A 55,555-nucleotide genomic window follows, 5' to 3' on the forward strand; every position below is an offset into this window, starting at 1 on the left:
ATCGCAATGCGATCCTCGCCGGGGGGATCCGCCCGCATTACTATTGCCTGCCCGTCGCCAAGCGCGAATCGCACCGCCTGGCGCTGCGCGAGGCGGCGACCAGCGGAGAGGCGCGGTTCTTCCTTGGCACCGACAGCGCGCCTCATGCGGACAGCGCCAAGCTGCAACCCTGCGGCTGCGCGGGCTGCTTCACCGCGCCGAACACCATGTCGATCCTGGCCCAGGTCTTCGAGGACGAGGGCGCGCTGGACCGTCTGGAAGGTTTCACCAGCCTGCATGGCGCCGCCTTCTATCAACTGCCCCCGAACGACGACCGGATCACGCTGATCAAGCGCGACAAGCCTGCCGAATACCCCGCCCAGATAGCAGCAGGCGGCGAGACCGTCACCGTCTTCGACCCCGGCTTCCCGCTTTACTGGCACCTGGAGGAGTGATGACCCTGACCTTCCCCTCGCGTGAGGAGATTGCCCGCCTGTCCGCCCGGATGCTGCTTGAAATCAAGGCCGTGGACTTCAACGCGGCCCAGCCCTTCACCTATGCCTCGGGCCTAAAGGGGCCGACCTATGTTGACTGCCGCCGCATCATCAGCTTTCCGCGCGTCCGCGCGACGCTGATGGACTTCATGGCCGCGACCGTGATGCGCGACGCAGGCTTCGAGGCCTTCGACAATGTCGCGGGCGGCGAGACTGCAGGCATCCCCTTTGCCGCCATGGTCGCGGAGCGGCTGGGCCTGCCCATGACCTATGTGCGGAAAAAGCCCAAGGGCTATGGCCGCAACGCTCGGATCGAGGGCGTGATGACCGAGGGCCAGCGCGTGCTGCTGGTCGAGGATCTGACCACCGACGGTGGCAGCAAGTTGTCCTTCGTGGACGCGATTCGCGACACGGGGGCGACCTGCGCGCATACGGCGGTCATCTTCTACTACGGGATCTTTCCAGAAACGACGCAGCGGCTGGGTGACCATGGTGTAACGCTGCATCACCTCTGCACCTGGTGGGACGTGCTGGCCGAGGCCCGCGCGCAAGAGGCGTTCGACCAGCATACCCTGGCCGAGGTCGAGACCTTCCTGACCGACCCCCGTGCCTGGCAGGCGGCGAACGCCTGACTTATCCACAGGCAGTCCACAGTTCGGCCCCCTGAAATCGCACGGCGCGCCGTTCCCCGCGCGGGTCTTCGGGTGTAGAACGGATCCGAAGACCAAAGGGGGCAGTCCATGACCAATCTGCGCGCCATCATTCCGGGCCAGCCCGTCGGCGCCGAGGAGACGCCCTCGATCCCCTTCTCGCTGGAGGCCGAGCAGCAGCTTCTTGGCGCGCTGCTGACCAACAACGACGTTTTCGATCGCGTCAGCCAGATCATCAAGCCGGATCATTTCTATCACCCGGTCCATGCGCGCATCTTCGACATCTGTTCCGAACGCATCCGCAAGAACGCCCTGGCCAGCCCCGTCACGATCAAGGCCTTTCTGGAACATGACGAAGGGCTGAAGGAACTGGGCGGACCCGCCTATCTGGCGCGGATGGCGGGTGCCGCCATCAGCGCCTATGCCGCGCGCGATTACGCCCAGATGATTCGCGAATTCGCACTGCGCCGCGAGCTGATCCAGTTGGGCCAAGACATTTCCGCCCGCGCCGCCACGGTCGAGGTCGGCGACGAGGCAGAAGAACAGATCAAGGCCGCCGAACAGACGCTGTACAAGCTGGGCGAGGCTGGCACGGCCGAACGCGGCTTCCAGTCCTTCCTCAAGGCCGTGACCGGGGCCGTGCAGGCGGCCAACGCGGCCTATCAGCGCGACGGCAAGCTGTCGGGGATCTCGACCGGGCTGATCGACCTGGACGGCAAGATGGGCGGGCTGAACAATTCGGACCTCATCATTTTGGCGGGTCGTCCCTCGATGGGGAAAACCTCGCTTGCGACCAACATCGCCTTCAACATCGCCAAGGCTCACAAGACCGGCGAGCGCCCCGACGGGACCATCGGCACGGTCGAGGGCGGCGTGGTGGGCTTCTTCAGCCTGGAAATGTCGGCCGAACAGCTTGCCGCCCGGATCCTGTCCGAGGCGGCCGAGGTGCCATCGGAACGCATTCGCAGCGGCAACATGGACGAGGCCGAGTTCCGCCGCTTCGTCGAGGCCGCGCATGCCTTGCAGAACTGCCCGCTGTATATCGACGACACGCCCGCCCTGCCGATCAACCAGCTTGCCGCCCGCGCCCGCAAGCTGAAGCGGACGCATGGGCTGGACGTGCTGATGGTGGACTATCTGCAACTGCTGAAGGCCGCCTCCGCCAAGGACAGCCGCGTGAACGAGGTCAGCGAGATCACGCAGGGCCTGAAGGCGGTCGCCAAGGAGTTGAACATTCCGGTCATTGCCCTGTCGCAGCTGTCGCGGCAGGTCGAAAACCGCGACGACAAGCGCCCGCAACTGTCGGACCTGCGCGAATCCGGGTCCATCGAGCAGGACGCCGACATCGTGATGTTCGTGTTCCGCGAGGAATATTACAAGGAACGCGAAAAGCCGTCGGACAGCGACCTGGACGCCATGGCTAAGTGGCAGCAGGTCATGGAACAGTGCCACGGCAAGGCCGAGGTGATCCTGGGCAAGCAGCGCCACGGCCCCATCGGCACGGTCGAGCTGTCCTTCGAAGGCCAGTTCACCCGCTTCGGCAACCTGGCGAAGGACCGGCAGTCGCAATGGGATTAGGGCTGCCGGTCCCCGTCGTCACCATCGGCCTGCTGATTGCGTCGAACGTCTTCATGACGGTGGCGTGGTATGGGCACCTGAAGTTCAAGACCGCGCCTCTGATCACGGTCATCGCGGTCAGCTGGTTCATCGCGCTGTTCGAATACATCCTGCAAGTGCCCGCCAACCGTATCGGTCACGGCCACTTCAGCGCGGCGCAACTGAAGACCATCCAGGAGGTCATCAGTCTGTCGGTCTTCGCGCTGTTCTCATGGTTTTATCTGGGCGAACGCATCGGCTGGCAGCATGGCGTGGGCTTTTCGTTGATCTGCCTCGGCGCCTGGTTCATCTTCCACGACTTCAGTTAGCTGTCAGCCCTGGACGTGCCGAAGCCAGGGAGGATCTGGCCGCTCGAGGCGGGATGGGCTAAAGGGGTCTCAGCCACGCTTAGCGCAGCCAGAAACCCTCTACCCGAGAACCTGATGCTGCACGCAATCACCCGGCTGGCTCATCCCGGCGCCACCATCGCCATGTCCCGCTTTGCGGCGGATCATCCTGAATACATCACCGGGACCAAGACAGGACCATGGAGAATGCAGCTTCCCCTGGGCGGCTTCGACGTACGCCAGGATGGGGCGGCGCTTCTTGTCGAGGCGTCGGGGGTCAACCCCATCGGCCTCAGCTATATGAAGCTGATCTTCGTGGATCACATCCGTGAGTATCTGGCCGAGGAAGTGGAACTGCACTGGGACGGCGATGGGCAGTCCCACGGCATTCCGCCTTTCTTCCGGGAAACGCGAGTCACGGCGTCGCGCCGCCTGACCCCTTCGATGCAGCGGGTGACGCTGACGGTTCCCGACCTGCAGGACCTGCCTCTGGACGAGTTGCACGTCCGCCTGCTTCTGCCCCCCGCGGATCGTCCTGCGAACCTGCCGCCGGTCTGGCCGATGCTGACCGCCAGCGGCGCCCTGAGTTTTCCGGGCGGAGCGGATGCCTTGCTGGTGCGCGTCTATACCATCCGCCATGTCGATCTGGCGCGCGGCGAAGTCGAAATCGACTTCGTGCTTCATCCGACTGCGGAAACCTCGGCCGCCAGATGGGCCGCGACTTGCCGCCCGGGCGATGTTGCGGGTCTGCTGGGTCCGGGCGGGGGCGCGATCCCCCAGGCGCCGCGCCTGCTTTTGCTGGGGGACGAGACGGCACTGCCGGCCATAGCCCGCATCCTGGAGGCCACATCGCCCGGAACCCGCTGCGAGGCGATCATCGAAGTGAACGGCCCCGAAGATGAACAGCCTCTGGCAGGTCCGGTCGAATGGCTGCATCGCAGCGGCGCTGCGCCCGGCACGACGCGGTTGCTGGCAGAGGCGCTTGGCAAGCGGCATCCCTCGGACGATCTTTACGTATGGGCCGGGTGCGAGTTCGATGCCTTCCGCGATATTCGCCGCCACGTCCGTTCGATCTGGAAGCTGCCGCGCGACCGGCACATGGTGGCAGCCTACTGGCGGCGCGGCGTGGCCGGTGAAATGGCAGAGGAGCCGCACCACAGTTCGGCCGCCTGACGGCGGACGACCGCATCGCTCTAGTTACTTGCTGCCTGGACGGTCCTGCTGTCCAGCCGCTGCAGCATCACGACCGCCAGAACAGGAAGAACGGCAGCAAGGCTGAAGAACACGCCATAGCCTGCGTGCTGCGCCACCATTCCCGCGACAAGACCCAGGCCCATGCTGAGCGCGCCGTCAAGGCATTGGAACAGGGTGAAGTCCACCCCGCCCTGCCCCGGATCCGACCACAGCATGAACTGCGTGTAAAGTGCCGTGAAGCCGATGGCCGACAACGCCGATCCCGCCAGCAGCGCCGCCGCGACCGGCAAGGCGGGCGGAAGGTCCACCCCAGCCCCTGCCAGGGCAAGGGACGCCATCAGGATGGCCTGGCAAGCCAAGGCGCCGATCAGGGTTGTCCGCACCCCCAGATGCCGGACCGACATCCCTCCGACAAGCGCCCCCAGCAGTCCCAAGACCAGGCTGCCAAGGCCGTTCAGAAGGCCAACCGACGCAAGGGGAATGCCCCTGTCGATCAGGAACGGCCCCAGCATCCCCAAGGACAGCTTCTGCGCCACGACAAAGATCGCCGTCAGCATCAGCCCCTGCCGGATTTCGTGCCGGGCCAGCGCGCGGCGCAGGCTTGGGCGCGGGCCTGCGGCCGGGGGCGCTGCGGCCCCGCGTGCGGTCATGGCGAACCACAAGATCAGGACAGCCACCAGCCCGGCCATGAACCAGACTGCCCCCGTCCAGCCGAGCCGGGCGACCAAGACCAGAAGCAGCCCTGCGCCGATCGCCGATCCGACATAGGCGCCCCCGACCTGCGCGGCATTGCCCCAGCCATGTTCGCGGCGCGCAAGGACGCCAACCGCATGGCCGTCAATGATGATATCGGCGCTTGCCGTGGCGAAGGCCACCACCATCAGGCAGGCCAAGGCCGGCATCAGCGGCACCAGACCGACGACACCGGCGGCCAGCAGTCCCAGAACGGCGATCAGCCCGAACGCCACGACCAGCAGGGCGCTGCGAGGCGGTCGGTCCCGAGGCAATCGCCACCCCTCGATCATCGGCGACCACAGGACCTTCAGCGCCCAAGGCGCGATCAGCAGGGACAGAAGGCCGATGTGGTCCAGGGGCAGGCCCTGGTCGCGCAGCACGGAGGGCAGCCCGCCCCAGGTCAGGCCGCCGATCACGCTTTGCGCGACATAGGCGGCCCACAAACCGGACAGGATCGCGACCTGTCCAGGCTGCCCCGCATCCCGCGCCATCAGAAGCGGCGGCTCAGGCTGGCCGTCCAGACGCGGCCCTCGTCACGATAGCAGTATCCAGCCGTGCAGGTCTGCTTTTGCTGGTCGAACAGGTTCTTGACGTTCACCTGCATCCTGACCCCCGGCAATTGCACCGGCTGATAGCTGACGCCGAGGTCCACGAAGACGCGGTCGTCGTTGGTAAGGGCATTGGCATCATCGCCATAGCTTTCGCCGACATAGCGCAGGCCCGCCGCCAGCCCCAGACCCGCCGCCGGGCCTGACTGGATGTCGTACTTCCCCCACAGCGACAGCGTATCGTTCGGAACGCCCGAGAGTTCGTTGCCGACAGTCCCCGCCGCGCCTTTCTCGATCCTGACGCGCTGATGGGCATAGCTGGCGATCACGCCCCAGCCATTGTCCCAGTTCGCCTGCGCCTCCAGCTCAAGCCCGCGGCTGTTCAGGTCCAACTGCCGCTGGCGGTTCTCGCCGGTCGAGGCGTCCAGCACGGTGCCGTCACGCTGGTCTATGTCGAAGACGGCCGCCGACACCAGAAGGTTGGTGCCTTCTGGCGCGTACTTGACGCCGATCTCGCGCTGGGTGGATTGTGTCGGCCGGGCTGCGCGTTGCGTGCTGTCGTCACCCGGATCGTCATAGACAAAACCGATATTGGGCGCGAAGGATGTCGAGACGCTGCCATAGGCCATGACACCATTGCCCCAGTCATAGCTGAGCGCCAGGCGACCGGAACGGCCGGTGTCCTCCTGCGAGCTTACCGATCGGCTGGCATCGGTTGTGGTCGTCTCCACGCGGTCCCAACGGGCACTGGCATAGGCCCGCCAGTCGGACCACTGTATCTGGTCATGCAGATAGATGCCCGTCTGCCGCTGTTCCTGCGCGCCGTTGAACGGCACGACTGCCGCGCCCGTATCGGCGGCCGAAAGATAGCCCAGCACACTGTAGCTTTCGTAATCGGCGCGGGTCATGTCGATGCCAGCCAGGATCTCGTGCGACACCGGGCCGGTGTTCACGTTCCACCGCAGGCCGTTATCCAGGACCACCGTGTCGATGTTTTCCTGGTAGTGACCCCAGTATCGCGCCAGATCCGTCCCCAGAGGATAGTGCCCGCTGTATTCCAGATCGATGTCAACCTGTGCGGCGCGAAAGCTTTGGCGAAGGGTAACGCTGTCGTTCAGGTCATGCTCGACCTCATAGCCGAGACGCCATTGGTCCTGCTCGAAGTCGTTATAGTCGGGGTCGCCCTCGTAAAGACCGGACACCTCGCCATAGGCCGGGTTGTAGAAGGCGGCGGTTCCCCCCGTCAGCGCATTCGACACCTCGGCCAGCAGGGTCGCACGCGTCACGCCATTGTCCCAGGACAAGGCCGGCGCAAGATAGGTCTTGTCGTCCGCATAGCCCGGAAGATCGCTGTTCGCCTTGCGGGCCAGGCCGGTCAGGCGATAACTGAATTCGCTGCCTTCCGACAGCGGGCCAGAGAAGTCGCCCGCAATCTGGGCGCGGTCATTGCCGCCGGTGGTCACGTCGATTTCGCGGTAACGTTCGTCTTTCGGACGCTTGGTGATCAGGTTGACGATGCCGCCCGGTCCGCTGACGCCGTAAAGGGACGAGTTCGGCCCCTTCAGCACCGCGATTCCTTCCAGACCGTAAGGCTCGGATTTGAACCAGGCGGTCGGCGCGTTGTATTGGCGCAGCCCGTCGCGGAAATAGCCGTTGTAATAGGCGGGCAAGCCACGCAGGAAGAAGGCATCGAACCGGGTGTCGAAGCCATAGTTGTTCGGGTTTGCCGCAGCCGTATAGCCCAACGCTTCGTTCAACGTGCGCGGCGCCTGGTCCTCGATCTGGTCCTGCGTGACGATCGTGACTGCCTGCGGGATCTTGCCGACCGGCGTATCCAGTTTGGTTGCCGTCCGGCTGATGCCAGGGACATAGCCATCCTGGACCAGCGTGGTATCGCTTTCCGCCTCCAGCGTGATCTCGGACAAGACAAAGGGCCTGTCCTGAGCGACCGCGGGAAGGGCAGCAACACCGGCAAGCAGGCAGGCAATCAACGGTCTGTTCATCGTGGCTCCTCGGGCAGCAGGCCTGCAACCGCTCGTGTTCGGAACACGAGCGTGAATGACACGCTTGCATGTGAAGGACACTCCACAGCCAAGCTGCTGCCCGGCTAGAGATTCCGATTGAAACTGTCAAGTATTGGCAAGGTTGTGACTTCTTGCCTGTGGCTGCTTCCGCCATCCGGCCACAAGGCGGGTTGCCTGCCCTGCAATGCCACCAATGCGGATTGCGCCGAATAGCTCTCGCCTCGGTGCCAGGACAATCAAAGTATGTTCCGCCGAAGCATCAGAGCCTCGGCGGTCGCCGTGATAGGAGCGTGTAAGGTCAGGGGCTGTCTGAACAGCCAATCATCGGCATCGGATCTGCCCGCCTTTTCAGTGGGTCCACGGACCGCGGCGGTCCGTGGCGAAGTTTTCGCCGTAACCGCGAGGACGGATGTTGGCTGCACGGCCGTGCGGCGGCTGGACAATGTAATCCAGACCATGTTCCCGGCAGTAATCCTCGGCCTGTTGCAGGGTGTCGAACCGCAGGCGAACCTGGCTTTGGGTGTCGTCGGCGCTGATCCAGCCCATCAGCGGGTCGATCTCACGTCCGACGGGCGGAAACTCCAGCACCCATTTCTTGGTCCGCGCCGTGCCGGACTGCATGGCATTGCGGGCGGGTTGATAGATGCGAGCACGCATTCGAAACTACCTTTCGGGCGGATGTCGCGCGACTTATCGCCAATCAGACGGCGCTGATCAAGGGTCGGAACGCCTTTGTGCCCCCTGCGTTAGGCGGGGACAACCATGAAGGAGGATCTCAGATGGCATTCCGAACCGCCGCGGCTCTGGGGCTGCTGATGGCCCTGCCCGCCGCCGCCCAGGACACCACGCCGGCCCAGGGCGAAGCCCCGATGATCGCCGAGATCAAGACCGCCGAGGGGGAAAGCCTGGGCACAGCGACCATCGCGGCCACGCCCTCGGGCATGATGCTGGTGACGCTGGAACTGCAAGGCGTCCCGGCAGGCATTCACGGCACGCATATCCACGAAACCGGCGAATGCGCACCGCCTGATTTCGAATCGGCAGGCGGACATCTGGCCGGCGACAAGGAACATGGCATCATGGCCGAGAACGGTCCCCATCTTGGCGATCTGCCCAATATCCATGTGCCGGACAGCGGCACGCTGATGGTGGAATATTTCGCCGCCGGTCTTACGCCGGAAGTGATGAACGATGACGACGGGTCGGCAATCATCATCCACGAACAGCCGGACGATTACGTGGGCCAGCCCTCGGGCCATGCCGGCGGCCGTATCGGCTGCGGCACCTTCGCCCAGGCCCAGTGACCTATTCGGCAGGTGCGGCGTCCGCAAAGGGCGCCGTGATCTCCACCGCCTGGGTGCGCTTGTCGAAGATGCAGACCATGCGATCCTGGCCGGTCTGATTTCCGACGGTCACCAGGGCCGCCCCATAGCTTTCCGATCCGAAGGGATTGACCTCGATTGTCACGGACGCCGTTTCCGGCGCACTGATCGCTGCCACGCAGGTGTTTTCGACCGAGGCGCGGAAATCGTCCCAAGCTTCCTCGCTGGACGCAAGAACCACCCCTGGCAGGACAGCCACGGATGCCGCAATAAGTCGCTGTTTCATCAGGCCTCTCCATCGGAAGCGGGGAACACGTCGCCCCCCTCCTCGTTAGGGTCTAAACACAAAGGTGATCCGATGCCATCTTCGCTGCGCATGATCCTGCCCGTCATCGCCATGGTTCCCTTGGCGGCTTGTGCCACCGCCTATGCCCCGACCGTTTCCGCCACACGCTGCGATCCGGCCCGGCATCAGGCCCTCGTCGGCATGAACATCGGCGAGGTTTATCTGCCCCCGCAGCTTCATTACCGCGAAATCAGCCCAGGCCAGATCGTGACGCAGGAATATCAGCCGGGGCGCCTGAACATCTTCCTGGATCCGAAAGGCTGGATTGCCCGGGTCAGTTGCGGCTGACCGGGATCAACCGCGGACCATGTTCACTTGTGCGATGGCCAGGGCAATAGCTTCGGGGATGGCAAGGTGGGTGGTATCCAGAAGAACCGCATCGGGCGCAGGCTTCAGGGGCGCCGAAGCCCGATCGCTGTCGCGCCGGTCTCGTTCCTGCAACTGTGCCAGCATTTCGTCCGGGTCGGCGCCCAGTTCGATCGCCCTCCGCCGCGCCCGCACCTGATCCGAGGCCGTGACATACAACTTGACCGCCGCATCCGGGCATATGACCGTGCCGATGTCCCGTCCGTCCAGAACGGCACCGGGTTCCTGTTCGGCAAAGCGGTGCTGGAAATCGACCAGGGCCGCACGCACTTCAGGGATGGCGGCGATGCGGCTGGCGGCCTGTCCCGCCTCGGCGCTGCGCAGGTCGGGTCGGGTCAGATCGCTAGCATCCAGGGACCGCGCCGCCGCGACCGGATCGCCCCCCTTGGCCCCCGTCGCGCGATAAAGCAGGCCGGTATCCAGATGATGGAAGCCGAAATGGGCAGCAAGCGCGCGGGCAATGGTGCCTTTGCCGGATGCAGCGGGTCCGTCGATGGCGATGATGAATGGCATGGTCACGCCTCACTGGTTTCCCGCCACCCATCGCATGAGAGATCGTGCAAGGTCCACAGCATGGGTCAACGAAGAACGCCGGACCCGACAGATGAGACCTTCCACGCTGCAGGAAAAGCTTTCACTGAAGTCTCTCTTGTAAAGCGGACGAAGGGCGACGCAAGCGCGCTCACGCTCACACCTCTCTGCTGATGCCGGCGAGGCCCTGTGATATTGTAGCGGGAAGACGATGTTGTCAGAAGCGGTGCAATGTCACCTGATCATGCGTCATGTCTTTTCGCATTTCTGGCGGCTTAAACGCTGGGCCTCCCGATGCCCTTGCAAGCGCCAGGCCATGAGATACCCCCGGTCCCCGTAACACCCACCAACATGGCGGAGGGCAACCAGCCTCATGCGGCATACGACGCCCGCGCCGATTAGCTCGGCGCCATGCTCGGCGCTATCGTCGAAGACCAGATCGAGCGGCTGATGCCTGCCCCGGTCCAGACGGCCTTGCAGATCCGAGATGCCGCAGAAGCCATTGGAACCGTCGTCAAGGGAGACGCACGACCGGATCTTCATGGTCGCAGGTGACGCGTCTGACCGACGACATTCGGAGAGAATCTTGCTCGATGAGGTCAGGGCGCCGTTGGAACACTCCTCTCTTGAAAAGGTGGCGAACGTTGCAGAGGCAATGGGCGCAAGAGGCAGAAGCCGAGCGGCGAGTCTAAGAGGCGTGGCGCCAGCAACAGAGTGCCGCAAACACGCAGGTCCTCCTCGACATCTTCGGGCCGTATCCGGGGCTGCCTTGCAGCCAGAGCCGGAACCACCCCCAATCCCTACGCCGGTCCCGTTCCCACGTTAGGCCGAAACGGAGGCGGTAGGCTCGTTTCATCATCGAAATGGTGGTTCGACAGCAGGCTGAACTGCACGCCGCAGGTGCTGTTGTCACGCAGGTATTCACAGGCCAGGGTGCGCCCCTCGCTCCAGGCTGTCGGCTTCCCAAAATAGCCGAGGATGACGGACACTCGAATGAGGTTATCCGAGGCGCGAGATCAACGCGTATATGCCAAAGCCCGCGCGGCAGGGCAGTCAGACCGGACGCTTACGGTCGCCGCATGGAGACACTTGCCTCTTGAGGGGATGGGGGATCGGGATCTTTATTGACCATGCCTCCGCCTCGTTCGAGGTGCGTCGAATTCGCGTCTCCGCATGAGGTGATGTTGGCCGGTTCGTTTGACGACGAATCCGGCAGGTCAAGCTTCCTGTGAAATCACCTTTGAGGACTTACAGATCCGCGCAAAGACAACTCCACGCGCGTGTTGCTGTCCTGCTGTTCGGCCAAAAAAAAGCCTGCCGGCGTTACCGCTGGCAGGTTCTGGAGGTCGTGTCCTGCAAGGCAGAACGCGTCAACCGACAGGTCCCGCGTTCCGCATTCCAATCGGAAGGATCAGGCGCCGCTGAGGGTCTTGGCGACCTCGGCTGCGAAATCCTCTTCCTTCTTCTCGATCCCCTCGCCGACGGCGACGCGGGCATAGCCGGTGATCTCGACGCCGGCTTCCTTGGCGGCCTGTTCGACCGTGACGTCGGGATTGATCACGAAAGCCTGGCCCAGCAGGGTGTTTTCGGCCACGAACTTCTTCATCCGGCCGGGGATGATGTTGTTCTGAATCACGGCTTCAGGCTTCGGTTTGGCGGAAGAGGCGTTTTCCTCCATGGCCTTGGCGGTCTGCACTTCCAGCTCGCGCGCCAGCATCGCCGGATCAAGGGTGGCCTCGGACAGCGAAACGGGGTTGGTCGCGGCGATGTGCATCGCGAACTGCTTGCCGATCGCCTGGGCCTTGTCCTTGTCGCCCTTCAGCGCAACCAGGACGCCGATCTTGCCCATGCCTTCGCCCGCAGCGTTGTGGACATAGGAGACGACGGTATCGCCTTCCAGCAGGTGCATCCGGCGCAGGGTCATGTTTTCGCCGATGCGTGCGATGGCGTCGGTCAGCACCTCGGAGACGGGCTTGCCGTTCAGGTGGGTGGCCTTCAGAACCTCGATATCGTCCGCCGTGGTCAGGGCGATATCGGTGATGTCGCGGACCAACTGCTGGAAATCGGCGTTCTTGGCAACGAAGTCGGTTTCCGAATTGATTTCAACGGCGACGCCGCGGCCATCGGTCACCTGCACGCCGACCAGGCCTTCGGCGGCAACGCGATCGGCCTTCTTGGCGGCCTTGGCCAGACCCTTGGTGCGCAGCCAGTCAATGGCGGCGTCCATGTTGCCGTCGGTTTCAGTCAGCGCCTTCTTGGCGTCCATCATCCCTGCGCCGGTCGTCTCGCGCAGCTCTTTCACCATCGCGGCGGTGATAGCCATGATCCGTCTCCTTTGATCAACGCGTCAGGCGGGGCATATCCCCGCCTGACAACAGTTCCATGAATGTCCGATGGCAGCCGGATCAGGCGTCGGCGGTTGCCTGTTCTTCCGCCGCGGGTTCGTCCAGCAGTTCTTCCGGGGCGTCCGACAAGGCGCCGACATCGACGCCGGCGGCGCCCATCTGGGCCGACATGCCGTCAAGCGCGGCGCGGCTGGCCAGATCGCAATACAGGGCGATGGCGCGGGCTGCGTCGTCGTTCCCGGGGATGATGTAGTCCACGCCTTCAGGCGAGCAGTTGGTATCGACCACGGCCACGACCGGGATGCCCAGCTTCTTGGCTTCCAGGATAGCCAGGTCTTCCTTGTTCACGTCGATGACGAACAGCAGGTCCGGCAGGCCGCCCATGTCGCGGATGCCGCCCAGTGAGGCTTGCAGCTTGTTCTGCTCACGCTCGAGTTGCAGGCGTTCCTTTTTGGTCAGGCCCTCGGCCCCGCCGGCCATCGTCTCGTCGATGGCCTTCAGGCGGCTGATCGACTGGGACACGGTCTTCCAGTTGGTCAGCGTGCCGCCCAGCCAGCGGTGGTTCATGTAGAACTGGGCCGACTTTTCAGCCGCGTCCGCGATGGGTTTCTGCGCCTGACGCTTGGTGCCGACGAACAGCACGCGGCCGCCCTTGGCGACGGTGTCGCGCACGACCTGCAGCGCGGCGTCCAGCATCGGCAGGGTCTGGGTCAGATCCAGAATGTGGATGCCGTTGCGGTCGCCATAGATGAATTCCGCCATGCGCGGATTCCAGCGCTGCGTCTGGTGGCCATAGTGAACGCCAGCTTCCAAGAGCTGACGCAGATTGAATTCGGGAAGCGCCATTCCATGTCCTTTCCGGTTTGCGCCTTGGCAGGGGATTCAGGGCGGATGCCCCAACCGGTGGACCTTTTGCGGATGTCTCCCGCAAGGGCCCGCCCCTGCCTGTGAAGTGTGGGGGCAAATAGACCTGTTGTGCCCCATTTGCAAGACCCGGCACGCCAAGGGACCGATAAAAGCTGACGGATCTGTCAGTTGCCGGGATGGCTTCGGTCAGGCAAGCTGAAATCAGCACAGGGTTTGCCATGACTGACATCCGCTTTCGCTTTGGACGGCAATACGATTTCTACGAAATGCTTGCAGACGGGATCGTCCACGGGATCGGCGTTGTCCTGGCCCTGATCGGCGTGACGGCGCTGATCTTTCATGCCTCGCTGTCCGCCAGCGGGGCCGAGGTCGTGGCGGCGGCGATCTATGGCACCGGGCTGATCCTCGCGCTCGGGCTGTCCTTTGCCTATAACATGCTGCCGCATTCTCCGCTGAAATGGTATCTGCGGCGGGCCGACCATTCGGCGATCTTCGTCCTGATCGCGGCAACCTATACGCCGTTTCTGCACAAGGCCTCGTCTGATCCGACGGCCTTCGGCCTTCTGGTCTGCATCTGGACGGTGGCCGCGCTTGGCGTCGCGCTGAAATGCCTGCTGCCGGGCCGATACGACCGACTGGCGATCCTGCTCTATGTCCTCATGGGGTGGAGCGGGCTTGTCGCCTTTCGTCCCATCGCGGACCACCTGCCCCCTTTGTCCGTCCTGCTGATCGTGGCGGGGGGCGTCGTCTATACGGCGGGCATCGCCTTTCATGTCTGGGAAAGGCTGCGCTTCCAGAACGCGATCTGGCACGGCTTTGTCGTGACGGCGGCGGCAATCCATTATGTCGCGGTGCTGTCTGCGATCTAGTTAGCGATATCAGGATTTCCGCCCGGGGGGCGGCAAACCGCTTGCATCGCCCCCCTCCAGCGGGCAGTTTGCCCGCACATCGCGGAACGGAAGGTGCGCCATGACCCCTGAAATCCAATCGCAAAAGACACGCGCGCTGTGCAGCCTGGCCCCGGTCATTCCGGTGATCGTGATCAAGAACGCCGAACGCGCGGCGGGGCTGGCGCAGGCCCTAGTGTCGGGCGGGCTGCCGGTGCTGGAAATCACGCTGCGGTCGGATGCCGCGCTGAAGGCAATTCGCGCGATGTCGGGGGTGTCGGGCGGCCATGTCGGCGCGGGGACGGTGCTGACGCCGGACGATGCCAAGCGCGCCAAGGATGCGGGCGCGACATTTGCCGTGTCACCCGGCCTGACAGATCGTCTGATGGCCGCCTGCGAGGATCTGGAACTGCCCCTGCTGCCCGGCGCCGCCACCGCGTCCGAGGTCATGCGCGCGGCCGACGCGGGCTATGACATGCTGAAGTTCTTCCCGGCCGAAGCCATCGGAGGCGCGCCTGCGCTGAAATCCCTGGCCGGTCCCTTGCCGAAGATCCGCTTTTGCCCGACGGGCGGCATCTCGACCGCGAATGCCGGTGACTATCTGTCCTTGCCGAACGTTGTCTGCGTGGGCGGAAGCTGGATCGCCACCGACGCGGATGTCAGTGCCGAAAACTGGGGCGCGATCCAGGAACGTGCCCATGCCGCCGCCAGGCTGAGCCGGGGCTGATCTTGCCCGCCGATCTGGCGCAGGCCCGGCGCAACGTGATCGTGCTGGTCGCGGCCCAGGCAATCCTGGGCGCGCAGATGTCGGTGATCTTCATCGTCGGCGGGCTTGCCGGCCAGATCCTTGCGCCAAATCCCTGCATCGCCACCCTTCCCCTGTCGATGATCGTCCTGGGATCGGCATTGACCGCACGTCCTCTGGCACGGTTCATGCAGCATCGCGGCAGACAGGCGGGGTTCCTGCTGGCGGTGCTGGCAGGCGCCCTGGGTGCGGCGTTCGCGGCCTGGGGGCTGTGGGCGGGATCGTTCTGGCTGTTCATGGCCGGATCGCTGCTGACCGGCATCTATATGTCCGCGCAGGGGTTCTATCGCTTCGCGGCGACCGATCTGGCGCCCGAGGATTACGCCCCGCGCGCGATCAGCTGGGTCATGGCGGGCGGTCTTGCGTCCGCGATCATCGGTCCTGCCGTAGTGCGCGCGACGGACGGGCTGACGGCGGTACCGTTCCTGGCAGCCTATCTGGCGGTGATCGGGCTGAACGCGCTTGGCCCTTTCCTGTTCGCCTTTCTCCACAGCCCCCCGCCCGCGCCCGTCCACGAAGACCGGCATCCCGGCCGTCCGCTGGCCGAACTGCTGCGCCAGCCGCAGATAGCGGTGGCGATGATCTGCGGGATGGTCGCCTATGCGCTGATGAACCTGGTGATGACCTCGACCCCGCTGGCGGTGGTCGGCTGCGGCTTCGCGCCAACGGACGCGGCCAATATCGTCAGCGCGCATGTGCTGGCGATGTTCGCGCCAAGCTTCTTTACCGGCCATCTGATCGCCCGGTTCGGCGCCGAACGGATCGTCGCGGTCGGCCTGTTCCTGCTGGCCATGGCCGGTGCAGCGGCGCTTTCCGGGGTGGAGCTGACGCATTTCTTCGCGGCGCTGATCCTGCTGGGGATGGGGTGGAACTTCGGCTATATCGGAGCGACGACCATGCTGACACGCGCGCATTCGCGCGACGAAAGGGGCCGTGTCCAGGGGCTGAACGACGCCGTGGTCTTTGGCGGCGTGTTCCTGGCCTCGCTTTCGTCGGGCGGGCTGATGAATTGCAGCGGCGGATCGGTCGTGGCGGGCTGGAACGCGGTCAACCTGGCGATGCTGCCCTTCCTGGTGCTGGCGGGCGGCGCCCTGATCTGGCTGATGCTGCGCCCGAGGGACGCGTAGCAGCGGGGGCGCTTCGCCCCCCGCACCCCCAGAGGATACTTGCGCCAGAATGAAGGTCAGAACAGGGATTTCTGTTCAGGCGGCCTGGCCTTGCGGGCCGGTTTGGGTGGCGCGCCTTCGGGGCGGGCATTGACCCGGCCATCCGCGAACTCAAGCTCGACCTGCGGCACCTGGCGCGCGGCCTGGGCCGAGGTGATGGCCCCATCCGGCCCGCGCACGACAACAAAGCCCCGCTTCAGCGTTTCGGTATAGCCCAGCGACTGCCGCATCCGGTCCACCCGATGCAGCGCCTCGCTGCGTGCGCGGATCGCCCGCTGCGCCGCCAGAGCCAGCCGCCGCGACAGGTCGGCCAGCTTCTGGTCCTGAAGACCGATCGACCGGCGGGTTGTAGCCATCACCCGTGCCAATGATGCGTCCAGCCGCTCGCTCATTGCCGTCATCCGGTCGCGGCGCCGCTCCAGCCGCCGGGTCGCTGCGGCATCCAACCGATGCTCCAGCCGATGCAGCGCGTGGCCCTTGCCATCCGTGAACCGGCGCAACAGTGCCACCGGCATGGGCCGCGCCGCAAGCTGATGCCGCCGCGTCCGCACCAGACCGTGCAGCGCCGGATCCAGCCGCCCGCCCCACAGGTCCAGTCGCTGCCGCGCCGCTTCCGTCAGGGCCGTGGGACGGCCCAAGGCGCGGGACAAATCGCGCAGCCGCTGCCGGGGGCGGTCGATGTGATGCTGGCTGCACCGCGTCAGCCGCGCCTGCGATTCCGCCAGACGCGCCGCCAGCTCGGCCAGCACAGGCACCGCCATCTCGGCCGCCGCGGTCGGCGTCGGCGCGCGGCAGTCGGAGGCGAAGTCGATCAGCGTGGTATCCGTCTCGTGCCCCACGGCCGAGATCAGCGGAATGCGGCTTTCGGCGGCGGCGCGGACCACGGCCTCCTCGTTGAAGCCCCACAGATCCTCAAGGCTGCCCCCGCCTCGCGCGACAATCAGCAGGTCCGGGCGCGGGATCGGCCCGCCTGGGGCCAGGTCGTTGAAGCCCCGGATCGCAGCAGCCACCTGCGGGGCGCAGCCCTCGCCCTGCACGGCCACCGGCCAGATGATCACGCGGGTCGGAAACCGGTCCCGCAACCGGTGCAGGATGTCGCGGATCACCGCCCCGGAAGGCGAGGTCACGACGCCGATCACCCGCGGCAGCGACGGCAGCGGCCGCTTGCGCGCCTCGTCGAACAGCCCCTCGGCCGCCAGCGCCTGGCGGCGCTTTTCCAGCATCGCCATCAGCGCGCCAAGGCCCGCCGGCTCGATCTGGTCCACGATCAGCTGGTATTTCGACTGGCCGGGAAAGGTGGTGATGCGGCCGGTGGCGATGACCTCCATCCCCTCCTCGGGTCGCTGCGCGAGGCGCGCCGCCTGCCCCTTCCAGGTCACGGCGGCCAGGACGGATCGGTCGTCTTTCAGGTCAAAATACAGGTGCCCCGACGATGGTCGCGAGACACGCCCGATCTCTCCGCGCACGCGGACACGGCCGAACTGATCCTCCAGGCTGCGCTTGACCGCGCCCGACAGCTCGGAAACCGTGAATTCATGGGCATTGCTGCCCGGCGCGTCTTCCAGCAAATCCATGCGTCTTGTTCCCCTTCGACGCCCAGACTAGAACGCCGCCACCAGAAGCGAAAGGGCGGCCCATGAACATCCTGATCCTCGGCGGCGGCGGGCGCGAACATGCGCTGGCCTGGGCGATCCGGCAGAACCCGAAATGCGACCGCCTGATCGTGGCCCCGGGCAACGCAGGCATCGCCAATGTCGCCGAATGCGCCGACCTGAACATCCTGTCGCGCGCCGAGGTCCTGGAATTCGCACAGGAAAACGCCATCGACTTCGTGGTGATCGGTCCCGAGGCACCCCTCGCCGCAGGCGTGTCCGACGCCCTGCGAGACGCCGGCTTCCTGGTCTTCGGCCCCTCGCAGGCCGCAGCCCAGCTTGAGGCCTCGAAGGCCTTCACCAAGGAAATCTGCGATGCCTGCGGGGCACCGACCGCCGCCTGGGCGCGCTTCACCGATGCTGCCAGCGCCCGCGGCTACGTCAGCGCGCAGGGCGCCCCCATCGTGGTCAAGGCCGACGGGCTGGCCGCCGGCAAGGGCGTCACCGTGGCCGAAACCGTAGACCAGGCGCACGAAGCCATTGACGCCATCTTCGACGGCGAGTTCGGCGAGATGTCGGTGGTGATCGAAGAATTCATGGCAGGCGAGGAAGCCAGCTTCTTCATCCTCTGCGACGGCACCGACTGCCTGCCCGTCGGCACCGCGCAGGACCACAAGCGCGTGGGCGACGGCGACACCGGCCCAAATACCGGCGGGATGGGCGCATACAGCCCGGCCCCGATCCTGACCGATGCCTTGCAGGAGCAGGTCATGGCCCGGATCGTGCGCCCGACCATGGCTGAAATGGCCGCGCGCGGGATGCCGTTCCAGGGCGTCCTTTACGCTGGCCTGATGATCGATGGGGGCGAAGCCAAGCTGGTCGAATACAACGTCCGCTTCGGCGATCCCGAATGCCAGGTGCTGATGATGCGCCTTGGCGGGCAGGTTCTGGACCTGCTGCTGGCCTGCGCCGAGGAGCGGCTGGCGGACATGGCGGTCAACTGGGCCGACGATCATGCATTGACAGTGGTGATGGCTGCGCAGGGCTATCCCGGCGCCTATGAAAAAGGAAGCATCATCCTGGGCCTGAACACCCTGCCTGAAAGCAGTTTCGCCATGACCTTCCATGCCGGCACCGCCAGCCGCGACGGTCACATCATCGCCACCGGCGGCCGCGTCCTGGCCTGCACCGGCCGCGGCGCCACCCTGGCCGAGGCGCACGCCCGCGCCTATGCCCAGGTGGACGCCATCGACTGGCCAGGGGGCTTCTGCCGCCGCGACATCGGCTGGCGCGCGCTGTAACTTCTTCTTCACTTAAATATCCCCGCCGGAGGCATCCGACGGGGACGCAAGCGCAAGCCTCACAGGCTCGAATACAGCCCTTCATAGATCGGCAGCAGCGTATCCGTCTCGAACAGGCTGCTGACCGAGGTTCCGTTCCAGATGTTCAGGATCGCCTGCGTGAACATCGGCGCGGTCGGCACGATGCGGATGTTCGGTGCCGTTTTCACCGCCTCGGTCGGCTGGATCGAATCGGTGATGACCAGTGACTTCATCACCGACTTGCTGACCCTCTCGACCGCGGGGCCCGAAAGGACGCCGTGGGTGATATAGGCATGGACCTCGGTCGCGCCGCTGTCGGTCAGGGTCTGCGCGGCCTTCACCAGCGTGCCCGCGGTGTCGCAGATGTCGTCAACGATGATGCAGGCCTTGCCTTCCACATCGCCGATCACGGTCATCTCGGCCACCTCGCCCGCCTTTTCGCGGCGCTTGTCCACGATCGCCAGCGGCGCTCCGATCCGGGTCGCCAGTTCCCGCGCGCGTGCCACGCCGCCGACGTCGGGCGACACGACCATCAGGTCTCCCATCCGCCCTCGGAAATGATGCTGCACATCCAGGGCAAAGACCGGCGCGGCATAAAGGTTGTCCACCGGGATGTCGAAGAAGCCCTGGATCTGGGCCGCGTGCAGGTCCAGGGTCAGGACCCGGTCGATCCCCGCCTCGGTCAGCAGGTTCGCCACCAGCTTGGCGCTGATCGGCGTGCGGGCCTTGGCGCGGCGATCCTGGCGCGCATAGCCGAAATAGGGGATGACCGCCGTGATCCGCGCAGCCGAGGACCGGCGCAGCGCATCGGCCATGACCATCAATTCCATCAGGTTGTCGTTGGCCGGGTTCGAGGTGGGCTGGATGATGTACATGTCCTCGCCGCGGACGTTCTCATAGACCTCGACGAAGATTTCCTGGTCGTTGAACCGCTCGACCCGCGCGTCGCAAAGGCTGACGTTCATGCCCCGGTGCATCGACATCCGCCGTGCGATGGATGCGGCAAGGGTTCGGTTTGCATTGCCGGAAATCAGCTTGGGTTCGGTCATGACGGGCATGGATGGAGCCTTTTCGGGGGGATTCGCCAGATTGCGCCCGCCTTACCACCCGGTTAGCCTGCGGGCAAATCGCGAAGGATCGTCTTCATGGCCAATATCGACTACTATTTCGGAACGATCAGTCCCTATGCCTATCTGGCGGGCGACCGGCTGGAACGGATCGCCGAACGGCATGGGGCCACAATCACCTACAAGCCCCTGGACATCCTGCAGCTGTTTGATCGCACCGGCGGGATCCGTCCGGCCAACCGCCATCCCAGCCGCATGGAATACCGCGCCCAGGAACTGACACGCTGGGCCGACCACCTGGGATTGGCGCTGAACATAAAGCCCGCCTTCTGGCCGGTGAACATGGCGCCATCGTCCTATGCCGTCATTGCGGCGCAGGAAACGGGCGGCGGCGATCTGGGCGGACTCGTGCAAGGCATCCTTCGTGCCGTCTGGGCCGAGGATCGGGACATCAGCGACGACGGCGTGCTTCGCGACATCCTGGAAAAGCACGGCTTTGATCCGGCCCTGGTCGACAGGGGTCTGTTCGTCGGCGCTGAAACCTATGGCCGCAATCTGGAACAGGCGGTCGAAGCCGGGGCCTTCGGCTCCCCCTTCTATGTCGTGCGGGACAGCGGGCAGAAATTCTGGGGACAGGACCGTCTGGACTTCCTTGACCGTCACCTTGCCGCACTATGACCGGCATTCACAAGCGGCATTGGGCTGGGGACAAGGATCGCCCGGCCTTGGCCTTGCACTGCATGATGGGCAGCGCGGCCTATTGGGGAGCGATCGCCAAGCGGCTTGACGGCCGGGTCGATCTGATGGGCTTCGACATGCCGGGTCATGGCCGCAGCAGTTCCTGGACACCACGGCCCGACGGGCCGGATTTCCACACTGCCGTCACCCGGGTCGCCGCCAGCTTCATCGAGCGCCCCCTGGATTTGATAGGCCACAGCCTGGGCGCGACAGTCGCCCTGCGCATCGCGGTCGCCGCGCCGGATGCCGTGCGCAGCCTGACGCTGATCGAACCCGTGTTGTTCGCTGCCGCCCCTGACGCCGAACAGGAAGCCCGTGACAAGGTCATGTCCGAGCATATGATCCATGGACGGACCAGTGATGCCGCACGCGGCTTCATCGACATCTGGGGCGCCCAGCCCTTTGATACCCTTCCGCCTTCGGCGCAGCGGGCCATGACCAACCAGATCGGTCTGGTGATCGATACGGATGAGACACTGGCCAAAGACCGGGCGAACATTCTTCGCGAGGGTGGACTGGAGTCCATCGACGCGCCAGTGCTGATCGTTGCAGGTGAACGTTCGCCCACCGTCATTCATCGCATCGCCGATGCCCTGGCGGCGCGATTTGCGGATGTTGGCCGCGCGGTCGTGCCAAATGCAGGACATATGCTGCCCCTGACCCATCCTGATCAGACCGCCGACCTGATCGGCTTGAACCTGGACCGAGCCTGAAGATCCCGTCGGCCTGCCATGTTCTTGAGCCGCCGGACACCTCCGGCGTCTCGGTCTTTCGGGAGCCGAACTGCCTCAGGCAAAGCTCTCCTCGAAGGCACGTTCCAGGATGTCGACCTGGCCCTGAGCATCGACCAATGCCGCGTCGAAACGCATTTCCGGCAACAAATCCCAGCCTGCACTGTCGCAATATTCCAGCGCCGCGCGCATGATGCGACCCTGTTGCGCCGAACCCAGCCGCAGGGCCGCCTCGGCATGTGTGGCCGACTGCTTGACTTCAACGAATACCAGACAAGCCCCCTGCTTGGCGACCAGGTCGATTTCTCCGGCCTTGCCGCGCCAACGACGCGCCAGGATCGTCATTCCCCGGCGTTCCAGCACCCGCGCAACGCCCTCCTCGGCCAAGGTGCCCGACAGGTGTGCCATCCGGCCCCTTGTCCTGCGGGACGCGGACACCTGCCGAGGCTGCGACGGCACCGCGCAGGGCAAGTTCAGCGATCTGACAACATGACCCATCTTCAATCCCTGCCTTCGTCCAGGCCAAGCGCGATCTGATAGACATCGCGCCGTGCCATATCCAGTTCCGCCGCCACCTCTCGGACGGCGTCCTTCATCGTCATCGTCCCAAGCCGCGTCCGCAATGCCCGCCGCACCGCATCATCGTCGGCCACCACCGCGCCGGGCCGATCGACCAGCATCACCACCTCGCCCTTCAGGGTGGCCATGCGCGGATCCTGCGCCAATGCAGTGGCCGTTCCACGGATCACTTCCTCGAACTTCTTTGTCAGTTCCCGCGCCACCACTGTAGGTCGATTCGCATCAACCTCGCACATCTCTCTCAATGTCTGGTTAACGCGCCTGGGGCTTTCGAACAGGATCAGCGTCGCATCGACCGCCATCCAATCGCGCAGCCAGGTCAGCCGCGCCCCTTTGGACGACGGCGGAAAGCCCAGGAACAGGAAGCGGTCGCTGGGCAACCCCGACAGGCTCAGCGCGACCAGCGGTGCCGAAGGTCCGGGAAGGGCATGGACCCGGTGGCCTGCCTCGGCGGCCTCTCGGGCAAGGCGGTATCCCGGATCGGCCACCAGCGGCGTTCCCGCGTCCGAGGCATAGGCGATGCTGGCACCCCCGGCCAAGGCCGCCATCAGCCCCGGCCGGGCGCGTTCGCCGTTGTGGTCATGATAGGGGATGATACGCCTGCCCCGCAGCGGAATGCCGTGAATGTCCAGAAGATGCCGCAGCACGCGCGTATCCTCGGCCGCCAGAACATCGGCCGCGTTCAACACATCAAGCGCGCGCAACGTGATGTCGCGGGCCGTGCCGATGGGCGTCGCCACCAGATAAAGGCCGCCCTCCAGCCGCGGCGCCTCGACATGGGCCGAAAGACGATGGGCGGGCTGGGGATCGTCGCGTCTGTCGGTCATCGTCTTCTCCTTCCGACTGATTGCCAAGCAGGCCCGTTGGTCCTAGGCTGCCCGCACCTCGCCGATACCTTACAGCAGGGAAGTTTCATATGGTCGTTTCCGCCACAACCCGGCCCGCCACGGGATTGCGCCGCGTCGTCACGGGTGCCGCTGCCATCCTGTCCGCCTTTGTTCTTGCGGCTTGCGAACCCGTGGGCGGATCGCAACAGGCCAGCGGCCCCGCCATCGGCCCCCTGATCAATCCCGGAGAGCCGGTTCGGGTTGCCCTGCTGGCGCCGGGGGGCAGCGGATCAGCCGATCTGGAATGGCTGTCGCGCAGCCTGAAGAACGCTGCACGGATGGCCGCGGCGGATGCGCAGGGCGCCAGTATCGACCTGCGCGTCTATGATACCGGCACCAGCACCGAACAGGCGGTGGCCCAAGCCAACGCGGCGGCGGACGCGGGCGCGCAGATCATCGTCGGCCCCCTGTTTGCCGAAGGCGCCAATGCCGTCGGCAATGCCATGCGGCCGCGCAACATCAACGTGCTGACCTTCTCGAACAACGCCGAGATCGCGGGCGGCAACGTCTTCATCCTGGGCAACAGCTTCGCCAATATCGCCGACCGGCTGGTCGGCTATGGCGTGCGCCAGGGCAAGCGCAACGTCTATGTCGTGGCCGAGGACGACATCGCGGGCCAGCTTGGCGGGCGCGCCATCGAAACCGCCATCGCCCGCAACGGCGCGCGCATGGCAGGACGCATCAACCACCCGGTATCCGTCACCGGCATTGACGCCGTGGTCCCGCAGATCGCCAATGCGACGCAGTCTGGACAGGTCGATGCGGTGTTCATGACCGCCAACAACCAGGCCGTCCTGCCCTATCTGACCGAAAAACTGGCCGCAGCCGGAGTCCGGTCGCCGGTGACGCAGATGATGGGGCTGACCCGCTGGGACCAGCCGCCCGCGCGCATGTCGCTGCCGCAGTTGCAGGAAGGCTGGTTTGCGATCCCCGACCAGGGCCTGCGGGCGCAGTTCGACGCCCGCTATCGCAGCGCATACGGCGAACAGCCGCATGAACTGGCAAGCCTTGCCTATGACGGGGTCGCGGCCATCGCGTCGCTGGTGCGCGGAGGACAGCGCAATGCCCTGACCACCACCGGGCTGACGCAGCGGGCGGGCTTTGCGGGCGTGGGCGGGGTCTTCCGGCTGCGGCCTGACGGCACCTCGGAACGCGCTCTGGCGGTGGCCACCCTGCGCGGCAACCGGCTGGTGATCCTGGATCCGGCACCGCGCGGCTTTGGCGGCGCCGGGTTCTGATCTTGGCCGACCGTTCCGCTACGGCAGTCCTGCAAAGCGCCCCGGCCCTGTCCGGGGCGCATCCCGTCTTTGCCCCCCACACGTTCCTGCCCATGCTGGACGCGGCGCTGCACGGGCTGACCGACCGCCGCGAAATCCGCGCCCGCACTGTCGCCGTCCTGTCCGAAGCGCGTGCCGAGGCGATGCGCGCCATCGAGGCGGGCCTGACCAGCCACCCCCGCGCCGCGCGGGAAACCGTGCGCGCCATCGCCAGCCTGACCGACGGCATCGTCATCGCCACCCACCATGTCGCGACGGTCTGGCTGCACCCCCAGCGGTCCCAGTCCGAGGCCGAGCGGCTGGCCGTGCTGGGCGTCGGCGGTTACGGCCGGGCCGAGATGGCGCCCGCGTCGGACGTGGATCTGCTGTTCCTGACGCCGTGGAAGATCACCGCCTGGGCCGAGAGCGTGGTCGAATCCATGCTGTATATCCTTTGGGATCTGAAGCTGAAGATCGGCCATTCTATCCGCAGCGTGGAAGACTGCATCCGCCTGGGCGCAGCCGACATGACCATCCGCACCTCGCTGGTGGAACACCGGCTGGTCACCGGACACGCCCCTTTGGCCGAGGAACTGCGCGAACGCCTTTGGGTCGAACTATTCTCGAAGACCGTTCCCGAATTCATCGAGGCAAAGCTCGAGGAACGGTCGGCCCGCCACCAGCGGCAGGGCGGGCAAAGATATGTCCTCGAACCCAATGTCAAAGAGGGGAAGGGCGGGCTGCGCGACCTGCAAACGCTTTACTGGATCGCGAAGTATATCCACCGCGTCGATCGCGCGGTCGAACTGGTCGATCTTGGCGTCTTCACGCGCGAGGAACATCTGGCCTTCTGGCAGGCCGAGGATTTCCTGTGGGCCGTGCGCTGCCACCTGCACCTGATCGCGGGGCGGCCCGTGGACGTGCTGTCCTTCGACATGCAGGTCGAGGTCGCGCGGCGCATGGATTACCGCGATACATCCGCCCGGCGAGGCGTCGAATACTTCATGCAGGATTACTTCCGCCACGCCACCCATGTGGGCGAACTGACCCGCGTCTTCCTGACCGAACTTGAGGCGCGCCACGTCCGCAGCGCCCCCTTCCTGGGCCGCCTGTTCCGCCGCCGCCGCAAGGTGAAGACCGGCTTCACCGACAACCATGGCCGGCTTGGCATCGCCGATGACGCCGAATTCTTGCGCGATCCCCTCAACATCCTGCGCCTGTTCGAGGAGGCGCTGCGCACCGGCATCCTGATCCATCCCGACGCGATGCGGCTGGTCGCAGCCAATCTGGATCTGATCGACGACAGGGTCCGCAGCGACCCGGAAGCCATCCGCATCTTCATGGACCTGCTTCTGAAGCACGGCAATCCCGAACGCGGGTTGCGGCGCATGAACGAATTGGGCGTGCTGGCCGCCTTCATCCCGGAGTTCGAGCCGGTCGTGGCGATGATGCAGTTCAACATGTATCACCACTATACCGTGGACGAGCATTCGATCCAATGCGTCGCCGCCCTGGCCGAGATCGAGCGAGGCGAGCATCCCGACGACCTGCCGCTTTCCAGCGAGATCATGGAAAGCGGCATCAACCGCCGCGTCCTGTATCTGGCGGTGCTTCTGCACGATATCGGCAAGGGCCGGCGCGAGGATCATTCGATCCTTGGTGCCCGTCTGGCACGCCGGATCGCAGCGCGCTTCGGCTTTCCGCAGGACGACATCGACACGGTGGAATGGCTGGTCCGCAACCACCTGCTGATGTCGGACGTGGCCCAGAAACGCGACATTGCCGACCCCCGCACCCTGCGCGACTTCGCCAAGGCGGTGAAGACCCGCAGGCGGCTGGACATGCTGCTGGTGCTGACCGTCTGCGACATCCGCGGCGTCGGCCCCGGCACCTGGAACAACTGGAAGGCCGCGCTGCTGCGCAAGCTGCACACGGAAACAGCCCTGGTCCTGGAAAACGGGCTGGAGGAGCTGAACCGCGCCCGCCGCCAGAACGAGGCCAAGCGCAGCCTGCGCCACATGCTGATCGCCAAGGGCTGGGAACCCCGGACGATCAGGGCGGAACTGGGCCGCCACTACGACAACTACTGGTCGGGGCTGCCTACGGAAACGCAGGCGACCTTTGCCGAACTGCTGGGCGACATCGGGCCGGACGAGATCCGCATCGACCTGTGCGCCGACCACGACCGCGATGCGACCCGCGCGGCCTTTGTTCTGGCCGACCACCCGGGCATCTTCTCGCGTCTTTGCGGGGCACTGACGCTGATGGGCGCGAACGTGGTGGATGCGCGCACCTACACCACCCGCGACGGCTTCGCGACGGCGGTGTTCTGGGTGCAGGATCCCGATGGCAGCCCCTTTGACGAAGACCGGATGCCCAGGCTGCGCCAGAAAATCCTCAGCATTCTGATGGGCGAAATCGTCGCACGAGAGGCTTTTGCCACCCGCGACAAGCCCAAGAAGCGGATGCGGGAATTCAAGTTTCCCACTCATGTCACCTTCGACAATGAAGGCAGCGACATCTATACCATCATCGAGGTCGATACCCGCGACCGTCCGGGTCTGCTTTACGACCTGACGCGGACCATGGCCGCGAACCACATCCAGATCGTCAGCGCGGTGATCGCCACGTTCGGCGCGCAGGTTGTGGACAGCTTCTATGTCAAGGACATGTTCGGCCTGAAGCTGCACAGCGAGGCCAAGCGCGACGCCTTGGAAAAGAAGCTGCGCGCGGCTATTGCCGACGGGGCAAAACGGGCAGAGGCATAATTCATGAAATCGGGACTGGTGCGCGGATTCCTCTCGGTAGGGATCTGGACCTTCGTGTCGCGCGTCTCGGGCTTTGTCCGCGACATCCTGATGGCGGCATGGCTGGGCAGCGGGGCTGTCGCCGACGCCTTCTTCGTGGGCCTGTCCCTGCCCAACATGTTCCGCCGCTTCTTCGCGGAAGGCGCCTTTAACACCGCCTTCGTGCCAATGTTCGCCAAGAAGCTGGAAGATCGCGCGGACGCGCAGCGTTTCGCGTCCGAGGCTTTTTCGGGGCTGCTGATGTCCGTCCTGATCCTTTCGGCGGTGGCGATGGTCTTCATGCCGGGGCTGGTCTGGCTGATGGCCTCGGGCTTTGCGGGCGACGAACGGTTTCCTCTGGCGGTGCAATACGGGCGGATCATGTTCCCCTACATCCTGCTGATCTCGCTGGCCTCGATGATCTCGGGCGTGCTGAACGCGAATGGCCGCTTTACTGCGGCCGCCGCTGCGCCGGTGCTGCTGAACCTGCTGTTCATCGCGGCCATGGCGGTGGCCTGGTGGCGGGGCTGGGACGTGGGCCTGACACTGGCCTGGTCCACGCCGCTGACCGGGATCGCGCAGCTTGCACTTGTCTGGTGGGACGCGCATCGCACCGGCTGGTCCTTTCATCCGCAACGCCCGCGCCTGACGCCCGACATGCGCCGCCTGCTAGCCGTGGCCCTGCCCGCAGCCTTCGCGGGGGGAGTGGTGCAGATCAACCTGCTGGTCGGCCGCCAGGTCGCCAGCCATTTCGAAGGCGCGATTTCCTGGCTGTCCTATTCCGACCGCCTGTATCAGCTGCCCCTGGGCGTCGTCGGCGCGGCGGTGGCCGTGGTCCTGCTGCCCGAACTGGCCCGCCGCTTGCGCGCGGGCGATCACACGGGCGGCCAGTCAGCCTATTCCCGCGCAACGGAATTCGGCCTGTTCCTGACCCTGCCCGCCGCCTTCGCCATCGCCGTGATCGCGGAACCCATGGTCCGCACCCTGTTCGAGCGGGGCGAGTTCACCGCCTATGACACCACCCAGACCGCCCGCGCGCTGATCGTCTATGCCTTCGGCCTGCCTGCCTTCGTGTTGCAGAAGATCCTGCAACCGCTGTATTTCGCGCGCGAGGACACAAAGACACCCTTCCGCTATGCCCTATGGTCGATGGTGGTGAACGCGATCGTGGCCTTCGGCCTGATGCCGATCCTGGGCTTCCTGGCTGCGGCGCTTGGCACAACAGTCGCCGCCTGGATCATGGTCGCGCAACTGTGGTGGGGCACACGGGCCATGGGCGATGCGGCCCGCGCCGATGACCGCCTGCGCCGCAAGGCGCCGCTGATCGTCCTGTCATCGGCGCTGATGGCGGGCGCGCTGTGGCTGATGACGGGCTGGCTGGACGATGCGGGCATCGGCCGCGTGCCGGGCCTGGCGATCCTGGTATTCGGCGGGGCCGCGATCTATTTCGCGCTCAGCTTCCTGACGCGGGCCTATCGGCTTTCCGATTTGAAGGCAGCCGTTCGGCGCGGCTAGCGCGCCCGGATCTGGCGCAGCACCCGCTGCACGCCGCCGTCCACCAGCACGAAGCTGAGAAGGAAGCCCGCGCCAAAACCCGCAATCTCGGCGATCCAGCCATAGCCCGCGCCGCCGAAGCCGATACCGAAGACAAGCTGGAAGGCCAGCAGCATCCCGATCAGCGTGAAGGCCCGCATCCGGTTGGAATGGACCGCGCCCAGACGCGACCACAGCAGGAAGGTGAAGGCACCGACCAGCCCATAGACCGCTGGATATCCCCCGATCAGCGGCCCCGGTCGCCCCGGCAGGACCGAAATCGCCGCCGTATAGACCAGGGCGCCGCCGATGGCCGAACCCAGGAACAGCGCGACAACCGCCCAGGGGCGAAACTCTCGCGCGATCATGTTGCCAAGTGCCAGCGTGAAGACCACCACGAACAGCGCGTGGGTGAAGGACGAATTGACAAAGCTGTAGGACAGGATGCGATAAGCCTGGTCCCAATCCACTGCGCCAAGCTGCCACATGCGCTGCACCATTTCGGGCGCGAAGGCGGTCATCTGCATGGCCGAAAGCCGCAGGCCCACGCCCTGCGCCCCGCCGATCAGCCCCGTCTGGCCCAGCAGGAACACGATCTCGCCCGCGATGGCCGGCAGGGCCAGGGCCCAAAGCACGACAGGCAGCGGGTTGAGTGGCGAGACGGGATTGGCCTGGCGCATCGGGATTCCTTCGCGGTTGCGGTCGCTTTGGCCAAGGGCTAAGCCACTGGCAGCGAAAATCCAAGCAGGCCCGACATGACCGAGACGACGAAAATCCGTTTCAAACCGCGTATCTTCTCGGGCATCCAGCCTTCAGGGGGATTGACGCTGGGCAACTATCTTGGCGCCCTGAAACGCTTCGCGGCCCTGCAAGGGGGCGAGGCCGAGACGATCTATTGCCTGGTCGACCTGCACGCGATCACCGTCTGGCAAGAGCCCGAAACCCTGCGCCGCAACATCCGCGAGGCCGCGGCGGCCTTCATGGCGGCGGGCGTCGACCCGCAGGTCTCGGTGCTGTTCAACCAAAGCCAGGTGTCCGCCCATGCAGAGATGGCTTGGCTTTTCAACACGGTGGCTCGGGTTGGCTGGATGTACCGGATGACCCAGTTCAAGGACAAGGCCGGCAAGAACACCGAAAACGTCAGCCTGGGCCTTCTGGCCTATCCCGCGCTGATGGCCGCCGACATCCTGACCTATCAGGCAACGGCCGTGCCGGTGGGCGAGGACCAGAAGCAGCACCTGGAACTGACCCGCGACATCGCTGCCAAGTTCAACCACGATTACGGCGTCGAACAGTTCCCCATCACCGAACCGTTGATCGAGGGCGTGGCGACCCGTGTCATGTCGCTGCGCGACGGATCGAAGAAGATGTCGAAGTCCGACCCTTCGGACGCCAGCCGGATCAACCTGACCGACAGCGCCGATGCGATCGCGCAAAAGATCCGCAAGGCCCGCACGGATGCCGACCCCCTGCCCGGCACGACCGAAGGCCTGAAGGACCGCCCCGAGGCGCGCAACCTGGTCAACATCTATGCCGCCCTGGCCGACCAAACCCCTGACGCGGTCCTGTCGCAGTTCGAGGGACAAGGCTTCGGCGCCTTTAAACCCGCGCTTGCCGATCTTGCCGTCGCCTCCCTTGAACCGATCACGAAGCGGATGAACGGCTTCATGGCCGACCCGAGCGAGATCGACCGCATCCTGGGCGCAGGCGCCGTCCGCGCGGACGAGATCGCCACACCGATCCTGGACCGCACGAAAGAGATCATGGGCCTGCTGCGCACGCGCCCCTGACCTGACACAGGAAGGCCGCCCCGTCACGGGATCGGGGCGGTCCTGCCGAATCGACGTTTCTGGGGCGCTCCGCTCGGCTAGATCGCCTTCATCACATCGGCCGCGATCTCGAAACTGCGCAGCCGCGCCTGGTGATCATGGATCTGGCCGGTCAGGATCACCTCGTCCGGGCGGTAGGTCGCGATCAGGTCGCGCAACTGAACCCCGACCTCGTCCGGGCTGCCGAACGCGCTGATCTTCAGCGCCTCGTCTACCATGCGCCGCATCTGGCCGCCGATCTCGGCATCCAGATCCCGAACGGGACGCGGCAGCTTGCCCGGCATCCCCGTCCGCAGCCGCGCGAAGGCCAATTGCATCGAGGTTCGCAGGTAACGCGCCTCTTCGGCATCGTCGGCCGCGAAAACGTTGATCGCCAGCATCACCTGCGGCCGATCGTTCCACGGACCCGGCCGGAACCGCTCGCGATAGATCGCGATGGCCCGATCCAGATCCGAAGGCGCGAAATGGCTGGCAAAGGCATAGGGCAGGCCCAAATGCGCGGCCAGCTGCGCGCCGAACAGGCTGCTGCCCAGGATCCAGACCGGCACGTTCGTGCCCTCGCCCGGTAGCGCGCGAACCGGGGCGCCGGGCCGCTCGGGGCCGAGATAATCCAGCAGTTCGACCACATCCTGCGGAAAGCTGTCTGCCATTGGATCACGGCGCAAGGCCCGGATGACGGCTCCATCGCCGCCCGGCGCCCGTCCCAGACCTAGGTCGATCCGGTCCGGGAATGCCGTGGCCAGGGTGCCGAAAGCCTCGGCCACGGTCAAAGGCGCATGGTTGGGCAGCATGATCCCGCCCGCGCCGACCCTGATCCGCGACGTTGCCTGTGCCACCAGCCCGATCAACACCGCCGTGGCCGCGCTGGCGATGCCCGGCATGTTATGATGTTCCGCCAGCCAGAACCGGCGATAGCCCCAGTTCTCGGCATGAAGCGCCAGATCAAGGGTGTTTCGGATCGCCTGGGCAGCCTCGGAACCCTCAGGCACCGGCGAAAGATCGAGAATGGAATAGGGAATGCTCATGCCAGACGAGGTATGGCAGGCGATCGGGATTGCAATGGCGCAAGATGCAGAAACTGCAACGCCCCATCTTCTGTGCCCCAAATATCCTCAGGGGGTGAATGGCGCGCAGGCGCGCCAGAGGGGGCGCGAGCGCCCCTTCCCTTACATCTTGCGCAGATAGGTCCAGGTCGGCACGCGCGCATTGCGGGCGACCGACCAGCTTTCGGCATCACCGAGATAGACGAAGCCGCAATTGGTCAGCACCCTTGCGGAACCGGGATTATCCTGAAACGCCTCGGCAAACAGGGTGCGGGCATTATGCGGGTTGGCCTTGACCAAGGCGTCCACAGCCTCGGTCGCGAAGCCGGTGTTCCAGAAACCCGCGCCGATCCAGAAACCCAGTTCGGACTGGTCGCCTTCCATCCGGGTCAGTGACACGACCCCCAGCAGCTCGGCCAGCTTGTTGGCCGATCCGTCGATGGCCCAGACATCCTCGGTCCGCTGCGCCGACAAGGCGCGGGCGACAAAGGCTTCGGACGCGCCGGGCGGCAGCGGATGGGGAATGGCGCGCGTGCCTTCGGCCACACGCTTGTCGGCGGTGTAATGGGCAATCATCCCCGCATCCGAAGGACGCAAGGGACGCAGGACGAACCGTTCCGTGGCAATGACGGGCTGGTTCAGCGTGGCGTCCGATATCTTCAGGTCGTCCAAACGCGTCCCCTCCCGCATCGGTGCTGACATGACCATCTTCCCTCCCCGGAAAACAGGCGGGGGACCGGCTTTCGCCGATCCCCCTGTAACAGTGAAATGTTAAGCTCGGGTTACTCGGCGGCTTCAAGGGTCGCGGGGACCACCGAAATGAAGGTGCGGCCTTTCAGGCCCTTCTTGAAGGTAATCTGGCCGTCGGTCAGGGCGAACAGGGTATGATCCTTGCCCATGCCGACATTGGTGCCAGCCCACCATTTCGTGCCGCGCTGGCGCACGATGATGTTGCCCGCGACGGCTTCCTGGCCGCCATACAGCTTGACGCCCAGACGGCGGCCAGCCGAATCGCGACCGTTGCGGGACGAACCGCCTGCTTTCTTGTGTGCCATGGCTCAGTCTCCTTACGCGTTTTCTTTGGTGCGCGCGCCGACGGCGGTCTTCACGCCGGTCGATGCCGCGCCTTCGGCCAGAACATCCGTCACGCGCAGCAGGGTCAGTTGCTGGCGATGCCCGCGCGTGCGCTGCGAGCTGTGCTTGCGGCGGCGCTTGACATAGGTGATGACCTTGTCGGCCTTGATCTGGTCGATCACTTCGGCCTGCACGCAGGCGCCGTCCACAAGGGGCGCGCCCAGGGTCGTGCCGACCATCAGGATTTCGTTGAACTGGACCTTGTCGCCAGCCGCGGCATTCAGCTTTTCCACGCGCAGGACATCGCCCGCCTGCACCTTGTATTGCTTGCCGCCCGTCTTCAGAACCGCGAACATCGCTTCTTTTCCTTCGTTGCCGCGTCCTTCGGCCCCGGACCATACCGGCGTTCGGGTCGCCCCGCCTTCGGACAGCGCATCCCCCGCAAGGAGATGTCATTGAAAATAACACACCGGCCAAGGGCAGTCGCCCGGCCGGTTGGCGGGGATATGGCGGATTTCCCCGTTCGAGTCAAGCATCACACGGCGGCGAAATTTCCACGGCTGCATGGAACCTTGACCCATGGCAAGCTTTTGTCCGCAGCCACCGAGGAAAACCCATCATGCAGAGCTTTACCTGCCCGGATTGCAACGCCCGCGTCTATTTCGAGAACCTGTTCTGCGCCTGCGGCGCCTCGCTCTATTACGAGCCCGAGGCACGGGCCATGTTGAACCAGGGGGAACCCTGCGCCAACCGCGACACCATCCAGTGCAACTGGGTCGCCGCGCCGGGCGGGGCGCTTTGCCGGTCCTGCGCCATGTCGGATGTCGTCCCTGCGTTGAATGTCGGCGACAACCAGCAGCTTCTTGAAAGGGCCGAGCGGGCGAAACGATGGGTGCTGGCCAATCTGTCCAACTGGCAATGGTTCACCGATGCCGACCAGGGAATGCGGCCCCGCTTTCAGATGCTGTCGGAAAACACCGGCGGCGGTCGTGCCGAACAGATCATGATGGGACACGACAACGGCGAGATCGTGATCAACGTGACCGAGGCGGATGAGCTGATCCGCGTCCAGCGGCAGCAGCAGCTTGGCGAGCAATACAGGTCCATGGTCGGCCACTTCCGGCACGAACTGGCGCATTTCCTGTTTGATCGTCTGGCCGTCGCGCCAGGCTTCCTGGATGAATTCCGGCCCCTGTTCGGGGATGAGACCGCCGACTACGCCGCCGCCCTGCAAGAGCATTACGACAACCCCAAGGATCCGGGTGAGGATTACATCACCGCCTATGCCACGTCCCATCCGCATGAGAATTGGGCCGAAACCGTGGCGCACCTGTTGCACATGGTCGATTTCACCGACAGTTTCGTCAGCGCGGGACTGTTGATGAAGAATGTTCCCGACGGCTATCAACCCTATGCCGAAGCGGACGCCGACCGTCTGCTGAACATCGCGACCGAGGTCGCCATCGCCATCAACGACATCAACCGCGCGCTGGACAATTCGGACCTGTATCCCTTCATCCTGACGCCGAAGATCCGAGAAAAGATCAAGTTCGCGCATGGCTGGATCAGCAACCATGCCGCGCGGGGCGCCTAGGCTGAGGCCTTCTCCTCTAGCGCCAGCCATTCGTCCTCGGCCTCGGACAAGGCCTGCTGCCGTTCGGCCAGGGCCTCGGTCGCCTTCTGGAACTTGGCCGGGGCGGTCGTGAACAGGTCGGGCTGGGCCAGGAACTCGGACAGCTTGGCGATCTCGGCCTCAAGACGCTCGATCACGGCGGGCAGCGCGTCAAGGCGGTGTCGCTCGGTGAAGGACAGGCCGGATTTGGCGGCCTTAGGTCTGTCCGGCGCAGTCTCGGCCTTTCTGGGGGCACTTTCCAAGACAACCGGCGCCTCCTCACCGCGTTGCGCGCGGTAGTCGGACCAGCCGCCCGCATAGACAGTCGCGCGGCCATCGCCCTCCATCGCCACGGTGGTATCGGCCACGCGGTCGATGAAATCGCGGTCATGGCTGACCAGCAGCACGGTGCCGTCGTAGTCGCCCAGCAGATCCTGCAGCAGATCCAGCGTTTCCACGTCCAGGTCGTTGGTCGGTTCGTCCAGCACCAGCATGTTCGAAGGACGCGCCATCAGCCGCGCCAGCAACAGCCGCGCCTTTTCGCCACCCGACAGGCTGCGAATGGGCGCGCGGGCCTGGGCGTCGTCGAACAGGAAATCCTTGAGATAGGCCACCACATGCCGCGGCTGGCCGCGCACCATCACCTGGTCGGCCCGGCCGGAAACGCGCATGTCGGGGTCGCCGGTCAGCGACTCCCACAAGGTCTGGTCCGGGTTCAGCGCCGAGCGGGTCTGGTCGAAGACCGCCAGTTCCAGGTTGGTGCCCAGCGTGACCGTGCCTGCGTCGGGCGCGATCTCTCGGGTCAGCATCTTGATCAGCGTGGTCTTACCCGCACCGTTCGGGCCGACAAAGGCCACCCTGTCGCCCCGGTTCACCAGCAGGTCGAAGGGCCGCAGGATCGTGCGGTCGCCGAAGGATTTGGCGATGCCCTTGGCCTCGATCACCTTCTTGCCCGATTGCGGCCCCGAATCCAAAGCCATGGCCGCCGTTCCCTGCCGGCGGATCTGGGCGCTGCGTTCGGCCCGCAATGCCGCCAGCGCGCGGACGCGGCCCTGGTTGCGCTTGCGACGTGCGCTGATGCCCTCGACCGCCCAGCGGGCCTCGGCCTTGATCTTGCGGTCCAGCTTGTGGCGGGCGTCATCCTCGGCCGCCCAGACGGATTCGCGCCAGTCCTCGAAACCCTCGAAGCCCTTCTCCTGACGGCGAACATCGCCCCGGTCGATCCACAGGGTGGCACGGGTCAGGCGGCGCAGGAAGGCGCGGTCATGGCTGATGATGACATAGGCCGCGCGGGTCTGGGACAGGTGATCCTCCAGCCAGCCGATCGCCTGGATGTCCAGGTGGTTGGTCGGCTCGTCCAGCAGCATCAGTTCCGGCGCCTGCGCCAGAAGGCGCGCCAAGGCGGCGCGGCGGCGTTCCCCGCCGGATGCCGTCTCGACCGGACGAGCGGGATCGAACTTCAATCCCTCCGCAGCCATCTCGACACGATAGGACTCCGCCTCAGGCAGGCCCGATGCGGCGAATTCGCCCAGCGTCGCGAAGCCCGACAGGTCGGGGTCCTGTTCCATATAGCCGGTGGTCACCCCGGCACCTGCCACGACCTCGCCCCGGTCAGGTTCGACCAGGCCCGCCATGACCTTCATCAGCGTCGATTTCCCCGATCCGTTGCGCCCCACCAGGGCAACCCGGTCGCCAGGCTGGATGGTCAGGGACAATCCATCGAAAACGGGATTTCCGCCAAAGGTCAGCGAAATGTCGGACAGTTGAAGAAGCGGTGCGCGTGCCATGGTGCGGCCCCTATCGCGGGGCAGGCGGAGGGTCAATGGATCCCTGCCCAAGGGGGCTTGCACCGCCGGACATTCCCTTTCACAACGGCGCGACGCCGCAGGAGGTTCGCATGGCCCGCAAGATCATCATCGACACGGACCCGGGTCAGGACGACGCGGTGGCGATCCTGCTGGCCCTTGCCAGCCCCGAACTGCACGTGCTGGGCCTGACAGCCGTCGCGGGCAACGTGCCGCTGGCGCTGACCGAACTGAATGCCCGCAAGATCCTGGAACTGGCAGGCCGGACCGAGATCCCGGTCTTCGCAGGCTGCGACCGACCCCTGGTCCGCCCCTTAATCACGGCGGAACATGTCCACGGCAAGTCGGGCCTTGATGGTATCGAACTGCCTGCGCCCTCGGTCGCCTTGCGGCCGGGGCACGGGGTCGATTTCATCATCGACATGCTGCGCCGCGAACCCGCCGGAACGGTGACGCTGGTCCCCATCGGTCCCCTGACCAACATCGCCCAGGCCTTCCGGCAGGCCCCCGACATCGTCGGCCGCATCCAGGAAATCGTCCTCATGGGCGGCGCCTATTTCGAGGTCGGCAACATCACCCCTGCCGCCGAATTCAACATCTTCGTTGACCCCGAAGCCGCAGCCGAGGTCTTTGCGGCAGGCGCCCCGCTGGTGGTGATGCCCCTGGACGTGACGCACGAGGCGCTGACGTCGCGTGACTGGATCGAACGGATGCGCGCCCTGCCGGGCCGCTGCGGCCGCGCCATCGCAAGCTGGACGGATTTCTTCGAACGTTTCGACAAGGGAAAATACGGAAGCGAAGGCGCCCCCCTGCACGATCCCTGCACGATCGCCTGGCTGCTGCGACCCGATCTGTTCACCGGGCGTCACATCAATGTCGAAATCGAAACGGCGGGCCGGTTCACGACCGGAATGACGGTTGCGGACTGGTGGCACGTGACAGACCGACCGGCGAATGCCAACTTCATCCGGCATGTGGACCGCGACAGGCTGTTCACGCTGTTCACCGATCGTCTGGCGCGCCTTCCCTAGGCTGCTTCCCGTCCAGAACCGGCAGGGGAACGGTGCCCGACCCGTCACCCAGTTCCGCGTTCAGGCGCTGGACCAGATCCTGCGTCATGTCGATGGCATCCATGGACACGAAGACCGTGCGGCGGTCCAGAACCGCCACCGCATTGCGTTCCTGCATCATCTCGCCCATCAGCGGCAGCGCGGCGCGATAGAAGGCGGCGCGGTCGGCCTCGGCCCAGGCGTTCAGATCCTGGACGACCTGCGCGCGCTGACGACGCACTTCGGTTGCGCGGGTGTCGAAGGCCTCGGCCCGCCTGCGGAACTCGGCCGGGTCCAGGGTGCCGCGCTGTTCGGTCAGGGTCGCTTCCTCGGCCGAAAGCTGGGCTGCAAGCCGCTGGTTCTCGGTTTCGATCTTGCTGCCTTCCTGTTCCAGCACGCGCTGCGTCCGGTTGCCCCAATCGGATGCCGCGAAAAGGACGTCCTGATCGACGGTCAGGATCGGCGCCGTCAGGGGTTTGGCATTGGCGGGCGTCTGGATCGTGCGAGAGGGCAGTTCGGGCGCGGCCGGCTGCTCCTGCTCGGGGGTTTGCTGGCCGGCGGCGGCGCCCGGCAGGGCAAGCAGCGCGCACAGCCCGATCCATTTGGCGATCCGCATCAGAACCGGGTCGAGATGGTCAGATCGAAGTTCTGCTCCTCGTCATAGTCTTCCTTCTTGACCGCCTTCGAGAAGTTGAAGCGCAGCGGCCCGATGGGCGTGGTCCAGAAGATCGACGCACCGACCGATGCGCGGACATACATGGAATCATCGACCTCGGCGCCTCCGGTTCCGATGGTGTTGTCCAGCCCCCAGATCGACCCGACATCCGCGAACAGGCCGCCCGTAATGCCGTATTCCTCGGGCAGGCCGACGGGGAACTGCGCCTCGGTGCGAACCACCCAGAAATAGTTGCCCCCCAGGCCGTCCTCGTTCTCGGCCACCAGGTCCCGCGGACCGATGCCGTTGGGTTCGAACCCGCGGATGCGCGTGCCGCCACGATAGCGGTCGAGGATCCAGGTGGAATAATCGTCATAGGAATGGATGGCGCCCGCCTCGAACTCGGCACGAAGGGTCACCTCCTCGCGCCAGGCATTGCTTTCCACCCCGGCCAGGCCGCTGGTCGTCACGCTTTTCGTGTCGCCGCCAAGCCCCGCGAAATCCTGAGAGAAGCGCAGCTTGTAGCTGGTCAGCGGGTCCAGCCCGGTGATGCGCGTGTCCCACAGATAGCTGTAGCCCAGGGCCGAGGTGACGCGCTGCCCTTCCTCTGCCTGGAGCAGTTCCGAACTGTCGTCCTCGACCCCGCCCAGGGTTTCCTTGGACAGGCGATAGCGCAGTTCCAGACGCCCGTTCTGGGAAATCGGAAACTCGATCGAGGGCCGGACGCCGACCGATCGGGTGTTATAGTCCGAATTGAGGCCTTCGGTGACGTTGTAATAGGTGTTGAAGCCGAAGCGCAGGTCGCGGCCCAGGAAATAGGGCTCGATGAAGGTAAAGGACGACTGCTGGTCGCCATCGGCGGTCGAGATCGACAGCCCGACCGTCTGGCCACGCCCCAGGAAGTTGTTTTCCTGCAAGGATGCGTTCAAGCCCACGCCCGAAGCCACGCCATAGGAGGCCCCGAAGGACAACGACCCGGTCGGCTGTTCTTCCACGTTCACATCGACGATGACCTGTTCGTCGCTGCTGCCTGGGCGGCTTTCGACCTGGGCATCGCTGAAATAGCCAAGCGCGCGGATGCGTTCGGCGGCGTTGCGGATTTCGCGCGGGTTGAAAGGGTCACCCTCGACCGTGTTGAACTGGCGGCGGATCACCTGGTCCAGCGTGGTCGTGTTGCCCTCGATGTCGATGCGTTCCACGAAGACGCGCGGGCCGCGCGTGATGGCGAAGGTCAGGTCCAGCGTCTGGCTCTGGGGGTTGCGCGTCACGCGGGGTTCGATATTGACGAAGTTCAGCCCCTGCTGCAGCGCGATCGTTTCCATCCGGCGGATGGTGTTGTCGATGGCGGCGGGGTTATACACGTCGCCCCGGTCCACCCGGTTCTGAGCGGCAAAGGGGGCTGCATCCACGCCGGGGATCTCGGACACGGTGTTCACCTGCGCGAAACGATAGCGCGGGCCTTCCTGGATGTTGAAGGTGATGTAGAAGGCATCGCGTTCGCGTGCCAGTTCGGGGGCCACCGCCTGCACCCGGAAATCGGCATAACCGCGCGACCGATAGAAATCGGTCAGCAACTGTTCGTCCAGTTGCAGCCGTTCGGGCGCAAAGGTGTCGCGGCGGATGAAGGTGCGCAGGATGCCCGCCTGCTTGGTGTCCAGGACGTTGCGCAAGCGGCGGTCGCTGAAGGCGCGGTTGCCGGTAAAGCCGATACGCTCGATTTCCGTCACGTTGCCTTCGCGGACCTCGAAGACCAGATCGACGCGGTTGTCGCTGCGGCGGATGATGCGCGGATCGACGCGGGCGGCCAGGCGCCCCTGCGCGGCATAGGCCTGGGCAATGTTGTTGGCGTCCTGAATGGCCTGGCTGGGCTGATAGACCCGCCGCGACTGGCTTTGCACGACCTCGGCCAGCTGCTCGTCGTTGATGCGGCGGTTGCCCTCGAAGCTGATCTGGTTGATCGTCGGGTATTCGCTGACGCGGATCACCAGGACATTGCCCTGGGGCACGATCTCGACCGTCTCGAACAGGCCCGAGTTCTGCAGACGTTGCAGTGCGTCGTTCAACTCGCCCGCCGACACATCCTGGCCGCGCGCGATATTGGCATAGGACAGGACGGTGACCGGTTCGACCCGCTGCGCGCCCTCGATGCGCACGTCGTTGAACACATAGGCCGAAGCCGCCGCGGGGATCAGTGCCGCCGGGGCCGCAATCGTCAAGGCCGTCACCAGGGCGACCGCGCCCCTGCCCAGTTTCCGTGTCATTGCTGTCCCTCTTGTCGTCAGCCTGCAACGGCACCCTTTTCGGCGCCTTCTTTTGTGTCAAGCTTGTGCATCAATCCGCCTGCCCTGTCAAAACGCATCGCGCGTCAGGGGCAGAAAAGATCGTTGGTCAGGCCGAAAATCATCAGCGACAGCACCGCCGCCATGCCCATCGCCGTCAGAAGATTCAGGGCCTTATCCGAGGGCGGACGGCCGGTGATCGCTTCCCAAGTATAGAACATCAGGTGTCCGCCATCGAGAACCGGGATCGGCAGCAGGTTCAGAAAGCCGATGGCCGCCGACAGGACCGCGATCCACCACAGGAAATTGCCGCCCCCCGCGCTTGCCGCCTGGCCCGTGCTTTCGGCGATGCTGATCGCCCCGCCCAGGTTGCAGCTGTCGATCTGGCCCGAGATCATGGCCCACATCCCCGACAGGGATGACGCGATGATCCCCCAGGTCTGCCGGATGCCCAGCCCCAGCGATTCGAGCAGCCCGGCGGCACGCGTGGCGGGGGTGAAAAAGCTTTCGCCGCCGGTCACGCCGATCAGCCAGCGGCGTTCGTAGCCGCCACCCTCAGCCGGCAGATCCTGCATCTTGGGCACCAGCGTGTAATCGGCAACCCCCGCACCCGGACGCCAGACCTGCAAGGCAAGCGGCTGGCCTTCGGCGCCCTCGACCGCCTCGCGCATCTGGGTGAACCGGCTGACCGGCTGGCCGTCTATGGCCATCACCACATCGCCCGCGCGCAGACCGGCATCGGCGGCCGCGCTGCGGGGTGCCACGCCGCTGATGCGGGCAGGCATCGGGTCAGGGCCGCGCACCGTCCTCTCGGCGCCGTCGCGCAGAACCGTCCAGTCCTGATGATCGGCCACCGGCAGGGTTTGTGCGATCGCGCCTAAGTCGCTCCAGCTTTCGACCGGCTGGCCGCCCAGGGCCAGGATCCGGTCACCCGGTTGAAGCTCATTGACCACGCCCGGCGGCGCATCGGCAATGGTGCCGACCTGCGGTTCGTCCGTCGGAAGACCTTGGAACAGCGCAAAGCCGCCGAAAACCAGGATCGACAGGATGAAATTGAACACCGGCCCGGCCAGCAACGTGGCGAACCGCGCCCAAAGCGGTGCCCCTGTCAGGGTCTGCCGCCGCAGCGCAGGATCGACCTCCCGGCCCGGCCCCGCGCTTGCCGCATTAGCATCGCCCAGGAAGCGCACATATCCGCCCAGCGGTATCGCCGCCACCTGCCACAGCGTGCCGCGTCGGTCCCGGCGCGAGATCAGGCGCGGACCGAAGCCCACAGAAAACACCTCGGCCCGGATGCCGGACAGCCTGCCGATATAGTAATGGCCGAATTCGTGAACGGTCACGATCACGGCAAGCGCCACGAAGAACGCCGCCAGCGTCCACAGCGTGCCGCCGAATTGCGGAATCAGGTCGGTCATGCGGCGGCTTCCTTGCGTGCTTCGCGGTCCCAGTGAAGAACCGTGTCCAGGTCAGCCGGATCATCGCCGAAACCGGCCCGTCCCGACAGGGCCTGCAAGGTCATTTCCACGCGAGGCGCCATGGCCGTGAACGCGACCCGGCCCGCGATGAAGTCATCCAAGGCCTGTTCCTTGGCGGCATTGAACACGGCGCCTGCCATGCCGCCTGCCGCCATCACCTCTCGCGCAAGGCGAAGGGCAGGCCAGCGGACCTCGTCCGGGGCGCGGAAGGTCAGGCTGCCGATCGCCGCCAGGTCCAGAGGCGCCACGGGCAGAGGCGCGCGGTCCGGCCAGTTCAGCGCGTATCCGATGGCATGGCGCATGTCAGGCGCCCCCAGATGCGCGATGGTGCCGCCGTCGATGTGGCTAACCATCGCATGGATGATCGACTCCGGGTGGATCAGCACTTTGATCTGGTCGGGACGAAGGCCAAAGAACTCCTTTGCCTCAATGACTTCCATGGCCTTGTTGAACATCGACGCGCTGTCGATGGTGATCCGCTGGCCCATTGCCCAGTTGGGATGGGTCGAGGCCTCGGCCACGGTGGCGGCGGCCAGACGCTCCAGCGGCCAATCCCGGAAGGCGCCGCCGGAAGCCGTGATCGTCACATCCTTGACGGATTCCAGGTTTTCCGATCCAAGCGCCTGAAAGATGGCTGAATGTTCTGAATCAACCGGGATGATCCTGGCCCCGCCAGCCATTGCGGTATTGCGCAACAGCGAACCGGCGCAGACCAGTGATTCCTTGTTCGCCAGGGCGAGGATGCCGCCTTGGGCAAGCGCCGTCAGTCCCGGCATCAACCCCGCTGCGCCGACGATGGACGACAAGACCCAGTCCGCAGGACGCGCCGCGGCCTCGATCAGGGCCTGCGGACCCGCCGCCGCCTTGACCCCGCTGCCCGCAAGGGCCGCGCGCAGGTCGCCCAGCAGTTCGGGATGGGCGGTTACGGCAATCTCGGCCCGCAACTCTCGGGCCATCTGCGCAAGACGCGCAATGTTGCGCCCGCCGGTCAGCGCAACCGTGTGATACGCCTCAGGTCCACCCGCGCGGCGGATCAGGTCGACGCCGTTCGCGCCGACGGACCCGGTGGCCCCAAAGATCGAAATCCGCCGCATCGGTCAGTTCACCGCCGGCAGAGCCGTCAGCAGCCCGATCAGCATGGTTGCCAGCACCGCGCCCGTCACGGCGTCGAAACGATCCATGAAGCCGCCATGCCCGGGGATCAGGTTGGAACTGTCCTTGACCCCTGCCCGGCGTTTCAGCCAGCTTTCGGCGATGTCGCCCATCTGCCCGGCAAGGCAGACGATCGGCGAACACCAGATCAGCATGGCGTCGCCCCGCCCCAGCCGCCACAGCAGAACCCCCAGCAGCAAGGCACCGATCCAGCCTGCGATGGTGCCCGACCAGGTCTTCTTGGGGCTGAGCGAGGGCCAGAACTTCGGCCCGCCGATCATCCGGCCGAAGAAATAACCCGCCGTGTCCGAGATGATGACGATGCCCATCAGCCACAGCACGAAATTCAGGCCGTAATGCTCTCGAAAGCCGACCAGGCCATAGGCGACCAGCATGATCGCCGCGCCGAACAGCGCATAGGTCCAGCGGTCGCGCGGCGCCGCGCCGGGGATACCGGCGATCAGCGGGAAGAACAGGGCCAGGATCGCCAGGGAATGATCGAATCCCAAGGCGATGGCCTGCGACATGAAGGCGATCACCGCCAGGGCAAAGGGCCGCCAGGCGCCGAAGATGCCAGGATGCAGGCGCGGGTTGCGCCAGCCGGTCATGGCCGCCAGTTCCCAGAAGGTTATCGCCGATATCAGCGCCATCGACAGCCGCAGCCACACACCCGTCGCCACGGCCAGCATGATGCCGATCCCCAGCAACACCAAGGTCGAGGCAACACGGCGCGACAGGTCGGCCCATTTGCCGGGCGAGGGCTTTGCTGCCCCAAGGCGCCCGGCGCTCATGCGCCCCCGAAACGCCGGTCCCGCATCCCGAAGCGGTCCAGGATCTGCGCAAGGTGGGCGGGCGTGAAGTCGGGCCACAGCACCGGCGTGAATTCGTATTCCGCATAGGCTGCCTGCCAAGGCAGGAAGTTCGAGGTCCGCGTTTCCCCGGACGTGCGAATCACCAGGTCGGGATCGGGATGTCCCGCCGTGTCCAGGCAGGCCGCCAGGTCTGCCTCGGTCGGGGTCTCGACTTCGCCCCGTGCGATCTTCTGGGCCAGCCTTGCTGATGCGCGGGTCAATTCGTCCCGCCCGCCGTAATTGATTGCCACCGTCAGGTTCAGGCGGCAATTCCCCGCCGTCCGAGCCTCGATCGAGGACATCAGCGCCTGAAGCTTGTCGTCCAGCCGTTCCCGTCCGCCGATGAAGCGCAGGCGCACGCCCTCGGCGGCCATGCCCTCGGCTTCATACTGGATATAGCGGCGGAAGATCTTCATCAGCCCAAGGACCTCCTCGGTCGTGCGCTTCCAGTTTTCGGTGGAGAAGGCATAGACGGTCAGCCAGTTCACGCCCAGGTCGGGACAGGCACGGACGATCTGCTTGACGCGTTCCGCCCCTCGCCGGTGGCCGACGAGGCGTGGCCAACCCTTGTTGGTAGCCCAGCGACCATTCCCATCCATGATGATGGCGACATGCCGGGGCCGCTGATCGACCCCGCCCGATAGCAGCAGCGGTGCGGTTTCAGCGGCCATGTTCGTCCCTCAGACCTGCATGATTTCGGCTTGCTTGCCTTCAAGCGCCTGATCGACACTGGCGATCATCTTGTCGGTCAATTCCTGGACGGCGGTTTCCCAGAACTTCTGGTCATCCTCGGGCATCCCGTTGGCCTTGCCCTTCTTGATCTGGTCCATGCCGTCGCGGCGCACGTTGCGGATCGCGACGCGGGCGCTTTCGGCATATTGAGCCGCGACCTTGGTCAGCTCGCGGCGCCGTTCCTCGTTCAGCTCGGGGATCGGCAGCATGATGATGGTGCCGTTCAGCTGCGGATTGATGCCCAAGCCGGATTCGCGCAGCGCCTTTTCGACCTTGCCCACCATGCCCTTGTCCCAGACGTTGATCGTGACCATGCGCGGTTCCGGGACGTTCACGGTGCCAAGCTGGTTGATCGGGGTCATCTGGCCATAGGCCTCGACCTGCACCGGGTCGATCATCGAGGCCGAGGCGCGGCCCGTCCGCAGGCTGGAGAATTCGTGGCGCAGGCTGTCCATCGCGCCCTTCATCCGCCGTTCCAGATCGTCGATGTCGATTTCGATGTCCTCTGCCATGGGGAACTGCCTTTGCACTGAATTTTGATTGCTTGTAACGAGTGATGCATACCTTGGCAAAGACTTTGCCCCGCTCTCAGGCAGGCCTTCGCCAGTGCGCCTGCAACCGGGCGGCGGCCTAGTTGTGGACCCGTGTGTAGGTGCCGCGGCCTTCCAGAATGCCCCGGAACCCGCCCGGCTCGTCCAGCGAGAAGACGATGATCGGCAGGCGGTTGTCGCGGGCCAGCGCGATCGCGGATGCGTCCATCACGCCCAGGTGCTTTTGCAGCACCTCGTCATAGCTGACCTCGCCGTAGCGCTTGGCGTCAGTATGCTTCTTGGGGTCCTTGTCATAGACGCCATCGACCTTGGTGCCCTTGAAGATCGCCTCGCAGTTCATCTCGTTCGCGCGCAGCGTCGCTGCCGTGTCGGTGGTGAAATACGGGTTCCCGGTGCCTGCGGCAAAGATCACGATCCGCTTCTTTTCCAGGTGCCGGATGGCGCGGCGGCGGATGTACGGTTCGCAGACCTCGTCCATGCGGATGGCGCTGATGACGCGGCAATGCAGGCCTTTCGCCTCAAGCGCGGACTGCATGGCAAGCGCGTTCATCACCGTGGCCAGCATCCCCATGTAGTCGGCGGTCGTCCGCTCCATCCCCTGTGCGCTGCCTTGCAGCCCGCGGAAGATGTTGCCGCCGCCGATCACCATGCAGACCTCGACGCCCATCTTCTGGACCGATTCCACCTCGTCGGCGATGCGCGCCACGGTGGGGGGGTGCAGGCCGTAACCCTGATCGCCCATCAGCGCCTCGCCCGAGATTTTCAGCATCACCCTGCCATATTGCGCGGGTGCTGCATTCTGATGATCGGTCATGTTCGTTCCTTCGTGTCAGCGCCGGTCGCTTTCATCGCGGCGCAAAATGTCGCAAAAGGCGGGCTTGTTCAACCGCCCGAAAGGCGCCTGCCTTGATCCCTCTGGACCAGATCGACCCCGCGCGCCACCTGCTGATCGCAGGACCGACGGCCAGCGGCAAGTCCGCGCTGGCCCTGGCGGTCGCGCAGGGACAGGGCGGGCTTATCGTGAACGCCGATGCGCTGCAAATCTGGTCATGCTGGCGGGTGCTGACCGCCCGGCCCGGTCCGGCCGAGGAAGCCGCCGCGCCCCATGCGCTGTATGGCCATGTCGCGCCGGGCGCGACCTATTCGGTCGGCGACTGGCTGCGCGAGGTGGCGGGGCTTCTGGACCGACGCCTGATCGTCGTGGGCGGGACCGGGCTTTACCTGACGGCACTGACGCAGGGACTGGCGCCCGTGCCCCCCGTCCCGGCCGAGATCCGGGCGGAAGGGGATGCCCGCCTGGCCCAGAAAGAGGGTCTGGCACGCATGGTGGCCGATTTAGACGCCCGCACGCGCGCCCGCATCGACACCCGCAACCCTGCCCGTGTCCAACGCGCCTGGGAAGTCTGGACTACGACCCGGCGGGGTCTGGCCGATTGGCAGGACGATACGCCGCCCCCCCTGATTGCGCCTGCGGATGCGCAGCGGATTCTTGTGACCGCTGACCGCGACTGGCTGGCTGGACGGATAGCAGATCGCTTCCACCTGATGATGCAACAGGGCGCCCTGGACGAGGTTCGCACCATGTTGCCTCAATGGGATCCGTCCCGCCAATGGGCGCGCGCCATTGGTGCGCCCGAACTGGTGGCCCATCTGCAGGGGGAACTTGATCTGGCGACGGCCATCGACCGTGCGATCATCGCCACCCGACAATATGCCAAGGGGCAGCGCATCTGGTTCAGGGGGCGAATGAAGGACTGGATGCATCTTCCTGCTGATGCAAAAAGCACACGCGGAAATTGATCCCCACCCCACCTGATTGATCAAAATCCGAATTTCGGCAATAATCCGCCTATGTAGTGATGTGTCAGGCGGTTTCTCATGTCGGCGTTCGGGCATTCGCAGTGGAACGGCTTTCCCTTCTCGGCCAGCCCGATCAGGGCGGGGCGGCCTCGGCAGGACACGGATGTGAACGCAGCGTCCATACCCGATGGCTTTATCCCGCCGTCGGCCGATCGCGCGTTGGTCCCCGTCCTGCCCGTATCACCTCCGGCCGCCATGCGACCCGTTCCACGCGAGGGTCGCCCCATTGGCCGGATGCAAGGGATACGGCTTCTGCCACTTGAGGCCTTTGTCTGGGGAAAGCGCGCCATGCCGCCGCAACCCCGCACACGCCCAGACCATGCCTTGATCTGGGTGATCGAAGGCCGGGTGCAACTGGATTTCCCGCGCGCCCATTTCGTCCTGCATGCAGGTGATGTGCGTTACATTCCCGCGGGGACGGCCTTTGCTGCAATGCCCGCTGCTGGGTCGCACGGGCATGTCGCGCTGATATCGCCCAGCCTTGCCGCCGGGGCGAAACCGCCTTTGCCGGACCGTGGGATGGCCGCATATGCTGGTTCCCACGCCACGCAGCTCGAGGCAACTCTGCACGAACTGGCCGTCGAGACTGCAAATCCCGACACCGGAATATTGTCGTGCCTGATCAACCTTCTGTCGCTGCGGCTGGGCCAGCTTCAACCCGGCCGCGCCCCCGATGTCAAGGAAACAGCACCGCCCGATCTTCCGTTGATCGAGCGGTTTCTGACCCTGGCGGAACAGCGGTTGGGATCGGCACGGTCAGTGGCCGAGCTGGCCGCAGAACTGCACAGCACCACGGCGCTTCTGGACCAGGCCTGCCTGGCCGCCCGAGGCAAACGGGCAATCGAAATGGTCCATGACCTGCAACTGGAACGCGCCGCAGACCTGTTGCGCAATACCGAACTGCCCCTGCCGCGCCTGGCCGCCGAACTGGGTTATTCCAGTCAGGCGCATTTCATCCGCGCCTTCGTGGCTGCCACCGGGCGCAGCCCCGATGCTTTCCGCGCTCAGTCCCGCTGATCGGGCTGCCGGCCCCGGAAGCCCGTGGCGACGACGAATTTCTCGGACGAATCGCTGCGGCTGGCGGGCGGCTTGACGTTCGCAACCTTGTCGAAATTGCGCTTCAGCATCGCCTGCATCTCGGTTTCCGCCCCGCCGGCCAAGACCTTGGCGACGAAAGTTCCACCAGGTTCGAGAATGTCGAAGGCCAAGGCTGCGGCTGCCTCGACCAACGCCACGATGCGCAGATGGTCCGTGCCCTTGTGGCCCGAAGACGCCGCCGCCATGTCCGACATCACCACATCGGCGGGACCGCCCAGCCATTCCTTGACCTTTTCGTCCGCGCCTTCGGACAGGAAATCAAGCTGATGGATCTCGGCCCCTGCAATGGGATCGACCTCCTGAAGATCGACGCCCAGCACCTTGCCCACGGCCTTGCCGCCCTTTTCGCCAAGCGCGTTCACGCGGTCCACGGCAACCTGGCACCAGCCACCGGGCGCGCAACCCAGATCGACCACACGCGCGCCGGGCACCAGGAAACGATACTTGTCGTCCAGTTCCAGGATCTTGAAAGCCGCGCGGCCGCGATAGCCTTCGCGCTTGGCGCGGGCGACATAGGGGTCGTTCAGCTGCCGTTCCAGCCACAGCTTGGAGGACAGCTTGCGGCCCTTGGCGGTCTTCACCCGCACCCGCAGGTCGCGCTGACCGCGCCCGCTGGATTTTCCCGCGCGGCTGGTGGGCGTCTTCGTCATCTCATGCCACTCCGTTCAGTCCATCCGCAGCCAGCACCCCATCGCGCACCATCTGGGAATAAAGCAAGCCCTCTCGCAGGCCGCGATCCGCCACCGACAGCTTGCTGGTGGGCCAGATCCGCATCAGGGTCTGCAGAATGGCCGCGCCCGACATGATCAGCGCGTGCCGTTCCCGTCCGATGCGTGGGTCCGCGCGGCGCCCGTCGGGACCAAGCTGCAGATAGGAATGGATCACCCGGTCGATCTGGTCGCTGGTCATTTCCAGCCCGTCCACCTTGGTCCGGTCATAGCGGCGCAGACCCAGGAAGCTGGCCGCGACCGTGGTGACCGTTCCCGAGGTGCCGATGATCTGGAACCCCTCATCCGGCGCGCCTTGGGCATAGGGGGTAAAGCCCGACAACATTTCCTCGAAATACCAGGACATCAGGGCAAAGCGGCCCCCGTCATCCTCGACATCGGCAAACTGGTCGCGCAGGGTCGCCACGCCCAGCGGCACGCTGATCCAGTCCACCACGCGGGCGCCGCCCGGCTGCGGATTGCCGAACCCGTCCGACAGCCGCATGATCGCGCGGGGGCGTTCCTTGGGTTCGACATCCTCAAGGTCGATCCAGACCAGTTCGGTCGATCCGCCGCCGATGTCCACCACCATCAGCGTTTCCGTCTTGTGGCTGACCAGCGGCGCGCAGGAAATCACGGCCAGCCGGGCTTCTTCCTCGGCGCCGATGGTTTCGATCTGCAACCCGGTCTCGCGGCGAATGGTGCGCAGCAGGTCACGGCTGTTGCGGGCGCGGCGACAGGCCTCGGTCGCGACCAGGCGCATGTTGCGCACGCGGTGCTGTTCCAGCTTGCGCCGGCAGACCTGCAGGGCATGGACCGTGCGCGCCATCGAACTGCGCGACAGCCGCCCAGACGCTTCCAGCCCCTGCCCAAGCTGCACCGGCTTGGAGAAGCTGTCGATGACCTGGAACTGACTGCCCTTCGGTCGGGCAATCAGCATCCGGCACGAATTCGTGCCCAAGTCGAGGGCAGCATAAAGCGCCCCCTCCTCGGGTTGGCGGGCGGCGGACGGCTCTACCGCGTTTTTCGGGAACGCGTCCGCACCCGCAGGACGCTTGGGCGCCATGACAACACGCCCTCCGATATCAAGTTGCATAAAACGTAACGCGCGCCTCCGGCCCGATCAAGGGGCGCCGAAAGGGTGATTGCCCACGGAGTGCCAATCGGTTGATAACGGGCACAAGTTTACGCGCGGAACATCATGCCTATAACCCTGCTGACCGGACCGGTCGCGCCCCTTGCCGGAACCCCGGCAACAAGCGCCATCGCCAAGACCCCTGCTGCATCGCCTCTATGGCTGGGAACCCATGGGTTGCAGGGCGATGCACAGGCCGATCGGCGCGTCCACGGCGGGCCGGAAAAGGCCGTTCATCATTACCCCTGGGATCATTATGCCGCCTGGCGCGCCGATCTGGGCGCGCTGCCCATGCTGGATGCACCCGGCGCCTTTGGCGAGAACGTCTCGGACATGGGCCTGACCGAGGACACGGTGGCCGTGGGCGATATCTTCCGGCTGGGCGGCGCCTTGGTGCAGGTGTCACAGGGACGCCAGCCCTGCTGGAAGCTGAACCACCGCTTTGGCCTGCCCGACATGGCTCGGCGGGTGCAGGATACGGGACGGACGGGGTGGTATTATCGCGTCTTGCAGCCGGGCCTTGTCGCACAAGGCGACGATCTGGCCCTGATCGACCGGCTGGCCCCGGAATGGACGCTGCGCAGGCTGTGGCGGGCCATGTATGTGGATCGCCTGAACCGCACCGAACTGGAAGCCATCGCCGCCCTGGATGTCCTGGCCGAAGGGTGGCGGCGATATGCCCGGCGCCGCCTGGACAGTGGCCGTGTCGAAGACTGGCGTCCCCGGCTGGAGGGCAGGTCGTGAAGCCGCCCCTGGTCATCTCCATTCAAAGCCAGGTCATCCACGGCCATGTCGGCAATTCCGCAGCCGTCTTTCCCATGCAGGCGGCTGGGCTGGAAGTGGCGGCCGTCCCCACGGTGATCTTTTCCAACACCCCCGACTATCCCACCCTGCGCGGCGCGCCCCTGCCGCCGGACTTGTTCGCCGATCTGCTGCTGGGGGCCGAGGAACGCGGCTTGCCGCAGCGCGCGGACTGGCTGATGACGGGCTATATCGGCTCGGTCGAGGTGGGGCGGCTGACCGCAGACTTCGTCGCGCGGTGCAAGGCCGCCAACCCGCGCCTGCGCTATCTGTGCGACCCGGTGATGGGCGACGATGGGCCCGGTCTGTATGTTCCTGCCGAACTGGCGCGCATCATCGCGGACAGGCTGCTGCCGCTGGCGGATCTGGCGACGCCGAACACCTTTGAACTGGGACACCTGACCGGACAGCCGATCAGGGGCATGGCCGATTTGCAGGCCGCCAGGGCCAGCCTGCGCATGTCACCAGGCGCTTCGCTGGTCGCGACAGGATGCGTGCTGGACGACAGCCCGGCCGATCATCTGGAAAGCGTGATCCTTGGACCCAGCGGTGCGACGCGCCACCCGACGCGCCGCCTGCCCATGGCCCTGCCCGGCACGGGCGATCTGTTCGCGGGGCTGATCGTGGCATCCCTGGCCAAGGGCCGCGGCCTGATCCAGGCGGTCGAAGCAGCGCAGGATCTCACCTCGGCCGCGCTTGCCCATGCAGATCGCATCGGCGCCCGAGAAGTCGTGCTGTCCGATCCCGGTTTCCGAACCGCCCTTCTGACCCTGTAAGCCCAAGAGGACATGATGGACATTGGCAGCGACCTGCCCCAGGCAACCGTGGACCGCATCCGCGACAGCTTTGCCCGCCAGGGGCTGATGTCCCTCCTGGGGGCTGAACTGGACCGGATAAAGGCGGGGCTGGTGACGATCCGCCTGCCCTTTCGGCAGGAACTGACGCAGCAGCACGGCTATTTCCACGCAGGCGGAACGGCGTCCATCGCGGATTCTGCAGGGGGCTATGCGGGCTTTACGCTGTTTCCCGAAAACACGTCGGTCCTGACGGTCGAATTCAAGCTGAACCTGATAAACCCCGCCCAGGGCGACTGGCTGGAGGCAGAGGGCCGCGTCATCAAGCCGGGCCGCACCCTGACCATATGCCAGCTGGATGTCTGGGGCATCGCCCCTGGCAAGCGCATCCATGTCGCCACCGGATTGCAGACCCTGATCCAGGTCAAGGGCTGACAAAAGCCGCCCCGCCGTGACAAGGCCGCGACGTTAGCGTAAACAGCCGCCAAGACGGAAAGCGCGAAGGGATTGCGGCATGGCGGACGCTCGGATCGGACTGATCGGCTTGGGAACAATGGGGGCGGCGCTGGCGCTGAACATCGCGGAAAAAGGCTTTCCCATCGCGGTCTGGAACCGCACGGGCCAAGTGACGCGGGATTTCGCCGCAGGCGCGGGGGATCTGGCGGGGCGCATCGTTCCGACCGAGTCCCTGGCCGACCTGGTGGCCGCCATCACCCCGCCGCGCGCGATCATCCTGATGGTGCCCGCGGGCCGGCCGGTGGACGACCAGCTTGCCGCCCTGGCGCCCTTGCTGCACGCGGACGATTTGGTGATCGACGCGGGCAATGCCGACTTCCATGATACCAACCGCCGCAATGCCGCGAACCTGCCCTTCCGCTTCCTGGGCATGGGCGTGTCCGGCGGAGAGGAAGGCGCGCGCCATGGCCCGGCGATCATGGGGGGCGGAGATGCGGCGGACTGGGCGCGCGTGGCCGACGTGATGACCGCCATCGCCGCCCGGGCCGAGGACGGCACCCCCTGCGCCGCCCGGATGGGCGATGCGGGCGCGGGGCATTTTGTGAAGATGGTCCACAACGGCATCGAATATGCCGACATGCAGATGATCGCCGAGGTCTATGGCCTGCTGCGCGACGGCATGGGCCTGGACGCCGCCGCGATCAGCGCGGCCTTTGCCGGCTGGAACGAAGGCGCGCTGAAATCCTATCTGATCGAGATTTCGGCCAAGGTCACGGCTGCCGCCGATCCCCATACCGGCAAGCCGATGGTTGATGTCATCCTGGATCGGGCTGGGCAGAAGGGCACCGGCCGCTGGACCGCCATCGAGGCGCAGCACCTGTCCGCCCCCATCCCGGTGATCGAGGCCGCCGTGATGGCGCGCAACGTCTCTGCCCGGCTGGACGAACGGCAGGCCGGTCAGGCTTTGTTCGGGCCGGCCCCGCAGCCCTGCGCCCTAGCCTCGGAAACGCTGGAACAGGCGCTGATCGCGGGCAAGATCCTCTGCTATGCGCAGGGTTTCGCAATGATCGCGGCCGCGTCCGACCGATTCGGCTGGACGCTGGATCTGCCCGAGATCGCGCGTGTCTGGCGCGCGGGCTGCATCATCCGGTCCGCCATGCTGAACGACATGGCATCGGCCCTGGCCGAGGACCCGGCCCGCAATCTGATCATGGCGCCTTTCTTTGCCGACCTGATCGAAACAGCCATGCCGGCGCTGCGGCAGGTCGTGTCCCAGGGTGCTGCGGCGGGACACGCCCTGCCCGCCCTGGCATCGGGGTTGATGTGGTTCGACCTGATGCGCACCGGGCGCGGGACGGCCAACCTGATCCAGGCGCAGCGCGATTTCTTCGGCGCACACGGCTTCCAGCGCCTGGACGGGATCGACGATCCGCATGGCCCCTGGGGCCAGTCTGCATAAGGGAAAAGGGGCAGCGCGATGTTGCCCCCTTCATCCAAAAGCCGCACCGTTTACTGCTGCATTTCGCCGGATGCCGGGTCCACGCGGATCTCGACCTCGCGATTGTCGGCGTTCTGGTACTCGACTTCCCAATATCCGTCGTCGTCCCAAGACACATCGGTGATGTGTCCCAGTTCGCCGGCCAAGTCGGCTTCAAGCTTGGTCACCAGTTGCGACAGGGGCATCGACCCTTCGGGCGGGGTTTCCTGCGCCATCAGCGCAGTGGGGGCAGCAATCAGCGTGGCCAGGGCAATCATGCGAATCGTCATGGGTAAACTCCTTGAATAGAGCCACCCAACGACTTGGCCTGCCCGCGGTTCCGGGGCCTTGCGGCGGGGATCGTGCGGTCCTATATTCGTCCTGTTCGGGGCAACCCGGACTATGGACATAAACGCGCATGGAATAAGCGGATCGGACCCGGGGGCGGTACCCGGCGACTCCACCAGATCACCCTCGTTGGGGGGCCTTGGGGTCGAAACAGGATCGACGAACGTCTAAAGATGTTTGCTTTGTCTCGGTGAGCTACCACCGTCATCGGTGCAAAATGTACAGTTGCCAACGACAACCGTGCTCCGGTCGCGCTGGCTGCGTAAGCAGTCCGCAAGATCGAAACCTAAGCCCTTCCGCCTAGCAGCGTAAGGCGGGGCCCGCAGGAGCCTGGCAACAGAATCCTGTACTTTCAACCAGTTCTTTGCACTCCTGCGCAGGCGCCCGCAAGAGGCGCGCGGGTTTCTTGCCCAGGCGCAGGACGCCCCCTTTTCATCGTCGGTCATATGCCTATGCTGGCCCGAAATCGAAGGGGACGGGCATGGCGCGATCTGGAATCGACTATGGCGGAATGATGCATCGCGCGATGCAGGCTTTGATCGCGGATGTGCTGGAACGCGTCGCCGAACACGGTCTGCCGGGCGATCATCATTTCTTCATCACTTTTGACACGCGCGATGAAGGGGTCGAGATGGCCGACTGGCTGCGCGAACGCTACCCCGAGGAAATGACCATCGTCATCCAGCACTGGTTCGACAACCTGACCGTGGACGACGAAGGCTTCACTGTCACCCTGAACTTCGGCAACTCTCCTGAACCGCTGCGTATTCCCTTTGACGCGCTGCGCACCTTTGTGGACCCCTCGGTCGAATTCGGCCTGCGCTTCGAGACGCAAGAGTCTGACGATGATGATGAGGACGAGGAAGACGACGAAGACGGTGACGACAATCCCGACGGCGCCCCGAACGGCGGCGGAGAGGTCGTGCAACTGGACCGCTGGCGTAAATAGTAAAAGGGGCGCCTGACGCGCCCCATTCCTTATACCATCATTTCCTTCGTTGCGGTCAGCCGCAGTTCCGGGTGATCGCGCGCCACGCGGTCGATGTCCCATTGCAACCGCGTCAGATAGACCATGTCGCCGTCGTGATCCTGGGCGATGTGGCCCTTGTTGGCCTGCACGAAGGCATCGACCTTGTCCTTGGGTCCTGCGACCCAGCGGGCGCTGGTGAACTGCGATGCCTCGAAGCGGACGGGGATGCCGTATTCGATCTCGATCCGGCTGGCCAGAACCTCGAACTGCAGGGCGCCGACGACGCCGACGATGAAGCCCGACCCGATCATCGGCTTGAAGACCTTGGCCGCGCCTTCCTCGGCGAACTGCATCAGCGCCTTTTCCAGGTGCTTGGCCTTCATCGGATCGGTCGCGCGCACCGATTGCAGCAATTCCGGCGCGAACGACGGGATTCCGGTAAAGCGCAGCGCCTCGCCCTCGGTCAGGGCGTCGCCGATGCGAAGCTGGCCGTGGTTCGGGATGCCGATGATGTCGCCCGCCCAGGCTTCCTCGGCCAGTTCGCGGTCGGCGGCCAGGAACAGCACCGGGTTCGTCACCGCCATCGGCTTTTTCGACCGCACATGGGTCAGCTTCATCCCGCGTTCGAAATGACCGCTGGCCAGACGCACGAAGGCCACCCGGTCGCGGTGCTTGGGATCCATGTTGGCCTGCACCTTGAAGACAAAGCCGGTGACGGGTTTTTCCTCGGGCGCGATCTCTCGGTCGGCGCTGTTCTGGGGCTGCGGCTGGGGGCCGAACTCGCCGATACCGACCATCAACTCCTTCACGCCAAAGCTGTTGATCGCGCTGCCGAACCAGATCGGCGTCATGTGCCCCTCCAGGAAAGCCTTGCGGTCGAAGGCGGGCAGCAGTTCGCGCGCCATCTCGATTTCCTCGCGCAACTTGTCCAGCAGGTCGGCGGGAACGTGATCGGCAAGCTTGGGATCGTCCAAGCCATTGATCTTGATCGATTCGGCGACCCGGTTCCTGTCGGCCCGGTCCATCAGTTCCAGCCGGTCGTGCAGCAGGTCATAGCAGCCCACGAAATCGCGCCCCGATCCGATGGGCCAGCTTGCCGGGGCCAC

General features: G+C 65.3%; 55 protein-coding genes and 1 other RNA gene (2 of these 56 only partly in view). 27 read left to right on the plus strand and 29 right to left on the minus strand.

What is annotated here, in order from left to right; genetic code table 11:
- The 5 genes from pyrC to RAH32_RS01425 all read left to right on the plus strand — a co-directional run.
- Positions 1 to 434, plus strand: the 3' end of a protein-coding gene (pyrC, locus tag RAH32_RS01405) for a dihydroorotase (RefSeq protein ID WP_306604460.1). Its footprint begins 607 nt before the window's first position; only the last 434 of its 1,041 coding nucleotides appear in the window; its start codon lies beyond the left edge, outside the window; the stop codon is at positions 432 to 434.
- Complete coding sequence (locus tag RAH32_RS01410) at positions 434 to 1,105, plus strand: orotate phosphoribosyltransferase (protein WP_373429642.1); 672 nt, start codon at positions 434 to 436, stop codon at positions 1,103 to 1,105. Before pyrC ends, RAH32_RS01410 begins: the two co-directional genes overlap by 1 nt.
- 108 nt (positions 1,106 to 1,213) lie before the next feature.
- Positions 1,214 to 2,701 carry a replicative DNA helicase gene (locus tag RAH32_RS01415; protein ID WP_306604464.1) on the plus strand — a complete coding sequence of 496 codons (1,488 nt, stop codon included), beginning with the start codon at positions 1,214 to 1,216 and terminating at the stop codon, positions 2,699 to 2,701.
- The gene (locus RAH32_RS01420; protein ID WP_306604465.1) at positions 2,692 to 3,048 is read left to right on the plus strand and encodes a DMT family protein; all 357 of its coding nucleotides are present in this window, start codon (positions 2,692 to 2,694) and stop codon (positions 3,046 to 3,048) included. Before RAH32_RS01415 ends, RAH32_RS01420 begins: the two co-directional genes overlap by 10 nt.
- A 114-nt stretch (positions 3,049 to 3,162) precedes the next feature.
- Complete coding sequence (locus RAH32_RS01425) at positions 3,163 to 4,239, plus strand: siderophore-interacting protein (protein WP_306604466.1); 1,077 nt, start codon at positions 3,163 to 3,165, stop codon at positions 4,237 to 4,239.
- 20 nt (positions 4,240 to 4,259) lie between these two features.
- Here RAH32_RS01425 and RAH32_RS01430 read toward each other — a convergent pair whose 3' ends face one another.
- From RAH32_RS01430 to RAH32_RS01440, 3 genes are all read right to left on the minus strand, one after another.
- On the minus strand, positions 4,260 to 5,486 hold the full coding sequence (locus RAH32_RS01430) for an MFS transporter (protein WP_306604467.1): 1,227 nt from the start codon (positions 5,484 to 5,486) through the stop codon (positions 4,260 to 4,262).
- Positions 5,486 to 7,546: a TonB-dependent siderophore receptor gene (locus RAH32_RS01435; protein ID WP_306604468.1), complete on the minus strand. Its 2,061-nt coding sequence runs from the start codon at positions 7,544 to 7,546 to the stop codon at positions 5,486 to 5,488. Before RAH32_RS01435 ends, RAH32_RS01430 begins: the two co-directional genes overlap by 1 nt.
- A gap of 369 nt (positions 7,547 to 7,915) precedes the next feature.
- On the minus strand, positions 7,916 to 8,224 hold the full coding sequence (locus RAH32_RS01440) for an ETC complex I subunit (protein WP_306604470.1): 309 nt from the start codon (positions 8,222 to 8,224) through the stop codon (positions 7,916 to 7,918).
- 122 nt (positions 8,225 to 8,346) lie between these two features.
- On the opposite strand from RAH32_RS01440, the gene RAH32_RS01445 reads away from it, so the two are divergent.
- Positions 8,347 to 8,871, plus strand: a complete 525-nt coding sequence (locus RAH32_RS01445; RefSeq protein WP_306604472.1) for a superoxide dismutase family protein — start codon at positions 8,347 to 8,349, stop codon at positions 8,869 to 8,871.
- A 1-nt stretch (position 8,872) separates the two neighbouring features.
- Here RAH32_RS01445 and RAH32_RS01450 read toward each other — a convergent pair whose 3' ends face one another.
- On the minus strand, positions 8,873 to 9,175 hold the full coding sequence (locus RAH32_RS01450; protein WP_306604474.1) for a hypothetical protein: 303 nt from the start codon (positions 9,173 to 9,175) through the stop codon (positions 8,873 to 8,875).
- Between the two features lie 72 nt (positions 9,176 to 9,247).
- Between RAH32_RS01450 and RAH32_RS01455 the strand changes: the two genes are divergently transcribed.
- The gene (locus tag RAH32_RS01455) at positions 9,248 to 9,523 is read left to right on the plus strand and encodes an I78 family peptidase inhibitor (RefSeq protein WP_306604475.1); all 276 of its coding nucleotides are present in this window, start codon (positions 9,248 to 9,250) and stop codon (positions 9,521 to 9,523) included.
- A gap of 6 nt (positions 9,524 to 9,529) precedes the next feature.
- On the opposite strand, the gene RAH32_RS01460 is transcribed toward RAH32_RS01455, so the two are convergent.
- The 3 genes from RAH32_RS01460 to rpsB form a co-directional block, all read right to left on the minus strand.
- On the minus strand, positions 9,530 to 10,114 hold the full coding sequence (locus RAH32_RS01460; RefSeq protein ID WP_306604477.1) for a (d)CMP kinase: 585 nt from the start codon (positions 10,112 to 10,114) through the stop codon (positions 9,530 to 9,532).
- 1,429 nt (positions 10,115 to 11,543) lie between these two features.
- Positions 11,544 to 12,455, minus strand: a complete 912-nt coding sequence (gene tsf, locus RAH32_RS01465; RefSeq protein WP_306604479.1) for a translation elongation factor Ts — start codon at positions 12,453 to 12,455, stop codon at positions 11,544 to 11,546.
- Positions 12,456 to 12,537: 82 nt separating this feature from the next.
- Positions 12,538 to 13,323: a 30S ribosomal protein S2 gene (gene rpsB, locus RAH32_RS01470; RefSeq protein WP_306604481.1), complete on the minus strand. Its 786-nt coding sequence runs from the start codon at positions 13,321 to 13,323 to the stop codon at positions 12,538 to 12,540.
- A gap of 239 nt (positions 13,324 to 13,562) precedes the next feature.
- Between rpsB and trhA the strand changes: the two genes are divergently transcribed.
- From trhA to RAH32_RS01485, 3 genes are all read left to right on the plus strand, one after another.
- On the plus strand, positions 13,563 to 14,213 hold the full coding sequence (gene trhA / locus RAH32_RS01475; RefSeq protein WP_306604483.1) for a PAQR family membrane homeostasis protein TrhA: 651 nt from the start codon (positions 13,563 to 13,565) through the stop codon (positions 14,211 to 14,213).
- A gap of 100 nt (positions 14,214 to 14,313) precedes the next feature.
- Positions 14,314 to 14,958 (plus strand): bifunctional 4-hydroxy-2-oxoglutarate aldolase/2-dehydro-3-deoxy-phosphogluconate aldolase, encoded by a 645-nt coding sequence (gene eda / locus RAH32_RS01480; protein ID WP_306604485.1) that lies wholly within the window; start codon positions 14,314 to 14,316, stop codon positions 14,956 to 14,958.
- 2 nt (positions 14,959 to 14,960) lie between these two features.
- A complete protein-coding gene (locus RAH32_RS01485) occupies positions 14,961 to 16,163 on the plus strand; it encodes an MFS transporter (protein ID WP_306604486.1) in 1,203 nt (400 codons plus the stop codon).
- Positions 16,164 to 16,219: 56 nt separating this feature from the next.
- Here the strand turns inward: RAH32_RS01485 and xseA are convergent, their stop codons facing one another.
- Complete coding sequence (xseA, locus tag RAH32_RS01490; protein WP_306604488.1) at positions 16,220 to 17,776, minus strand: exodeoxyribonuclease VII large subunit; 1,557 nt, start codon at positions 17,774 to 17,776, stop codon at positions 16,220 to 16,222.
- Positions 17,777 to 17,838: 62 nt separating this feature from the next.
- Between xseA and purD the strand changes: the two genes are divergently transcribed.
- Complete coding sequence (gene purD, locus RAH32_RS01495; protein ID WP_306604490.1) at positions 17,839 to 19,095, plus strand: phosphoribosylamine--glycine ligase; 1,257 nt, start codon at positions 17,839 to 17,841, stop codon at positions 19,093 to 19,095.
- A 59-nt stretch (positions 19,096 to 19,154) separates the two neighbouring features.
- Here purD and RAH32_RS01500 read toward each other — a convergent pair whose 3' ends face one another.
- Complete coding sequence (locus RAH32_RS01500; protein ID WP_306604492.1) at positions 19,155 to 20,174, minus strand: ribose-phosphate pyrophosphokinase; 1,020 nt, start codon at positions 20,172 to 20,174, stop codon at positions 19,155 to 19,157.
- A gap of 87 nt (positions 20,175 to 20,261) precedes the next feature.
- Between RAH32_RS01500 and RAH32_RS01505 the strand changes: the two genes are divergently transcribed.
- A complete protein-coding gene (locus tag RAH32_RS01505; RefSeq protein ID WP_306604494.1) occupies positions 20,262 to 20,861 on the plus strand; it encodes a 2-hydroxychromene-2-carboxylate isomerase in 600 nt (199 codons plus the stop codon).
- A gap of 47 nt (positions 20,862 to 20,908) precedes the next feature.
- Positions 20,909 to 21,634, plus strand: a complete 726-nt coding sequence (locus RAH32_RS01510) for an alpha/beta fold hydrolase (RefSeq protein ID WP_306604495.1) — start codon at positions 20,909 to 20,911, stop codon at positions 21,632 to 21,634.
- Positions 21,635 to 21,709: 75 nt separating this feature from the next.
- Here the strand turns inward: RAH32_RS01510 and RAH32_RS01515 are convergent, their stop codons facing one another.
- Positions 21,710 to 22,060: a YraN family protein gene (locus tag RAH32_RS01515; RefSeq protein WP_306604497.1), complete on the minus strand. Its 351-nt coding sequence runs from the start codon at positions 22,058 to 22,060 to the stop codon at positions 21,710 to 21,712.
- Between the two features lie 92 nt (positions 22,061 to 22,152).
- Entirely contained in the window at positions 22,153 to 23,058 is a 906-nt protein-coding gene (rsmI, locus tag RAH32_RS01520) for a 16S rRNA (cytidine(1402)-2'-O)-methyltransferase (protein ID WP_306604500.1), read from the minus strand.
- 89 nt (positions 23,059 to 23,147) lie between these two features.
- Between rsmI and RAH32_RS01525 the strand changes: the two genes are divergently transcribed.
- From RAH32_RS01525 to murJ, 3 genes are all read left to right on the plus strand, one after another.
- Complete coding sequence (locus RAH32_RS01525; RefSeq protein ID WP_306604502.1) at positions 23,148 to 24,356, plus strand: penicillin-binding protein activator; 1,209 nt, start codon at positions 23,148 to 23,150, stop codon at positions 24,354 to 24,356.
- Positions 24,357 to 24,448: 92 nt separating this feature from the next.
- Complete coding sequence (locus RAH32_RS01530) at positions 24,449 to 27,142, plus strand: [protein-PII] uridylyltransferase (protein ID WP_306605186.1); 2,694 nt, start codon at positions 24,449 to 24,451, stop codon at positions 27,140 to 27,142.
- A 3-nt stretch (positions 27,143 to 27,145) separates the two neighbouring features.
- On the plus strand, positions 27,146 to 28,675 hold the full coding sequence (gene murJ / locus RAH32_RS01535; protein WP_306604504.1) for a murein biosynthesis integral membrane protein MurJ: 1,530 nt from the start codon (positions 27,146 to 27,148) through the stop codon (positions 28,673 to 28,675).
- Here murJ and RAH32_RS01540 read toward each other — a convergent pair.
- A complete protein-coding gene (locus RAH32_RS01540; protein WP_306604506.1) occupies positions 28,672 to 29,373 on the minus strand; it encodes a rhomboid family intramembrane serine protease in 702 nt (233 codons plus the stop codon). The two genes, murJ and RAH32_RS01540, sit on opposite strands and share 4 nt — an antisense overlap.
- A gap of 75 nt (positions 29,374 to 29,448) precedes the next feature.
- Between RAH32_RS01540 and trpS the strand changes: the two genes are divergently transcribed.
- Positions 29,449 to 30,483, plus strand: a complete 1,035-nt coding sequence (gene trpS, locus RAH32_RS01545) for a tryptophan--tRNA ligase (protein WP_306604508.1) — start codon at positions 29,449 to 29,451, stop codon at positions 30,481 to 30,483.
- A 77-nt stretch (positions 30,484 to 30,560) separates the two neighbouring features.
- Here trpS and RAH32_RS01550 read toward each other — a convergent pair whose 3' ends face one another.
- The 4 genes from RAH32_RS01550 to rplU all read right to left on the minus strand — a co-directional run bounded on the left by RAH32_RS01550 (position 30,561) and on the right by rplU (position 32,995).
- Positions 30,561 to 31,541, minus strand: a complete 981-nt coding sequence (locus RAH32_RS01550) for an LLM class flavin-dependent oxidoreductase (RefSeq protein WP_306605188.1) — start codon at positions 31,539 to 31,541, stop codon at positions 30,561 to 30,563.
- A 147-nt stretch (positions 31,542 to 31,688) separates the two neighbouring features.
- Positions 31,689 to 32,267, minus strand: coding sequence for a GNAT family N-acetyltransferase (locus RAH32_RS01555; RefSeq protein WP_306604510.1), 579 nt, complete (start codon positions 32,265 to 32,267; stop codon positions 31,689 to 31,691).
- Between the two features lie 80 nt (positions 32,268 to 32,347).
- Positions 32,348 to 32,620: a 50S ribosomal protein L27 gene (rpmA, locus tag RAH32_RS01560; protein ID WP_103172829.1), complete on the minus strand. Its 273-nt coding sequence runs from the start codon at positions 32,618 to 32,620 to the stop codon at positions 32,348 to 32,350.
- A gap of 12 nt (positions 32,621 to 32,632) precedes the next feature.
- Positions 32,633 to 32,995: a 50S ribosomal protein L21 gene (rplU, locus tag RAH32_RS01565; RefSeq protein WP_306604512.1), complete on the minus strand. Its 363-nt coding sequence runs from the start codon at positions 32,993 to 32,995 to the stop codon at positions 32,633 to 32,635.
- A gap of 263 nt (positions 32,996 to 33,258) precedes the next feature.
- Between rplU and RAH32_RS01570 the strand changes: the two genes are divergently transcribed.
- Positions 33,259 to 34,233, plus strand: a complete 975-nt coding sequence (locus RAH32_RS01570) for a zinc-binding metallopeptidase family protein (protein WP_306604515.1) — start codon at positions 33,259 to 33,261, stop codon at positions 34,231 to 34,233.
- On the opposite strand, the gene RAH32_RS01575 is transcribed toward RAH32_RS01570, so the two are convergent.
- Positions 34,230 to 36,038 (minus strand): ABC-F family ATP-binding cassette domain-containing protein, encoded by a 1,809-nt coding sequence (locus tag RAH32_RS01575; protein ID WP_306604517.1) that lies wholly within the window; start codon positions 36,036 to 36,038, stop codon positions 34,230 to 34,232. The genes RAH32_RS01570 and RAH32_RS01575 overlap by 4 nt on opposite strands.
- Positions 36,039 to 36,148: 110 nt before the next feature.
- On the opposite strand from RAH32_RS01575, the gene RAH32_RS01580 reads away from it, so the two are divergent.
- Positions 36,149 to 37,087 carry a nucleoside hydrolase gene (locus RAH32_RS01580; protein ID WP_306604519.1) on the plus strand — a complete coding sequence of 313 codons (939 nt, stop codon included), beginning with the start codon at positions 36,149 to 36,151 and terminating at the stop codon, positions 37,085 to 37,087.
- On the opposite strand, the gene RAH32_RS01585 is transcribed toward RAH32_RS01580, so the two are convergent.
- From RAH32_RS01585 to pyrH, 8 genes are all read right to left on the minus strand, one after another.
- Positions 37,059 to 37,721, minus strand: coding sequence for an OmpH/Skp family outer membrane protein (locus RAH32_RS01585; RefSeq protein ID WP_306604521.1), 663 nt, complete (start codon positions 37,719 to 37,721; stop codon positions 37,059 to 37,061). The genes RAH32_RS01580 and RAH32_RS01585 overlap by 29 nt on opposite strands.
- Positions 37,721 to 40,021, minus strand: a complete 2,301-nt coding sequence (gene bamA / locus RAH32_RS01590; RefSeq protein WP_306604523.1) for an outer membrane protein assembly factor BamA — start codon at positions 40,019 to 40,021, stop codon at positions 37,721 to 37,723. The genes RAH32_RS01585 and bamA overlap by 1 nt, the downstream gene beginning before the upstream one ends.
- A gap of 104 nt (positions 40,022 to 40,125) precedes the next feature.
- On the minus strand, positions 40,126 to 41,457 hold the full coding sequence (gene rseP / locus RAH32_RS01595) for an RIP metalloprotease RseP (protein WP_306604525.1): 1,332 nt from the start codon (positions 41,455 to 41,457) through the stop codon (positions 40,126 to 40,128).
- Positions 41,454 to 42,611, minus strand: coding sequence for a 1-deoxy-D-xylulose-5-phosphate reductoisomerase (gene dxr / locus RAH32_RS01600; RefSeq protein WP_306604527.1), 1,158 nt, complete (start codon positions 42,609 to 42,611; stop codon positions 41,454 to 41,456). The genes rseP and dxr overlap by 4 nt, the downstream gene beginning before the upstream one ends.
- Positions 42,612 to 42,614: 3 nt before the next feature.
- On the minus strand, positions 42,615 to 43,460 hold the full coding sequence (locus tag RAH32_RS01605) for a phosphatidate cytidylyltransferase (RefSeq protein WP_306604529.1): 846 nt from the start codon (positions 43,458 to 43,460) through the stop codon (positions 42,615 to 42,617).
- Complete coding sequence (gene uppS / locus RAH32_RS01610) at positions 43,457 to 44,191, minus strand: polyprenyl diphosphate synthase (protein ID WP_306604531.1); 735 nt, start codon at positions 44,189 to 44,191, stop codon at positions 43,457 to 43,459. Before uppS ends, RAH32_RS01605 begins: the two co-directional genes overlap by 4 nt.
- A 9-nt stretch (positions 44,192 to 44,200) precedes the next feature.
- Positions 44,201 to 44,764 (minus strand): ribosome recycling factor, encoded by a 564-nt coding sequence (gene frr, locus RAH32_RS01615; protein ID WP_306604533.1) that lies wholly within the window; start codon positions 44,762 to 44,764, stop codon positions 44,201 to 44,203.
- A 118-nt stretch (positions 44,765 to 44,882) separates the two neighbouring features.
- Positions 44,883 to 45,617 carry a UMP kinase gene (pyrH, locus tag RAH32_RS01620; RefSeq protein ID WP_306604535.1) on the minus strand — a complete coding sequence of 245 codons (735 nt, stop codon included), beginning with the start codon at positions 45,615 to 45,617 and terminating at the stop codon, positions 44,883 to 44,885.
- A gap of 92 nt (positions 45,618 to 45,709) precedes the next feature.
- Between pyrH and miaA the strand changes: the two genes are divergently transcribed.
- Complete coding sequence (gene miaA / locus RAH32_RS01625) at positions 45,710 to 46,603, plus strand: tRNA (adenosine(37)-N6)-dimethylallyltransferase MiaA (protein ID WP_306604537.1); 894 nt, start codon at positions 45,710 to 45,712, stop codon at positions 46,601 to 46,603.
- A 579-nt stretch (positions 46,604 to 47,182) separates the two neighbouring features.
- Positions 47,183 to 47,680 (plus strand): helix-turn-helix transcriptional regulator, encoded by a 498-nt coding sequence (locus RAH32_RS01630; RefSeq protein WP_306604539.1) that lies wholly within the window; start codon positions 47,183 to 47,185, stop codon positions 47,678 to 47,680.
- Here the strand turns inward: RAH32_RS01630 and RAH32_RS01635 are convergent.
- Positions 47,668 to 48,411 carry an RlmE family RNA methyltransferase gene (locus RAH32_RS01635; RefSeq protein ID WP_306604541.1) on the minus strand — a complete coding sequence of 248 codons (744 nt, stop codon included), beginning with the start codon at positions 48,409 to 48,411 and terminating at the stop codon, positions 47,668 to 47,670. The genes RAH32_RS01630 and RAH32_RS01635 overlap by 13 nt on opposite strands.
- A gap of 1 nt (position 48,412) precedes the next feature.
- Positions 48,413 to 49,534 carry a Ppx/GppA phosphatase family protein gene (locus RAH32_RS01640; protein ID WP_306604542.1) on the minus strand — a complete coding sequence of 374 codons (1,122 nt, stop codon included), beginning with the start codon at positions 49,532 to 49,534 and terminating at the stop codon, positions 48,413 to 48,415.
- 132 nt (positions 49,535 to 49,666) lie between these two features.
- Between RAH32_RS01640 and RAH32_RS01645 the strand changes: the two genes are divergently transcribed.
- The 4 genes from RAH32_RS01645 (at position 49,667) to gndA (ending at position 53,113) form a co-directional block, all read left to right on the plus strand.
- Positions 49,667 to 50,347, plus strand: a complete 681-nt coding sequence (locus RAH32_RS01645) for an MOSC domain-containing protein (protein ID WP_306605190.1) — start codon at positions 49,667 to 49,669, stop codon at positions 50,345 to 50,347.
- Complete coding sequence (pdxY, locus tag RAH32_RS01650; protein WP_306604544.1) at positions 50,344 to 51,180, plus strand: pyridoxal kinase; 837 nt, start codon at positions 50,344 to 50,346, stop codon at positions 51,178 to 51,180. The genes RAH32_RS01645 and pdxY overlap by 4 nt, the downstream gene beginning before the upstream one ends.
- 12 nt (positions 51,181 to 51,192) lie before the next feature.
- Positions 51,193 to 51,633, plus strand: a complete 441-nt coding sequence (locus tag RAH32_RS01655) for a PaaI family thioesterase (RefSeq protein ID WP_306604545.1) — start codon at positions 51,193 to 51,195, stop codon at positions 51,631 to 51,633.
- A 79-nt stretch (positions 51,634 to 51,712) separates the two neighbouring features.
- On the plus strand, positions 51,713 to 53,113 hold the full coding sequence (gene gndA, locus RAH32_RS01660; protein ID WP_306604547.1) for an NADP-dependent phosphogluconate dehydrogenase: 1,401 nt from the start codon (positions 51,713 to 51,715) through the stop codon (positions 53,111 to 53,113).
- Positions 53,114 to 53,163: 50 nt separating this feature from the next.
- Here gndA and RAH32_RS01665 read toward each other — a convergent pair whose 3' ends face one another.
- Positions 53,164 to 53,421, minus strand: coding sequence for a PepSY domain-containing protein (locus RAH32_RS01665; protein ID WP_306604548.1), 258 nt, complete (start codon positions 53,419 to 53,421; stop codon positions 53,164 to 53,166).
- 54 nt (positions 53,422 to 53,475) lie between these two features.
- On the opposite strand from RAH32_RS01665, the gene ssrA reads away from it, so the two are divergent.
- Together ssrA and RAH32_RS01675 are read left to right on the plus strand one after the other, a co-directional pair.
- Positions 53,476 to 53,830: a transfer-messenger RNA gene (ssrA, locus tag RAH32_RS01670) on the plus strand.
- A gap of 130 nt (positions 53,831 to 53,960) precedes the next feature.
- Positions 53,961 to 54,428, plus strand: a complete 468-nt coding sequence (locus RAH32_RS01675; RefSeq protein WP_306604550.1) for an SspB family protein — start codon at positions 53,961 to 53,963, stop codon at positions 54,426 to 54,428.
- A gap of 29 nt (positions 54,429 to 54,457) precedes the next feature.
- On the opposite strand, the gene RAH32_RS01680 is transcribed toward RAH32_RS01675, so the two are convergent.
- Positions 54,458 to 55,555, minus strand: partial view of a peptide chain release factor 3 gene (locus RAH32_RS01680; RefSeq protein ID WP_306604551.1) — the 3' portion only. It continues 498 nt past the right edge of the window; the window shows 1,098 of its 1,596 coding nt (coding positions 499-1,596); the start codon falls outside the window, past its right edge; its stop codon occupies positions 54,458 to 54,460.

It is taken from the genome of Paracoccus yibinensis (assembly GCF_030846195.1).
In the GTDB taxonomy this organism is placed as follows: Bacteria; Pseudomonadota; Alphaproteobacteria; order Rhodobacterales; family Rhodobacteraceae; genus Paracoccus; species Paracoccus yibinensis.

Excerpts from the sequence above, each read along its gene's own strand:
- RAH32_RS01410 (WP_373429642.1), top strand. The coding sequence starts at position 434 with ATGACCCTGACCTTCCCCTCGCGTGAGGAGATTGCCCGCCTGTCCGCC.
- RAH32_RS01415 (WP_306604464.1), top strand. The coding sequence starts at position 1,214 with ATGACCAATCTGCGCGCCATCATTCCGGGCCAGCCCGTCGGCGCCGAG.
- RAH32_RS01420 (WP_306604465.1), top strand. The coding sequence starts at position 2,692 with ATGGGATTAGGGCTGCCGGTCCCCGTCGTCACCATCGGCCTGCTGATT.
- RAH32_RS01425 (WP_306604466.1), top strand. The coding sequence starts at position 3,163 with ATGCTGCACGCAATCACCCGGCTGGCTCATCCCGGCGCCACCATCGCC.
- RAH32_RS01430 (WP_306604467.1), bottom strand. The coding sequence starts at position 5,486 with ATGGCGCGGGATGCGGGGCAGCCTGGACAGGTCGCGATCCTGTCCGGT.
- RAH32_RS01435 (WP_306604468.1), bottom strand. The coding sequence starts at position 7,546 with ATGAACAGACCGTTGATTGCCTGCCTGCTTGCCGGTGTTGCTGCCCTT.
- RAH32_RS01440 (WP_306604470.1), bottom strand. The coding sequence starts at position 8,224 with ATGCGTGCTCGCATCTATCAACCCGCCCGCAATGCCATGCAGTCCGGC.
- RAH32_RS01445 (WP_306604472.1), top strand. The coding sequence starts at position 8,347 with ATGGCATTCCGAACCGCCGCGGCTCTGGGGCTGCTGATGGCCCTGCCC.
- RAH32_RS01450 (WP_306604474.1), bottom strand. The coding sequence starts at position 9,175 with ATGAAACAGCGACTTATTGCGGCATCCGTGGCTGTCCTGCCAGGGGTG.
- RAH32_RS01455 (WP_306604475.1), top strand. The coding sequence starts at position 9,248 with ATGCCATCTTCGCTGCGCATGATCCTGCCCGTCATCGCCATGGTTCCC.
- RAH32_RS01460 (WP_306604477.1), bottom strand. The coding sequence starts at position 10,114 with ATGCCATTCATCATCGCCATCGACGGACCCGCTGCATCCGGCAAAGGC.
- tsf (WP_306604479.1), bottom strand. The coding sequence starts at position 12,455 with ATGGCTATCACCGCCGCGATGGTGAAAGAGCTGCGCGAGACGACCGGC.
- rpsB (WP_306604481.1), bottom strand. The coding sequence starts at position 13,323 with ATGGCGCTTCCCGAATTCAATCTGCGTCAGCTCTTGGAAGCTGGCGTT.
- trhA (WP_306604483.1), top strand. The coding sequence starts at position 13,563 with ATGACTGACATCCGCTTTCGCTTTGGACGGCAATACGATTTCTACGAA.
- eda (WP_306604485.1), top strand. The coding sequence starts at position 14,314 with ATGACCCCTGAAATCCAATCGCAAAAGACACGCGCGCTGTGCAGCCTG.
- xseA (WP_306604488.1), bottom strand. The coding sequence starts at position 17,776 with ATGGATTTGCTGGAAGACGCGCCGGGCAGCAATGCCCATGAATTCACG.
- purD (WP_306604490.1), top strand. The coding sequence starts at position 17,839 with ATGAACATCCTGATCCTCGGCGGCGGCGGGCGCGAACATGCGCTGGCC.
- RAH32_RS01500 (WP_306604492.1), bottom strand. The coding sequence starts at position 20,174 with ATGCCCGTCATGACCGAACCCAAGCTGATTTCCGGCAATGCAAACCGA.
- RAH32_RS01505 (WP_306604494.1), top strand. The coding sequence starts at position 20,262 with ATGGCCAATATCGACTACTATTTCGGAACGATCAGTCCCTATGCCTAT.
- RAH32_RS01515 (WP_306604497.1), bottom strand. The coding sequence starts at position 22,060 with ATGGCACACCTGTCGGGCACCTTGGCCGAGGAGGGCGTTGCGCGGGTG.
- rsmI (WP_306604500.1), bottom strand. The coding sequence starts at position 23,058 with ATGACCGACAGACGCGACGATCCCCAGCCCGCCCATCGTCTTTCGGCC.
- RAH32_RS01525 (WP_306604502.1), top strand. The coding sequence starts at position 23,148 with ATGGTCGTTTCCGCCACAACCCGGCCCGCCACGGGATTGCGCCGCGTC.
- RAH32_RS01530 (WP_306605186.1), top strand. The coding sequence starts at position 24,449 with ATGCTGGACGCGGCGCTGCACGGGCTGACCGACCGCCGCGAAATCCGC.
- murJ (WP_306604504.1), top strand. The coding sequence starts at position 27,146 with ATGAAATCGGGACTGGTGCGCGGATTCCTCTCGGTAGGGATCTGGACC.
- RAH32_RS01540 (WP_306604506.1), bottom strand. The coding sequence starts at position 29,373 with ATGCGCCAGGCCAATCCCGTCTCGCCACTCAACCCGCTGCCTGTCGTG.
- trpS (WP_306604508.1), top strand. The coding sequence starts at position 29,449 with ATGACCGAGACGACGAAAATCCGTTTCAAACCGCGTATCTTCTCGGGC.
- RAH32_RS01555 (WP_306604510.1), bottom strand. The coding sequence starts at position 32,267 with ATGTCAGCACCGATGCGGGAGGGGACGCGTTTGGACGACCTGAAGATA.
- rpmA (WP_103172829.1), bottom strand. The coding sequence starts at position 32,620 with ATGGCACACAAGAAAGCAGGCGGTTCGTCCCGCAACGGTCGCGATTCG.
- rplU (WP_306604512.1), bottom strand. The coding sequence starts at position 32,995 with ATGTTCGCGGTTCTGAAGACGGGCGGCAAGCAATACAAGGTGCAGGCG.
- RAH32_RS01570 (WP_306604515.1), top strand. The coding sequence starts at position 33,259 with ATGCAGAGCTTTACCTGCCCGGATTGCAACGCCCGCGTCTATTTCGAG.
- RAH32_RS01575 (WP_306604517.1), bottom strand. The coding sequence starts at position 36,038 with ATGGCACGCGCACCGCTTCTTCAACTGTCCGACATTTCGCTGACCTTT.
- RAH32_RS01580 (WP_306604519.1), top strand. The coding sequence starts at position 36,149 with ATGGCCCGCAAGATCATCATCGACACGGACCCGGGTCAGGACGACGCG.
- RAH32_RS01585 (WP_306604521.1), bottom strand. The coding sequence starts at position 37,721 with ATGCGGATCGCCAAATGGATCGGGCTGTGCGCGCTGCTTGCCCTGCCG.
- bamA (WP_306604523.1), bottom strand. The coding sequence starts at position 40,021 with ATGACACGGAAACTGGGCAGGGGCGCGGTCGCCCTGGTGACGGCCTTG.
- rseP (WP_306604525.1), bottom strand. The coding sequence starts at position 41,457 with ATGACCGACCTGATTCCGCAATTCGGCGGCACGCTGTGGACGCTGGCG.
- dxr (WP_306604527.1), bottom strand. The coding sequence starts at position 42,611 with ATGCGGCGGATTTCGATCTTTGGGGCCACCGGGTCCGTCGGCGCGAAC.
- RAH32_RS01605 (WP_306604529.1), bottom strand. The coding sequence starts at position 43,460 with ATGAGCGCCGGGCGCCTTGGGGCAGCAAAGCCCTCGCCCGGCAAATGG.
- uppS (WP_306604531.1), bottom strand. The coding sequence starts at position 44,191 with ATGGCCGCTGAAACCGCACCGCTGCTGCTATCGGGCGGGGTCGATCAG.
- frr (WP_306604533.1), bottom strand. The coding sequence starts at position 44,764 with ATGGCAGAGGACATCGAAATCGACATCGACGATCTGGAACGGCGGATG.
- pyrH (WP_306604535.1), bottom strand. The coding sequence starts at position 45,617 with ATGACCGATCATCAGAATGCAGCACCCGCGCAATATGGCAGGGTGATG.
- RAH32_RS01630 (WP_306604539.1), top strand. The coding sequence starts at position 47,183 with ATGGCCGCATATGCTGGTTCCCACGCCACGCAGCTCGAGGCAACTCTG.
- RAH32_RS01635 (WP_306604541.1), bottom strand. The coding sequence starts at position 48,411 with ATGACGAAGACGCCCACCAGCCGCGCGGGAAAATCCAGCGGGCGCGGT.
- RAH32_RS01640 (WP_306604542.1), bottom strand. The coding sequence starts at position 49,534 with ATGGCGCCCAAGCGTCCTGCGGGTGCGGACGCGTTCCCGAAAAACGCG.
- RAH32_RS01655 (WP_306604545.1), top strand. The coding sequence starts at position 51,193 with ATGATGGACATTGGCAGCGACCTGCCCCAGGCAACCGTGGACCGCATC.
- gndA (WP_306604547.1), top strand. The coding sequence starts at position 51,713 with ATGGCGGACGCTCGGATCGGACTGATCGGCTTGGGAACAATGGGGGCG.
- RAH32_RS01665 (WP_306604548.1), bottom strand. The coding sequence starts at position 53,421 with ATGACGATTCGCATGATTGCCCTGGCCACGCTGATTGCTGCCCCCACT.
- RAH32_RS01675 (WP_306604550.1), top strand. The coding sequence starts at position 53,961 with ATGGCGCGATCTGGAATCGACTATGGCGGAATGATGCATCGCGCGATG.